Source organism: Bacteroides reticulotermitis JCM 10512 (genome assembly GCF_000517545.1).
GTDB lineage: Bacteria > Bacteroidota > Bacteroidia > Bacteroidales > Bacteroidaceae > Bacteroides > Bacteroides reticulotermitis.
Window position 1 is genome coordinate 115343 of sequence record NZ_BAIV01000006.1, and the last position, 57671, is coordinate 173013.

Annotated in this window: 32 protein-coding genes and 11 pseudogenes (1 of these 43 cut by a window edge); 20 read left to right on the top strand and 23 right to left on the bottom strand. The window is 44.2% G+C overall.

The window, feature by feature from the left end; all coding sequences use genetic code 11:
• The 8 genes and pseudogenes from JCM10512_RS05200 to JCM10512_RS05235 all read right to left on the bottom strand — a co-directional run.
• Nucleotides 1–264 carry the start of a Maf-like protein gene (locus JCM10512_RS05200; RefSeq protein ID WP_044161116.1) on the bottom strand. The gene continues 318 nt to the left of window position 1, outside the view, so 264 of the gene's 582 nt are visible here — the first part of the coding sequence; its start codon is at nucleotides 262–264; its stop codon lies off the left edge, out of view.
• Nucleotides 265–282: 18 nt separating this feature from the next.
• Nucleotides 283–804 carry a KdsC family phosphatase gene (locus JCM10512_RS05205; RefSeq protein ID WP_044161120.1) on the bottom strand — a complete coding sequence of 174 codons (522 nt, stop codon included), beginning with the start codon at nucleotides 802–804 and terminating at the stop codon, nucleotides 283–285.
• Nucleotides 785–1579, bottom strand: a complete 795-nt coding sequence (locus JCM10512_RS05210; RefSeq protein WP_044161123.1) for a Rossmann-like and DUF2520 domain-containing protein — start codon at nucleotides 1577–1579, stop codon at nucleotides 785–787. Before JCM10512_RS05210 ends, JCM10512_RS05205 begins: the two co-directional genes overlap by 20 nt.
• Nucleotides 1576–1910: pseudogene (locus tag JCM10512_RS05215) on the bottom strand (hypothetical protein). The gene JCM10512_RS05210 and the pseudogene JCM10512_RS05215 overlap by 4 nt, the downstream one beginning before the upstream one ends.
• Nucleotides 1910–2449, bottom strand: a complete 540-nt coding sequence (locus tag JCM10512_RS05220) for a nitroreductase family protein (RefSeq protein WP_044161126.1) — start codon at nucleotides 2447–2449, stop codon at nucleotides 1910–1912. Before JCM10512_RS05220 ends, JCM10512_RS05215 begins: the two are co-directional and overlap by 1 nt.
• Before the next feature lie 177 nt (nucleotides 2450–2626).
• On the bottom strand, nucleotides 2627–3169 hold the full coding sequence (locus JCM10512_RS05225; protein ID WP_044161129.1) for a beta-class carbonic anhydrase: 543 nt from the start codon (nucleotides 3167–3169) through the stop codon (nucleotides 2627–2629).
• 202 nt (nucleotides 3170–3371) lie between these two features.
• A complete protein-coding gene (locus JCM10512_RS05230) occupies nucleotides 3372–5327 on the bottom strand; it encodes a RagB/SusD family nutrient uptake outer membrane protein (protein ID WP_044161132.1) in 1956 nt (651 codons plus the stop codon).
• A gap of 11 nt (nucleotides 5328–5338) precedes the next feature.
• Entirely contained in the window at nucleotides 5339–8530 is a 3192-nt protein-coding gene (locus tag JCM10512_RS05235; RefSeq protein WP_044161233.1) for a SusC/RagA family TonB-linked outer membrane protein, read from the bottom strand.
• A 343-nt stretch (nucleotides 8531–8873) separates the two neighbouring features.
• Here JCM10512_RS05235 and JCM10512_RS05240 point away from each other — a divergent pair.
• The 5 genes and pseudogenes from JCM10512_RS05240 (at nucleotide 8874) to JCM10512_RS05260 (ending at nucleotide 13254) form a co-directional block, all read left to right on the top strand.
• Nucleotides 8874–9870, top strand: a pseudogene (locus tag JCM10512_RS05240) (GNAT family N-acetyltransferase).
• A gap of 296 nt (nucleotides 9871–10166) precedes the next feature.
• Nucleotides 10167–10570 (top strand): annotated as a pseudogene (mce, locus tag JCM10512_RS05245) (methylmalonyl-CoA epimerase).
• Between the two features lie 29 nt (nucleotides 10571–10599).
• Nucleotides 10600–12153: an acyl-CoA carboxylase subunit beta gene (locus JCM10512_RS05250; protein WP_044161135.1), complete on the top strand. Its 1554-nt coding sequence runs from the start codon at nucleotides 10600–10602 to the stop codon at nucleotides 12151–12153.
• A 31-nt stretch (nucleotides 12154–12184) separates the two neighbouring features.
• Nucleotides 12185–12799: an OadG family protein gene (locus JCM10512_RS05255; protein ID WP_044161236.1), complete on the top strand. Its 615-nt coding sequence runs from the start codon at nucleotides 12185–12187 to the stop codon at nucleotides 12797–12799.
• A 23-nt stretch (nucleotides 12800–12822) separates the two neighbouring features.
• On the top strand, nucleotides 12823–13254 hold the full coding sequence (locus JCM10512_RS05260; protein WP_044161137.1) for a biotin/lipoyl-containing protein: 432 nt from the start codon (nucleotides 12823–12825) through the stop codon (nucleotides 13252–13254).
• Between the two features lie 1364 nt (nucleotides 13255–14618).
• Here the strand turns inward: JCM10512_RS05260 and JCM10512_RS05265 are convergent.
• Nucleotides 14619–15623 carry a class II fructose-bisphosphate aldolase gene (locus JCM10512_RS05265; RefSeq protein ID WP_044161139.1) on the bottom strand — a complete coding sequence of 335 codons (1005 nt, stop codon included), beginning with the start codon at nucleotides 15621–15623 and terminating at the stop codon, nucleotides 14619–14621.
• A gap of 435 nt (nucleotides 15624–16058) precedes the next feature.
• On the opposite strand from JCM10512_RS05265, the gene JCM10512_RS05270 reads away from it, so the two are divergent.
• The 9 genes and pseudogenes from JCM10512_RS05270 (at nucleotide 16059) to JCM10512_RS05310 (ending at nucleotide 31019) form a co-directional block, all read left to right on the top strand.
• The gene (locus JCM10512_RS05270; protein WP_044161141.1) at nucleotides 16059–16313 is read left to right on the top strand and encodes a type B 50S ribosomal protein L31; all 255 of its coding nucleotides are present in this window, start codon (nucleotides 16059–16061) and stop codon (nucleotides 16311–16313) included.
• A 136-nt stretch (nucleotides 16314–16449) separates the two neighbouring features.
• Nucleotides 16450–18923 (top strand): annotated as a pseudogene (locus JCM10512_RS05275) (transglycosylase domain-containing protein).
• A 76-nt stretch (nucleotides 18924–18999) separates the two neighbouring features.
• A pseudogene (locus tag JCM10512_RS05280) lies at nucleotides 19000–24591 on the top strand (alpha-2-macroglobulin family protein).
• A gap of 6 nt (nucleotides 24592–24597) precedes the next feature.
• Nucleotides 24598–26898, top strand: coding sequence for a penicillin-binding protein 1C (gene pbpC, locus JCM10512_RS05285; RefSeq protein ID WP_044161143.1), 2301 nt, complete (start codon nucleotides 24598–24600; stop codon nucleotides 26896–26898).
• 25 nt (nucleotides 26899–26923) lie between these two features.
• A pseudogene (locus JCM10512_RS05290) lies at nucleotides 26924–28098 on the top strand (MFS transporter).
• Between the two features lie 54 nt (nucleotides 28099–28152).
• Nucleotides 28153–28574: pseudogene (locus JCM10512_RS05295) on the top strand (hypothetical protein).
• A 38-nt stretch (nucleotides 28575–28612) separates the two neighbouring features.
• Nucleotides 28613–29485: a VIT1/CCC1 transporter family protein gene (locus JCM10512_RS05300; RefSeq protein ID WP_044161238.1), complete on the top strand. Its 873-nt coding sequence runs from the start codon at nucleotides 28613–28615 to the stop codon at nucleotides 29483–29485.
• A gap of 189 nt (nucleotides 29486–29674) precedes the next feature.
• Nucleotides 29675–30268, top strand: coding sequence for a DUF4251 domain-containing protein (locus JCM10512_RS05305; RefSeq protein WP_044161145.1), 594 nt, complete (start codon nucleotides 29675–29677; stop codon nucleotides 30266–30268).
• Between the two features lie 88 nt (nucleotides 30269–30356).
• Nucleotides 30357–31019 carry a response regulator transcription factor gene (locus JCM10512_RS05310; RefSeq protein WP_044161147.1) on the top strand — a complete coding sequence of 221 codons (663 nt, stop codon included), beginning with the start codon at nucleotides 30357–30359 and terminating at the stop codon, nucleotides 31017–31019.
• Here the strand turns inward: JCM10512_RS05310 and mnmA are convergent.
• From mnmA to JCM10512_RS05325, 3 genes are all read right to left on the bottom strand, one after another.
• On the bottom strand, nucleotides 31016–32164 hold the full coding sequence (mnmA, locus tag JCM10512_RS05315; protein ID WP_369346461.1) for a tRNA 2-thiouridine(34) synthase MnmA: 1149 nt from the start codon (nucleotides 32162–32164) through the stop codon (nucleotides 31016–31018). The genes JCM10512_RS05310 and mnmA overlap by 4 nt on opposite strands.
• 28 nt (nucleotides 32165–32192) lie before the next feature.
• Nucleotides 32193–32573 carry a GNAT family N-acetyltransferase gene (locus tag JCM10512_RS05320; RefSeq protein WP_052517106.1) on the bottom strand — a complete coding sequence of 127 codons (381 nt, stop codon included), beginning with the start codon at nucleotides 32571–32573 and terminating at the stop codon, nucleotides 32193–32195.
• Between the two features lie 103 nt (nucleotides 32574–32676).
• Complete coding sequence (locus tag JCM10512_RS05325; RefSeq protein WP_044161240.1) at nucleotides 32677–33963, bottom strand: O-acetylhomoserine aminocarboxypropyltransferase/cysteine synthase family protein; 1287 nt, start codon at nucleotides 33961–33963, stop codon at nucleotides 32677–32679.
• Between the two features lie 163 nt (nucleotides 33964–34126).
• On the opposite strand from JCM10512_RS05325, the gene JCM10512_RS05330 reads away from it, so the two are divergent.
• Both JCM10512_RS05330 and JCM10512_RS05335 read left to right on the top strand, forming a co-directional pair.
• A complete protein-coding gene (locus tag JCM10512_RS05330) occupies nucleotides 34127–35542 on the top strand; it encodes a S41 family peptidase (RefSeq protein WP_044161150.1) in 1416 nt (471 codons plus the stop codon).
• 2 nt (nucleotides 35543–35544) lie between these two features.
• Nucleotides 35545–36411, top strand: coding sequence for a DUF4595 domain-containing protein (locus JCM10512_RS05335; RefSeq protein WP_044161152.1), 867 nt, complete (start codon nucleotides 35545–35547; stop codon nucleotides 36409–36411).
• A 1090-nt stretch (nucleotides 36412–37501) separates the two neighbouring features.
• Here JCM10512_RS05335 and JCM10512_RS05345 read toward each other — a convergent pair.
• Nucleotides 37502–38319 (bottom strand): annotated as a pseudogene (locus JCM10512_RS05345) (alpha/beta hydrolase).
• An 11-nt stretch (nucleotides 38320–38330) separates the two neighbouring features.
• Nucleotides 38331–38773, bottom strand: a pseudogene (locus JCM10512_RS05350) (putative signal transducing protein).
• Nucleotides 38774–38871: 98 nt separating this feature from the next.
• On the opposite strand from JCM10512_RS05350, the pseudogene JCM10512_RS05355 reads away from it, so the two are divergent.
• The 4 genes and pseudogenes from JCM10512_RS05355 (at nucleotide 38872) to JCM10512_RS05370 (ending at nucleotide 44077) form a co-directional block, all read left to right on the top strand.
• Nucleotides 38872–41246, top strand: a pseudogene (locus tag JCM10512_RS05355) (TonB-dependent receptor).
• A 37-nt stretch (nucleotides 41247–41283) separates the two neighbouring features.
• Nucleotides 41284–42072, top strand: coding sequence for a M48 family metallopeptidase (locus JCM10512_RS05360; RefSeq protein ID WP_044161242.1), 789 nt, complete (start codon nucleotides 41284–41286; stop codon nucleotides 42070–42072).
• 182 nt (nucleotides 42073–42254) lie between these two features.
• Nucleotides 42255–43547 (top strand): hemolysin family protein, encoded by a 1293-nt coding sequence (locus JCM10512_RS05365; protein ID WP_044161155.1) that lies wholly within the window; start codon nucleotides 42255–42257, stop codon nucleotides 43545–43547.
• Between the two features lie 50 nt (nucleotides 43548–43597).
• Nucleotides 43598–44077: a copper resistance protein NlpE N-terminal domain-containing protein gene (locus tag JCM10512_RS05370; RefSeq protein ID WP_044161244.1), complete on the top strand. Its 480-nt coding sequence runs from the start codon at nucleotides 43598–43600 to the stop codon at nucleotides 44075–44077.
• Nucleotides 44078–44202: 125 nt separating this feature from the next.
• On the opposite strand, the gene JCM10512_RS05375 is transcribed toward JCM10512_RS05370, so the two are convergent.
• From JCM10512_RS05375 to JCM10512_RS05415, 9 genes and pseudogenes are all read right to left on the bottom strand, one after another.
• Nucleotides 44203–44616, bottom strand: coding sequence for a DUF1634 domain-containing protein (locus JCM10512_RS05375; RefSeq protein WP_044161157.1), 414 nt, complete (start codon nucleotides 44614–44616; stop codon nucleotides 44203–44205).
• A gap of 25 nt (nucleotides 44617–44641) precedes the next feature.
• Nucleotides 44642–45481 (bottom strand): sulfite exporter TauE/SafE family protein, encoded by an 840-nt coding sequence (locus JCM10512_RS05380; RefSeq protein ID WP_044161159.1) that lies wholly within the window; start codon nucleotides 45479–45481, stop codon nucleotides 44642–44644.
• Nucleotides 45482–45642: 161 nt separating this feature from the next.
• Nucleotides 45643–46863, bottom strand: coding sequence for a glycoside hydrolase family 88 protein (locus JCM10512_RS05385; RefSeq protein ID WP_044161161.1), 1221 nt, complete (start codon nucleotides 46861–46863; stop codon nucleotides 45643–45645).
• Between the two features lie 48 nt (nucleotides 46864–46911).
• A complete protein-coding gene (locus JCM10512_RS05390; protein ID WP_044161163.1) occupies nucleotides 46912–48561 on the bottom strand; it encodes a glycoside hydrolase family 43 protein in 1650 nt (549 codons plus the stop codon).
• 216 nt (nucleotides 48562–48777) lie between these two features.
• Nucleotides 48778–50181: an alginate lyase family protein gene (locus tag JCM10512_RS05395; RefSeq protein WP_044161180.1), complete on the bottom strand. Its 1404-nt coding sequence runs from the start codon at nucleotides 50179–50181 to the stop codon at nucleotides 48778–48780.
• A gap of 30 nt (nucleotides 50182–50211) precedes the next feature.
• A complete protein-coding gene (locus JCM10512_RS05400) occupies nucleotides 50212–51744 on the bottom strand; it encodes a DUF4979 domain-containing protein (protein ID WP_244436924.1) in 1533 nt (510 codons plus the stop codon).
• Between the two features lie 51 nt (nucleotides 51745–51795).
• Nucleotides 51796–53532, bottom strand: a complete 1737-nt coding sequence (locus JCM10512_RS05405; protein ID WP_044161182.1) for a RagB/SusD family nutrient uptake outer membrane protein — start codon at nucleotides 53530–53532, stop codon at nucleotides 51796–51798.
• 11 nt (nucleotides 53533–53543) lie between these two features.
• Nucleotides 53544–56767 (bottom strand): annotated as a pseudogene (locus JCM10512_RS05410) (SusC/RagA family TonB-linked outer membrane protein).
• 139 nt (nucleotides 56768–56906) lie between these two features.
• Entirely contained in the window at nucleotides 56907–57422 is a 516-nt protein-coding gene (locus JCM10512_RS05415) for a sigma-70 family RNA polymerase sigma factor (protein ID WP_044161184.1), read from the bottom strand.
• Nucleotides 57423–57671: the final 249 nt, after the last annotated feature.

The window sequence follows — 57671 nt, forward strand, 5'->3', positions numbered from 1 at the left end:
ACCTAACACGGTTCCATCCAGCCAAACAATGGTGTCGGCTGTAATAAGCAATTCGCCTGGTTCCATGATTTGTCTATAAGCATCCGCTTTCTCACGGGCTATAAATTCGGGTATTTCAGCTCCGACCAACGTATCAGGATAGGTTTCATCTACATCGGGTAAAGTTCTGATAATATAGTCAATTCCCAGACCGGACATGAGTTCTTTCCGGCGAGGTGAGTTAGAAGCCAGTATGATCTTAAATTTCTTTAGATTATTAAGCATGTTATATCTATTTGTTGATTACCATCCGAAGGCATCTTCCGCCATCCATTTACTTTGTGCCTTCAATACTTGCTCCACAACGTCACGACCGCATCCATATCCTCCTTCAACATGAGAGATATACTTGGAAACAGCTTTAACTTCTGCCGCAGCATCTTTGGGACAACAGGGCAGACCACACTCCTTCATCACTTCGATGTCCGGAATATCATCACCCATATAGAGAATTTCTTCATCAACTAATCCGTATTTATCGCGAAACTCCCGATAGTCGTGTATCTTAACGGCAGAACCCATATAAAGATCTGTAACACCCAGACCGGCAAAACGAAGACGCACAGCTTCTGTCCGTCCACCGGTAATGATAGCAATACGGATTCCTTGCTTAACAGCCAACTGAATGGCATAGCCATCTTTGATGTTGACGGTACGCATCGGCTCTCCCGAAGGATGGAGTGGTATGGTTGTCGAACTCAGTACGCCGTCCACATCGAAAGCTAGCGCTTTGATACGGGATAAATCATAATTGATGGTGCTCATGAATACTTTTACTTATTAGTTTATAAATATCTTGCACGGCCGGATCATCATCCAGCATCGCAAGATGTTTGCGAATCACATTCTCGTCATAGCGCATAGCCGGACCGGTTTGCGCATCACGAGGAGATAATTCGTGCACTTTACGGGCTGTTTCATCAATCAAAGGAAGCATGGCGTCAAACGGTAGGTTGTATTTCTCCAACAAATCAGCCGCCAACGCATACATATGATTGGTAAAGTTGCAGGTAAAGACCGCCGCCAGATGCAAGCTTTTCCGTTGTTCGGAGGTTGCTTCATAGACCTTATCGGAAAGAGTTGCGGCGATTGTCTTCAACATTTCCGTATCTTCTGCCGAAGCTGCTTCAATGAAAAACGGAATCTCTCGAAAACTCACTTCCCGTTGTTTGCTGAAAGTCTGCATTGGATAAAAAACACCGTAACGTTTCGCATATCCTTCCCAAAGATTCATGGGAATACTTCCTGCCGTATGTACAAATAAGGCATCCGCCTTTCGGCTGGTAATCTGTGGAAGTAGCTCGACAAAAGCGGTATCTTTCAGCGAGACGATATACAGTTGGGCATTATCCGCAAGCTGTTGTAAGTCTGTGGTGTAGGTGGCTTCTATGGTTTCGGCCAATGCACGGGCGGATTCTTCCGTACGGCTATAAACCTGCATGATACGAAAACCTTTTCGATACAAAGCCTTCGCCAGATTTGTGGCGAGGTTGCCGGCACCGACAAACACAATGGATGTATCTTCTATACTTCGCTTCATCGTTTCGACGCCCAGAATAAGGCTACTCCTATAATCAGTAATACCAATGGAAGTAAATAGCCGGAAAGAGTACCCAATAAGGAAATGACCATTCCGATATTCATAACCAACCAAAGTCCTAACAAGACAAAACCCACGGATTTGTCATTCTTAAATATAAGGAAACAGATGGAGGCATATAGCAACAGGTTGTCTTTATCCATAACCCAAGGCAATCCGATGGATGCGAAAGGATTAATTTATCGATCAGGAACAGTGCGCCAATGATCATAAAGGCGACAGCGGTAGCCCGATACGTATCTTTTTTATTGTTCGATTTTACAGCCGCCATTACTCTTTACCTCCAAATTTATTGAGATGTATTTTCTCCCACTGCAAATGCTCTTCATCAAAAGGTTTGCGTTCCATAGCTTTATGCCCGATGGCAATGACCGAAAGTACCTGCAACTGCAAAGGGATATCGAGAACGCCACGCACAAATTCGTCAGCCGGCATACCGTTAGCTGTAAAACGTTCGCGTACTTGTACCCAGCAACTGCCCAAACCTAAATCTTCGGCTTGCAACTGTATCATAATGGAGGCTATTGAAGTATCTTCAATCCACACATCGCTCGCCAACGGATCGGCTGTTACGACAATGGCTAAAGCTGCGTCAGCAATGAATGTAGCACTGTGTTCTTTGCAGTGTGAGAGTGTTTTCAAGGTCTCTTTATCGTCTACTACGACAAACTGCCAACTATTTGTACGTTTGGATGTGGGCGACATTAAAGCCGCTTTCATCAATGTGACTACCTGATCTTGTGTTAACTCTTCTTCGGTAAACTTCCGCATGCTGCGGCGATTCTTGATTAGTTCGCTAAAATCTTTCATAATTCACTTACGGTTCGTAATTAGTATTTGCAAAGATAGGGAATTCCCTGATAAAACAGAGCAAAGACATATTTTCCACATACAAAAATGAGCAAAGTATTTATCACTCCGCACAGTAAAACGTAGTTTACATTTGTTCTTTGTTCCTATAACTAAGGAGCGTAACAGGTAGTAACGCTACACGATTCGGGTCAATTCTCCTGTCAAAGAATCAATGATAAAGCCATATACTTTCACGTCATTTGGAATCAGAGGGTGCGTGACAATGGAATTGACTGTTGCCTTTACCGTCTTTTCAGTATCTTCAAAACCATCCAGCCAAGCATGGAAGTCGATTCCACAAAAACGAATCATATCGATGGTTTCGGGTGTGATTCCGCGAGCTATCATCTTCTCAATCATATCTTCACTATGCATGTGACAGGCTCCGCAATCGGAGTGGGCAATGACCATAATCTCTTCGACTCCTAACTGGAATACGGCAACAAGCAGACTGCGAATAACACTTCCGAAGGGATGCGAAATAATACCTCCGGCATTCTTAATCATCTTGGCATCTCCGTTCTTTAATCCCAGGGCAGCGGGTAGTAAAGCGGTCAGACGGGTATCCATGCAAGAGATGATGGCAATCTTTTTATCCGGGAACTTGGTCGTTATATACTCCTTATATCCTTTATTTTCAACGAACTGCTTATTATAAGCTAATATCTTTTCTAACATGACTTATCTCTTAAGGTTGGTAATGCACAAAAGTAAATAAAACATGGTATCTAACACAAGAAAAGCTCTTTTGTTTTTCACATCTACGTTTCGGAAGTTATTTATTATAAAGAAAAGACTAGAACGACTACGCATACAAACAGAAAAAGGGAGCAAAGATCAACTTTACCCCCTTTCCTTTGAAGAGTATAATAATTATTTATTAATATCCTGGGTTCTGTCCGAACTCTGCAGGGTTATTAATCGTTTCCAGATACTTGGTCGGAATAGGACGCAAGTAATATTCTTTCTTGAATGTAGTGGCAGCACGCTTATTGTAATCAGCCAAACGAGTTTCGAAAGCATGATTACGTTTCAGCAAATACCAACGTCCACATTCACCGCAAAGTTCACGTGCATATTCATCAAATACAAAATCCAAATCAACATCCGACTGGCTAACGCTATATGCGCCCGAACGTGTACGAAGTTCGTTCAGGTATTTATAAGCATCACCTTTATTTAAACGCACAGAGGCTTCGGCAGCAATCAAGTAAACTTCCGCCATACGCATCACCATTACATCAAGCGTTTTACGTTGCGCGTCTCTACCTACATACTTATTGCCCGGCATATTGAATTTAGACAGGGCCGGATAGATAGACAACCACAAAGCACTGTTAGCCGCAGGCTTGTCATATACCGCTCTCGCCGTACCATTCTCGTCGTAAAGTTCAGATACGTTGAGTACCAAGCCGGGGTATTGTGCTTTTTCCGCATCGGTCAAGGTCTTCAAAGAACAGTAAATAGCGTACTGATGAGCTTCCGAGGGACTAAGCGGTATAGCTGGATGCAGAATGTTACCTTCGGTTTTGTCCTGCGTAGTTTTAGCGGTTCCGTTGGCATTCCAAATAGCCAACTGACAATAGTTAGCATCGGCCGTGTTGTTGGACTCCAAGTTGAAGTGAGGATAAACTGTCTTTCCGATATTCGAAGCAGGAATACCAAACTTATCACTTAGTTTAGTGGTAATTTCTTTCGCACATGCAGTTCCTCCGTACTCATAGGTTGCTCCCCAAGCAGGAATAGAATATGAAGAGTAAGCAGAGATAAAGGAGTAGCGATAACGGCTGTCATTCATATCATCCGCAAAGCAGTCCATCAGGTATTTAGATGGCAAAAATATGGTACTGTTAGGACGACCGTATACGAAGTTGGACGTTTTATCAACCAAACCTAAGTCAGTGTACGTACCCAATGCAGGCAAGAAGTGACGGAACATTTCACTCTGGGAATAATTACCATTTGTGTAAGCGTCCGAGTTTCTCTCCGCACCGGCAGCGATAAATAAGGCTTCCTTATTGTTACGGTTGTTGTTTTCATTAAAGACATCGGCAAACGCGGAATACATCTCCCATCCATAAGTTGCCTGATTCTGAATCATCGATGTAGCTGTGTCATAAGCTTTTTCCAAATAACTTTTGCCATCGGTATCTACCAATTCATATCCAGCTCCGTTAATATACGCACGAGCCAACAATCCCATAGCCGACTTCTTCGTCACACGGCTATAATAATCGCTGAAGCTTACCGGCAAGTATTGAACGGCAAATTTCAAATCTTCAATAATAGCGGCATAGATCTCAGGTACCGTAGAACGCTCGGCACTGAAAGAGATATTATCGCTATCAGCAGCTTTCAACTGCAAAGATACATTTCCGAACTGCTCAACAAGGTTCATATAGTAATAAGCACGCAAGCATCTGGCTTGTGCCACACATTCTCTGATTTCTTCCTCGCCACCTGTTACATTCGTCGCACCATCTACTACGATGTTACAGCTATTGATGCACAAATAGGAGTACTGCCATACCTTATAATAATAGCTATCATCGGTCTTCATGCTGTTGTAACTATGGTAACGCTGATAACTGGAACCGGACTTAGGCTCTTCCCAAATATCCGTACCGGCTTCGGTACAAACCAGGTAGTCACTACTCTGGTAGAGATTGTTAATCAGCGCTGTATAGCAAGAGTTAACAAATGATTTATACGTTTCCAAGGTATAAGAACCGTCGGAAAGCTGACCTGAATTGTTGGGGTTAAATTCATCAAGATCGCAAGACCCCAATGAAAGAACGCCAGCAAAAAACAAAACTAAAGTATATATTTTTTTCATGTCGTTGTTATTTAGAAAGTTAAATTAAGACCAAATACAAAATCACGTGATAATGGGAAGTCGATACTACCATTCATTTCCGGATCATAGTTCTTCACATACTTATTGGGCGAGTAAGTGAATAGATTGGTCATTGTTGCATAAACTCTCAAATTGCCTATACCCAAACGTTTAACCAGATTGTCGGGTAATGTGTAACCCAATGTCAGATTTTTAAGTTTAAAGAAAGAGCCGTCTACATAGTGCATAGAATCATATCCCTCATAAGCACTTCTATCTTTGGATTGGTCGATGGCATAGAACAATACATTCTGATCAGCCTCAATCGTCTTATCATAATAAGTAAAGTACGTAGGAATGTTATAATCCGGATTTGGTGAGTATTTTCCGATCACCTTCCCATAATTCATCATTTGTCCCCAACGTGCGTAGAAGAATACAGACAGATCAAAGTTTTTGTATTTGAAATCATTCTTGAAGCCCATAGTCCAGTCCGGAGTAGTATGTCCAATCACCTGACGGTCATAGTCTGCACGTACCTTATACGGATTCTCAGCATTGATATCTACGCGTTCCCCATCAGGATTGGTATAGTAATATCCGGCTCCGTCTTGTTTAACACTCGGCAGATCTAACTTGATATCACCTGGTTCACAACCGAACAAAGCAGCGTTTTCTCTTTCACTATATTGCCAAACACCAAGTACTTTGTATTTGTAATAAGAACCTACAGCCTCGCCAACTTTGAATACCATATCTCCCTTTTGTGCGCTAAAAGCCATATCTTGTCCGTCGATCAACGTTTTAATTTTCTCCTTGTTCGCCGTAAATGTCACAGTAGAATTCCAAGTGAAGTCTTTCTTCACAATGTTACGCGAGTTTATGCCAAGCTCAATACCACGGTTCTCTGTTCCGGCAGCATTCTTATTCATTTTATAAGGAGTCGTTCCGCTATAATTTCCCATAATGGAAGACGGAAGAGACTGTGCGATAATTACGCCTTTCGTATTTGTTTTATACAGGTCCAAGGTCATATCGATCCGGCCATTTAGGAAGCTGGCGTCAATACCAAGGTTCCAATCATGTGTTTTCTCCCATGTCAGATTGCGATTGGTTATATATTCCGTAAATTTAGCCGATGGTACAGTCTGCCCACCCAAAGAGGTTGTTACGTTTTCCATAGAAGCCATAGAAGTGTATTCGCTGATACCGGCATTGGTTCCGGCAACTCCATAACCTACACGTATCTTCAGATTATCCAACCAATTTCTAGTTCCTTCCATGAAAGCTTCATCCGAAATTCTCCATCCTCCGGATACAGCAGGGAAAATATTCCATTGCTTACCTTTAGCCAAACGTGAACTTCCGTCATAACGTCCTGATGCCGAGAATAAGTATTTTCCTTTATAAGAATAGTTGATACGTCCAATCAATCCCATTCCCTTCGACATAAGGTATTTACTGCTCAGACTCTTGTTGTTCGCATTTTGCAAAGCATACCACGACATATCATTAGTCGCAGGATTCTCTCCATAAATATAATATTCTTCGCTCTGATTGTAATTATAAGAAGTTACCCCTGTTACAGTCAGGTCGTGAACCTCGTTAAACGTTTCATGGTACGTGATAATGTTTTCCCACTTATAATTATAACCTGTTCCGTTATTAACCGAACCGTATGGAGTCGTACTTCCTTTCAAAACATTATAAGAGCCTTCTCCCATAAATTTACCCGAACGGGAATTTGAATAGCTACCACCCAGTTGTGTTCTAAACGACAAGGTTTTCATCGGTTTCCACTCAATGTATGTATCGACATAAGCTTTCCCAGCCTTTGTGCTGTTTTTAAAGACCCCATCTTGTTCGTCAGCCAACGGACTCGGATCCGCCGATGAACCTGCTATCGGGAAATCATTGATTGTACCGTCATCTCCATAAGCACGCCCCAACGGAGTAGCAAATAGAGCGGTTTCCAACACACCACTACGTGAGTTCTTGTTTGTAAAAGAAGCCTGCACATTAATACCGGCATTGATCCATTTATTAATTTCCTGATCTACGCGAACACGTGTTGAGTATACTTTATAATTATCGTTCTTATACATACTTTTCTCATCGCTGTAGTTCAGAGAGAAGTAGGCTTTTGTTTTCTCAGTACCACCGGTAACAGAAAGGCTATAGTTTTGCTTCAAACCGGAATGTAATACCTCATCCGCCCAATCGACCCATTGGTTATTTTGAATCGCATCATAGCGCTCGCCGAATATTTCCTCCAGATTAGTAGTACCTACTAATTTATAGGAATCGGTCACGTATTGGATATAAGAATCTCCCGAACGCATCTTGGGCTTCTTTGCTCCTAAAGAAGTTCCGGCATAGGTATTAAAGTTTATGACCGGTTTACCGGCTTTTGATCCTTTGGTAGTTACAATAATAACACCATTCGCACCACTCGACCCGTATATTGCTGTCGAAGAGGCATCTTTCAAAACCTCGATAGACTCAATATCGTTGGGGTTCAGTGTTGAAATATCACCCGGCATTCCGTCAATGATGTAAGTCGGATTAAAGGAGCTGGAAGATATATTTCCATCTTTATCAACCTGCAATGAACGAGTACCACGAAGTTGTATAGTTGGCGAAGCACCTGCCTGCCCTGAAGATTTCGTAATATCCAAACCCGCAACTTTACCTTGCAAAGCATCCATCGGATTAGCTCCCGGATTTCTCGTAATATCTTCTGCTTTTACAGAAGCAACGGCACCGGTAAGGTCACGCTTCTTCACAGTACCATACCCAATCACAACTACCTCATCCAGTGTTTTTGTGTCCGGAGTCATCTTGATATTCAAGGGCGCATTTCCACTGACAGTTACAGTTTCGTCTTTGTACCCGATATAAGAGATAACGAGTTCTTTTTTTCCCGCAGGGAGATCAACCGAGAACTTACCGTCAAAGTCAGTAATCGTACCGGTAGTAGTTCCTTTCACTAGAATGGAAACTCCAATCAAAGGAATACCATTTTCATCAATAATTGTTCCTTTTACATTTTTTGTTTGTGTAATGGCTTGTGGAGCAATATTATCCACACCTTTTTCCGCATAAACAGATAGCAGTGGCGCTGATAATAAAGAAAGCCCTAAGATCATGGCCGCACGTCTGGAATACGTTTGCCATGCTTCAATAAAAGCATAATCTTTCATTCGTTTCAATTTAAAGTTAATATTAGTATATATTATACATCTTTTGCGAAGCCTCGCATCACTGTATAAATCACTTATCCAATATTAAGACGAGCCACCCCCAACGTTGTACTCAGAAGCCAATAAAAAAGAGAGCGTCACAATGGCTAAAGTGCGTTCTGGAGGGGGAAGAGGAGATCGTTTCTACGGTCAGAATATAGGCCAATCAACAATCTAATACGCGGAAAAGGAGTAGAAATCAAACACTTAAAAGTAAGCATGAGAATTGTTTTATGACCCAATAAGTTATTAATTTCTTTGTATTTTGCTGAATATTAGAAAATAAATGTAAATTTGCCATTCTATGCCACTTAAACTGACTACATATTATCGCGGAGAAGATATTCCAGAGTTACCTGGGAAAAACACATTCCACTCCAAAGAGTTGTTTCATATCTATGAAGCGACACCGGGATATACACCTGTTCTTATTGTAGCATTCGACAAGGATCGCCCAGTAGCAAGGTTATTGGCTGCTATCCGCAAATCAAAAAGATGGCTACCCGCTTTTCTAGTCCGCCAATGCATAGTGTATGGTTCCGGCGAATTTCTGGACGAGAGCCTTGCCAACGATAAAGAAAAGGAAGAAGAGGTGTTTGGTGAGATTCTGAAAAGCCTGACTCAAGAAGCAGCGCGTAAATGTGTACTGATTGAATTCCGTAACTTAGATAATGCCATGTTCGGGTATCGTTTTTTTCGTGCGAACCAATTCTTTCCGGTAAACTGGCTTCGAGTACGCAACTCACTGCATAGTTCGAAAAGTGCGGAAGCTCGTTTCAGTCCGTCTCTCTCCGACAAATAAAAAAGGGCTAAAGAATGGAGCCAAAGTAGAAGAGACTAACTCCCCTGAGGATATTAAAGCCTTTTCGAAAATGCTGCATAAAGTATATTCTTCTCGCATACGCAGGTATTTCCCGAACAACAACTTTTTCAATCACATGGATAAATGGTTGATAAAAGGTAGCCACGGAAAAATATTCGTTGTGAGATACAAGGAGAAAATCATAGGAGGATCTGTTTGTATATACTCAGACGACAATGCCTTTTTATGGTTTTCCGGAGGAATGCGAAAAACATATGCCCTGCAATACCCTGGGATCCTAGCTGTATGGAAAGCTTTAAATGATGCTCACGAGCGAGGATACCGCCACATGGAGTTCATGGATGTGGGACTACCATTTAGAAAACATGGTTATCGTGACTTCGTTCTCCGCTTTGGCGGCAAACAAAGCAGTACTCGCCGGTGGTTCCGAATCAGCTGGTCATGGCTCAATAAATTAATGATAAAATTCTATGTCTAAAAAGAGTATTTAGACAACTCTATTCGAATACTTTTCATCGCCGTTTATCACCCCATTCTTTCTCATAACCGAGATATAATCAGAAACTTAAAGATTAATCTCCATACTCAAGAAAGAGGATATAACACCGCTTACGCTTCTCTCAAGGGAATCAGACCGAACACACCATTTTCTTTGTCCATCCAGCAGCTTAAATTAATTGCATAAATATTTCTTTATTAAGCAAGAATTGATTTCCTTTGTGCTGTTTTATGCTATGCAGGCACATGTTTAAACTCAAATTAAAAAAGATAATTATGAAGATTTCACACATCGAGCATCTAGGTATCGCTGTAAAAAGCATCGAAGAAGCCCTTCCGTATTATGAGAATGTATTAGGTTTGAAATGCTACAACATCGAGACTGTGGAAGACCAGAAGGTACGAACCGCCTTTTTGAAAGTAGGCGACACTAAAATTGAACTTCTGGAACCAACTTGCCCCGAAAGTACAATCGCTAAATTTATAGAAAACAAAGGAGTAGGTGTTCACCACGTTGCGTTTGCCGTAGAAGATGGCGTAGCCAATGCATTGGCAGAAGCTGAGAGTAAAGAAATTCGTCTGATTGACAAGAGCCCCCGTAAAGGCGCCGAAGGATTACAGATAGCTTTCCTTCACCCAAGTCTACCTTAGGTGTACTGACCGAACTCTGTGAACACTAATCTTTAAAACTACCAAACAATAAGAAGTTATGAGTAATCAACTTGAAAAAATTAAAGAGCTTATTGAGCGTCGCGCCATTGCACGTATTGGCGGCGGCGATAAAGCAATTGCGAAACAACACGAGAAAGGTAAATATACGGCTCGCGAACGGATAGCTATGCTATTGGATGAAGGAAGCTTCGAAGAAATGGATATGTTCGTAGAACATAGATGTACTAACTTCGGCATGGAGAAAAAACACTACCCGGGTGATGGTGTAGTAACCGGCTGTGGAACAATTGAAGGTCGTTTGATATACATCTTCGCACAAGACTTTACTGTTTCAGCAGGTTCTCTCTCAGAAACCATGTCGCTGAAAATCTGTAAAGTCATGGATCAAGCCATGAAAATGGGTGCTCCTTGTATCGGTATCAATGACTCGGGTGGCGCACGTATCCAGGAAGGTATCAATGCACTTGCAGGATATGCCGAAATCTTCCAAAGAAACATTCTGGCTTCAGGAGTTATTCCTCAGATTTCAGGGATCTTTGGCCCATGTGCCGGAGGTGCGGTATACTCTCCTGCCCTAACCGACTTTACCTTAATGATGGAAGGTACTTCTTATATGTTCCTTACCGGACCGAAAGTAGTGAAGACTGTGACAGGTGAAGATGTTAGTCAGGAAAATCTGGGAGGTGCCAGTGTACACTCAACCAAATCGGGCGTGACTCATTTTACAGCTACTACCGAAGAAGAAGGCCTTGCATTGATTCGCAAACTATTAGGCTTTATTCCTCAAAATAACTTAGAAGAACCCCCTTATCTAGATTGTACCGATCCAATCGACCGTCTGGAAGACTCATTAAATGAAATCATCCCCGACAGTCCTAACAAGCCATACAATATGTACGAAGTAATAGGTGCAATTGTAGACAATGGCGAATTCCTTGAAATTCAAAAAGATTATGCAAAGAATATCATTATCGGTTTTGCCCGCTTCAACGGACAATCAGTAGGTATTGTTGCCAATCAACCACAATATTTAGCCGGTGTACTTGATAGCAATGCTTCGCGTAAAGCCGCACGTTTCGTTCGCTTCTGCGACGCATTCAATATTCCACTCGTATCGTTGGTAGACGTTCCGGGTTTCTTACCGGGTACGGGACAGGAATACAACGGAGTAATTCTGCATGGTGCCAAACTGCTTTATGCTTATGGAGAAGCTACGGTACCTAAAGTAACGGTAACTTTACGCAAATCGTACGGTGGTTCACACATTGTGATGAGTTGTAAACAACTTCGTGGTGATATGAACTATGCATGGCCTACAGCCGAAATTGCGGTAATGGGTGGTGCAGGAGCCGTAGAGGTATTGTATGCGAGAGAAGCCAAAGAGCAAGAGAATCCGGTTCAGTTCCTGGCAGAAAAAGAAGCGGAATACACCAAATTATTTGCTAATCCTTATAATGCAGCCAAATACGGTTATATCGACGACGTTATCGAACCGCGTAATACTCGTTTCCGTGTTATCCGCGCTTTGCAACAATTGCAGACTAAAAAACTGATAAACCCAGCAAAGAAGCATGGTAATATTCCATTGTAATCGAACTTAATTTATTAAAACAAGAATGATTATGAACAAAACCAAAATCGGAATATTCTTTTCTTTGTTACTGATGCTTGGTTTGTCTTTCTTCCAAGAAGGAAACTCAAGCAATAAGCTGGCGTTGAACGAAGTGCAAATGGATACCAAGAGCAACCTCCAAGACGACGGGCTTCACAGTACATGGATTGAAACATTCAACATTTCTTCATATAGCAGCTCCGAATCAGCTGTTACTCCAAGTACAAACGATGAAACAGCCGGACGTTGTCTGAAAGTTGAAAATTACGGGCAATATACCGAAGCAGGTATCGGAATGTCCGCTTCGACAATAGCAATCGTATTTGTCGGATTGATTCTTCTATTCATTGTCTTTAAAATTATTGGTAAACCTGCCAACCGCACAAGTAACCCGAATGCGTCGAAAGCCGTAGATACTGACAAACAGTACGAAGCTGTACAACAGCCATCGGAAGAAGCACAAGGTGAGGTTTATGCAGCGATAGCAATGGCTTTGCACGAAATGCAAGAAGAGGAAGTACATGACGTAGAAGAAACAGTACTAACTATCACTCGCGTAAAACGCAGCTATTCGCCATGGAGTTCTAAAATCTACACGTTGCGTGAAACTCCTCACAGAAAGTAATTCACTCCTTAATAGTAAAAACGATGAAAGAATATAAATATAAAATCAACGGTAACTTATACAAAGTAACCATCGGAAATATCGAAGATAATATTGCTCAAGTAGAAGTGAATGGTACCTCCTACAACGTAGAATTGGAAAAGCAACCCGTTAAGAAAGTTGTTAAGCCAGTTGTACGTCCGGTACCTACTACGCCTGCTCCACCGACCACACAAGTCGTAAAGCCAGCCGCCCCGGTAAGCAAATCAGGTGTTAAGTCTCCGCTACCAGGCGTAATTCTCGATATCAAAGTCAACGTAGGCGATAGCGTAAAGAAAGGACAGACTATACTTATCCTAGAGGCCATGAAAATGGAGAATAATATCAATGCCGATAAGGATGGTAAAGTGACTGCTATCAATGTAAGCAGAGGTGACTCTGTGCTTGAAGGAACCGACCTGATAATTATCGAATAAAGTATAGGAGCCAACTTACCAGCTAACGATTAAGCTTGTTCCCCGGATTTATGCCGGATTGATAAACATCGTGCTTCTGAGTATATGGTAATGGCTTTTATCGGTAGATATTACACGCACTTGGTTTTCGTTAACTAACGATACAAGCGTTTATAAGAAACGATGCGGATGTTTATAATAAACGTTCGCATCGTTTCTTATAAATGTTCTCTACACTTTCCCGACTACTCCCACAAGTGTGTCACTGGATTCCCTACCAATTTATTAATATTCCTTTTCTGCTCTCTCCTCGAAGCTGTTTGGCTTCTTCATCAATTTAGATGCAAGTCTGTTTCCCCAGACATCCACTCCCCCTCCCCCTACATACAAGAAAAAATATTTTATCTCTCATAGTCTCATCATTTTTCAATTAACAATCGAACAATCAACACATTAGACAATGAGAGATACTTTCAAAAAGAGGTATCTCTCATCATTTTCTCGCATTTTCACCCCTTTTTGGAGGTATCTCTCATGTTTTTTGAAGGATCTCTCATTCATTTTAGGTGCATTTTAGTGATACAATCTAGGGGAATAGACTCATCTACAAACTAATTAATCGGTAAGACACGCAATTGAAACAAGTGATGGAATGTAAACAGATGTCTAGCCATGGTCACTTTTTGCTATAAACACCTGATTGATAGTTTGATGTATTGCGTCTACTTTTCTCAGACTGATCTATCCAATACATAATACTAATTTCCAGAGGCTATGTACTTGGCAAAAATCTCCCAGCAGATAGTAGTAATCAACTAGTAAAAGGCATTTTTTGCCATTACATTTCCTGTTCCACATCTGTGGAACAGCTGACTCACATAATGTGGAACAGGTGTCGCACATATTGTGAAACGCCCGTCGCACATAATGTGGAACAGGAAATAAAAGGAAATAAACCTGAAAAAAGACTACTTAGATCCACTAATAGTTGCGCACAATACGGTTTAAGAAAAGACTTGTTTGGTAAATTGAATAGTCTGTTTTTTGAGAAGATGAGCAATAGCTATCGCTCATTGGAATAAAGTGATCCTAAAAAAAGAAGACGCAAAATAAGCAGCTGATATACTGAACGATATGCAAAAAAGTGATAAAGTCATGAGGTGTTGTATCATTGTGCAAAGTGCTTCTGTCAAGCCCCGCTGATAAAATTAGGAACACAGAAGAGCTACACGGATATTGTACAGTTTGCCAAAAGAGTCAAAACTTAAATAGTACTCAGGTAAAAAGAGAGATCCCATACTTCTGCAAGTGACCCTAATAAGCGCATAAAAAAAGAGGGCATATCGTTTTCAGATACGCCCTCTTCCTATTAATTATAGGTTGAGTTATTCAGCCAATTTGTTATCAGAGCCAAGTACACTCACAATTTTGTGCTTATACAGTTTCTCCATATTGTCACGAGCTGGGCCTAAATATTTACGTGGGTCGAACTCAGCCGGTTTTTCAGCAAACACTCTGCGTACAGCAGCAGTCATAGCCAAACGTGAGTCAGAGTCGATGTTGATCTTACAAACAGAAGATTTAGCTGCTTTACGCAACTCTTCTTCCGGAATACCGATAGCAGCTTTCAAAGCACCACCAAATTTATTGATTGTTTCCACTTCTTCTTCAGGAACAGAAGATGATCCATGAAGTACGATAGGGAAACCTGGAAGTTCTTTCATTACACCATCCAATACATCGAATGCCAAAGGAGGAGGTACCATGCGGCCAGTAACCGGGTCAACATGACACTGTTCCGGAGTGAATTTGAAAGCACCGTGAGAAGTACCAATAGAAATAGCCAAGCTATCGCAACCTGTTTTAGTTACGAAGTCTACCACTTCTTCCGGTTTAGTATATGTATGGTGTTCAGCAACTACGTCATCTTCTACACCAGCCAATACACCAAGTTCACCTTCAACAGTTACGTCGAATTGATGAGCATATTCAACCACTTTCTTAGTAAGAGCTACGTTTTCATCATAAGGAAGATGAGAACCATCGATCATTACTGAAGAGAAGCCTGAATCGATACAAGACTTGCAAGTCTCGAAAGTATCACCGTGGTCAAGATGAAGAACGATCTCTGGTTTTGCACAGCCCAATTCTTTTGCGTATTCAACAGCACCTTGAGCCATGAAGCGCAACAGAGTAGCGTTAGCGTATTGACGTGCTCCTTTAGAAACCTGAAGAATCACGGGTGATTTAGTTTCTGCAGCAGCCTTGATAATAGCCTGCAGCTGTTCCATATTGTTGAAGTTAAAAGCCGGGATAGCGTATCCACCTTTAATAGCTTTAGCAAACATTTCTCTAGTGTTTACCAGCCCTAAATCTTTGTAATTAATCATTTTGTTTAAAGTTTATTGTTAGTGAATAAAAATTCTACGCAAAAGTAAGCATTATCCTTCTAATAGCGAAGCCGGAAAAGAAAATATAGTAGAAAAAGCTTTAAATCGACGCCAATTATTTGAATAAAGAACCGGCTTAATATCAGATTGTAATGTCGAAATAGCAATAAAGGCTCTCTATTCGCGGAATTCACGCATGCAAAAGATAAGCTAAAAAGCCTAGTTGGCCGATATATAAGTAAAGGAACAGAGACCAAGGTCAGCGATCTTAAAACATATAGTAAAAAAGGTATCCGCAGACAAAAAACTGAATCTTTTTCAGCAAAACGTTTTCTTATTCAGGTAAATGCATTATCTTTGCGCCCTGAAAGTAACCATTACACTATTTCTTACCAAAATAGTACGAATATAATAATTTAAAAATTAGATACTGAAATGAAAAAAGGTATTCATCCAGAAAACTACCGTCCAGTAGTATTCAAAGATATGTCAAATGGTGATATGTTCTTGTCTCGTTCAACTGTAAACGCTAAAGAAGACGTTGAATTTGAAGGTGAAACTTACCCGTTGATAAAGATTGAAATTTCAAATACTTCTCACCCGTTCTATACAGGTAAATCTACATTGGTAGATACAGCCGGACGTGTTGACAAGTTCATGAGCCGTTACGGAGACCGTAAAAAGAAATAATTGCACTACTCAATAAGTGTAAAAAAAGAGAAGATGTCCCTTGGATATTTTCTCTTTTTTTTGTATATTTCGAACCAGAATCATTGAGTTCTCAAAACTAGTTCGTAATTTTGCGCCGTATTAGAACCAATACATTATGGTAAAATTTGATTCCCGCACATGGGTATCACGCGGAATAAGCGTTTTTCATTATTTAAAGAGTAAGTGTAATGCCTTTTGGAAGTGGTATAAACATCTCTTTCATCAAGCAAGTTGGTATAAAAAAGGCCTAGTTTCACTCACTACCTTTATTGCCTTATTTCTCATTTACCTGATCATGGTAGACGTAAACTTCTTATGGCTATTTGGTAAATCACCCAGTCTATCCAGCATCCACAACCCCGAGCAACCCATTGCCTCTGAATTATACAGTTCCGATGGAAAACTAATTGGAAAATTCTTTCGCGAGAATCGAACCCCGGTGAAATATGAGGAAATCTCTCCGGTGCTGATAAAGACCTTAATCAACACCGAAGATGAGCGTTTCTACCAGCATTTCGGCATTGACTTTCAAGGCGTATTTGCTGCTATCAAAGACATGATGCGTGGAGAAGCCCGTGGAGCTAGTACCATCACCCAACAGTTGGTCAAGAACATGTTCAAGGTGCGCTCCCAATACTCTACCGGACTACTTGGCAAGCTCCCCGGACTGAAATTATTGGTCATGAAATCAAAAGAGTGGATTACCGCGGTAAAGATCGAGTGCTTTTATAGCAAAGAAGAGATCCTGACGATGTACTTAAACACCGTCGACTTTGGCAGTAATGCTTATGGAATAAAGACAGCGGCATCCACCTACTTCCACACAACTCCTCAAAATATCACATACGAACAGGCGGCAACTTTGGTCGGACTCCTAAAAGCTACCACAACATACAATCCACGCCTCAACCCAAAGAATAGTTTAAAGCGTCGCAATGTAGTTTTGGAGAACTTACTTCAGCATAAAATTCTGTCGCGCGCAGAGTTTGATTCTTTAAAACAGATACCGATTCAGTTAAACTATAATATTGAAAGCAACTACAACGGTGAAGCTCTCTATTTCCGTGAAGCGGTAGCCAATGACTTACAAAAGTGGTGCAAAGAGAATGACAAAGACATTTATACCGATGGACTGAAAATATACACGACGGTCGACAGCCGCATGCAAAAATACGCAGAAGCTGCTGTAGATAAGCAAATGCGCATCGTACAACGAAACTTCGACAACCACTGGGGAAAACAGAACCCGTGGCGTGATCGTAATCATCAGGAGATACCTAACTTTATAGAGAACCTGGCAAAAAGCACAGTTTCCTACAAACAGTTAGAGCAGAAATTCCCCAATCAACCGGATTCTATTCAGTATTACCTGAATCTCCCCCACCGCCTTAAAGTATTTGATTATAATTTAGGCAGCCGAGATACAACTATTAGCACCATGGACTCCATTCGCTATATGGAGCGCTTCATGCATACCGGATTTGTTGCCATTGAACCACAAACCGGTTATGTAAAAGCCTGGGTGGGTGACGTCAATTTCAACTCATGGAAATATGACAAAGTAATTTCCAAGCGTCAGCCGGGATCGACTTTCAAGCTCTTTGTATATGCTGCCGGAATGGAAGCCGGTATGTCACCTTGCGATGAGCGTATCGATCAAAGTGTAGTATGGGATGTTATCGAAGACGGCAAACCTGCGCAATGGATTCCTCATAATGCCAATGGAGGAGCAACCGGTGACACGATGTCGCTGAAATGCGCGTTCGCCCAATCGGTCAACACCATCGCCGTGCAAGTAGCCAAAGAAGTGGGCATTCCCGCTATTGTGCGAACGGCACATGCAATGGGCGTTAAAACGCCTTTAGAGGAAACTCCGGCTATCAGCTTGGAGCTTCTGACGTCTCATTGCTCGAATTAGTAAATGCTTACACTACGCCGATCAATGACGGGCAATCTCATGATCCGGTTTTAGTTACCCGCATTGAGGACCAAAACGGGAATATACTTTATGAATACAAGGCTCCGCCCCCCACGCAAGCTATCCCCTATGAAACCGCTTTCCTTATGACTGAGATGCTAAAAGGAGGTATGACCGAACCCGGAGGTACATCAAAAGCTCTTTGGGCCTATGATCTTTTCCGATACGATACCGATTTTGGCGGTAAGACCGGTACATCTTCCAACCACTCCGACGCTTGGTTTGTAGGAGTAACACCTAAGCTAGTAGGCGGTGCATGGGTCGGTGGCGAACATCGTAGCATCCATTTCCGCACCGGAGAGCTTGGACAAGGAAGTCGTACGGCACTCCCTATCTTCGCTTACTTCATGGAGCAGGTTCTAAAAGATAAAGATCTTCCGCAATACCGAGGTAAGTTTCCGACCACTCCCAAAGAGAAAATAAGCAAACCATACGGTTGTAATGGAGATTATCGTCCGGTTCCGAGAGATACCGATTCTGTAGCAATCGTCTTGCCGGATAGTCTCATCGCCGACGAGGAAGAGCTGCAGAAGATCAATCTTAAAGATCATATTGAACAGAACCAATTAATCGAACAAAATAGTAAAACGATTCGAATACCTAGTAGATAAAAAAAGCCGATAAAAAGGACTGTCCAAAATAAAAAAAGACTATATTTGCTTCATTGTTACACAAAAATGCATAACCATGAAGCAAGTTAGACAATCCTTATCCTTTCTTTGGGTATCTATTCTCATCCTCGGATTTTATTCATGTGCCGGAACTCCAAAAGATATTGTTCCCTCTGCTGAATATGCTCCATACGTAACTGCTTACACAGGCGGGGTCATCTCGCAAACCTCAAGTGTGCGTATTGAACTGACCCAAGAACAGTCAATGGTTGATCTGAACAACGAATTGAAAGAAAACCCTTTCAGTTTCTCCCCTTCGTTGAAAGGAAAAGCTTATTGGGTAAATAACAATACCATTGAATTTGTCCCTGAAGAAGGCCAGTTGAAACCGGGAAAGCTTTATGAAGCATCTTTTCAACTTGGCGACTTTGTCAAAGTAGATAGCAAGTTGAAAGAATTCAACTTTTCCTTCCGGGTACAAGAACGGAACTTTACGCTCTACACAGAACCCATAAATATTACGGCTTCACAACCTGATGTCGCTAATATCAAAGGTGAAATCCATTTTAGCGATGCAGTAGCCAAAGAGCAGGTCGAGCAGATGTTCACCGTTACTGCTGATAATGGGCAAAAGTACCCCGTCAAGATTACCGCTACAGATAATCCGGCTAAGTACCAGTTCGCCATAAACAGCATTTCGAAAGCTAAGCAAGACTTCACCCTTGAAATAAAGGTGCAAGGGAAAGCGGTAAACATCGAACGGGAACAGGTTGAGAAGATAACAATTCCGGCAAAAGACGCATTCCAATTCCTATCGGCCCGACGCATTGAGCAACCTGAAAATGGAATAGAAGTCGTATTCTCCGAGCCTTTAAGCGAGTCACAAGATTTAAAAGGATTGATCGAAATACCGGAAATCACAAATTACATATTCCAGATCAAAGACAACAAAGTCAATATCTATTTTGAAGCCGGACAGCTTAACAAAGCGACTTTGAATATTAATGAAGGAATTAAAAACCTAAAAGATAAGCGATTGGGAACCTCCCATTCCATTTCTTTCAGTGAAATGAACCTGAAGCCGCAAGTGGAAATGCCGGTAGAAGGCGCTATACTCCCCGACTCTAAGAACTTAATCATTCCTTTCCGTGCAGTCAACCTTTATGCGGTCGACCTGAGTGTCATTCGTATTTACGAGAATAACATTCTTGGGTTTATGCAAAGCAACTCACTCGCTTCGGCAAGCGAACTGCGTCGTTTTGGACGATTGATTTATAAGAAAACTCTGTGGTTAAGCAAAGACGCGTCGAAAGACGTTCATAAATGGGAAGACTATTCCATTGATTTGGCCGGACTAATTCAGCAAGAACCCGGAGCAATTTACCGCATCGTACTCTCTTTCAAACAAGAGTATTCCGCCTATCCTTGCGGAGGCGGTGAGCAAGAGAAGGCTATCAGCTTTGCCGACGATGGGCCTAGTCTGACAAAGGTATCGTCAGGCATAACGGATGAAGAGGAGGAAGCGTGGGATATACCAAACTCCTATTATTACTATACCGGCAACGAACCGATCAACTGGAACGACTACAATTGGCAAGAGCGTGACAACCCTTGTCATCCATCCTATTATATGCAATCTTCCGAGCAGCCTCTTGCAATGTGTTGGCTTCTAATCTGGGAATGATTGTAAAGCGTAACTCACTAAATAAGCTATGGATAGCAGTCAACAACATACTGACTACCGAGCCGGTGGGGAAAGCAAAAGTGACCGTCTACAACTATCAGTTGCAACCCATTGGAACTGCTGAGACAGATGGTGATGGATTCGCTTTGATAAGTTCCAAAGGAGTTCCTTTCATTGTAATGGCGGAATCCGACAAGCAAAAAGTTTATGTGAAAGTTGTCGATGGAGAAGAACAATCCACCAGCCGATTTGATGTAGGCGGTAAAGAAGTCCAAAAAGGATTGAAAGGCTTTATTTATGGTGAAAGAGGTGTATGGCGTCCGGGAGACACCTTACATATCGCATTCATCTTGCAAGATCAGGAAAAACGGATTCCTGATAAACACCCGGTAGCGTTGGAACTCTTTAACCCAAGAGGACAGTTCTATACCAAACTAATATCGACCAACGGCCTTCATGGTTTCTACACATTCAGTGTTCCTACCAAAGCGGAAGATCCAACCGGCTTTTGGAATGCGTATATTAAAATAGGTGGAACAGCCTTCCATAAATCGTTGCGTATTGAAACCATCAAGCCGAACCGTTTGAAGATTAACCTCAAACTTCCGGGAAGTATTATCAAAGCAGCCGATAGTGAAGTACACGCGAACCTCTCGTCAGCCTGGCTGACCGGGGCCACCGCATCCGGATTGAAAGTTAAATCCGAAATGACATTGTCGAGAGTAAACACACAATTCAAGAACTATAACCAATACTTATTCAATAATCCGGCGAGCGAATTCTCGACAGTCAAGACAGATGTATTCAGCGGCACTTTAGATGCAAGCGGTAACGCAAGCTTCCCGCTGAAACTTCCGAATGCCGAAAATGCTCCGGGTATGCTGAATGCCAGTATAACGACTCGCGTGTTCGAACCGGGAGGAGATGCAAGCATACATACGTTGTCTGTACCGTTCTCACCCTTCCAGTCGTATGTCGGTATTAATCTGAATCAGCCCAAAGGCAAATACATTGAAACAGATAAAGACCATGTGTTTGACCTTGTAACTGTAAATGCAGAAGGCAAACCAATAAGTCGCTCCAACCTGGAATACAAGATTTATCGCATCAGTTGGAGCTGGTGGTGGGAGAACAGTAGTGACTCCTTCGGCTCTTATATCAATAGTCCGTCCATAACTCCCGTATCAAGTGGAGTTGTATCGACCAAAGGAGGAAAAGGCTCATTTACATTCCGCGTAACTACCCGGAATGGGGACGTTATCTGGTATATGTGAAAGATCGGGAAAGCGGACATGCCACCGGAGGAGCCGTATTTATTGATTGGCCCGAATCACGTGGCCGCTCAAACAAAGCAGATCCGAGCGGAATCAAAATGCTTTCTTTCTCATTGGATAAAGACAGCTATGAAATTGGCGAAAACATAACAGCGACTATTCCGGCTGCGGCAGGAGGCCGTGCACTCGTTTCACTCGAAAATGGTACGTCTGTGCTCCGTAGGGAGTGGATTGAGGTAAACGATAAGGGAGATACCAAATACCAATTCAAGGCAACTTCTGAAATGGCTCCGAATGTCTACCTACATATCAGTTTATTGCAGCCACATGCCCAGACGGTTAACGATCTTCCGATCCGTATGTACGGGGTAATGCCTGTCTTTGTTACTGATAAGCAGACTGTGCTGCAACCACAAATCAAGATGCCGGATGTTCTCCGTCCTGAAACAGCTTTCAATGTGACGGTCAACGAGAAGAATGGTAAGCCTATGACCTATACGCTGGCCATTGTTGACGATGGTTTGCTGGATCTGACTAACTTCAAGACGCCTGATCCTTGGAATGATTTCTATGCACGCGAAGCACTAGGCATCCGAACTTGGGATATGTATGATAATGTATTGGGTGCATCAGCCGGCAGATACAGTTCGCTATTCAGTACCGGAGGTGATGAAACGTTGAAACCGGCAGATACCAAAGCCAATCGCTTCAAGCCGGTTGTGAAATACCTCGGCCCTTTCTATATAGGTAAAGGCAAGAGTCAAACCCATCAGATCACCCTACCGATGTACGTAGGTTCGGTGCGCGCCATGGTCGTAGCCGGACAAGACGGTGCTTACGGTAAAGCGGAGAAAAACGCCTTCGTACGTACCCCACTGATGTTACTTTCTACACTTCCACGCGTAATCAGTACCCAAGAAGAAATCTTGGTGCCGGTTAATGTTTTCGCGATGGAGAAGAATGTAAAGGCGGTAACAGTTACACTCAGTAGCAATGGCCCCACACAGATAGTCGGTAGCAGCCAACAGTCTCTTACATTTACGGAGACAGGAGATAAGATGGTGTTCTTCAAAATCAAGACAGGAAGCAAAACCGGTAAGGTAACCATTCACCTAGCCGCTTCCGGTGGAGGACAACAGACCAAAGAGACGATCGAAATAGATGTACGCAATCCGAATCCGGCAGTTACGCTTCGAGAAAGCCAATGGATCGAGTCCGGAAAAAGCAAAGAGCTGAGCTATACTATCGAAGGATCCGCACAAGAGAATCATGCGCAACTGGAAGCCTCGCGGATACCATCTGTGGATATAAGTCGCCGGTTCGACTTCTTATATGACTATCAACATAACTGTACGGAGCAGATTACCTCCAAAGGGCTCCCGCTATTATTTATCGGACAATTCAAAGCGGTAGATGATAAAGAATCCAAGCGGATCAAAGAAAACGTGCAAGAAGCTGTTAAGCAATTATATGCCGCCAACTTCCGAATGGAGGATTTGTTTACTGGCCGGGAAATGCTTCTGCGGATGAATGGGTGACCTCCTACGCAGGTATGTTCCTCAGTCTCGCGCAAGAAAAAGGATATGCGGTGAATAGCAATGTGTTGAACAAATGGAAGCGCTTCCAACGGGCTGCTGCTCAGAACTGGCGTGCGCCTCAAGAAGCAAACACTTGGTATTATTGGCAGTCTGACTTGCAACAATCATTCCGTCTCTTCACGCTTGCCTTAGCCGGTGCTCCCGAACAAGGTGCGATGAACCGAATGAAAGAAATGAGCAACCTGTCTCAACAAGCCCGTTGGCGATTGGCAGCCGCCTATGCGCTAACCGGAAAGACGAAACCCGCTAATGAGTTGATATTCCAAGTCCAGACAACCGTCAAACCCTACTCGTCTAACAATTGGGTGTATGGCTCTTACGATCGGGACGAAGCTATGATTCTGGAAACGTTGATCTTGATGAATAGAGAGAAAGACGCACTGACTCAAGCTAAGATCGTATCGGCAAACTTGACGAAAGAGAGTTGGTTCAGCACGCAATCGACGGCATTCTCGTTAATGGCAATGGGACGGTTGGCTGAAAAGCTATCCGGTACACTGGACTTTACTTGGAAACTCAACAACAAACAACAAGCGGCAGTTAAATCAGCGAAAGCGATTTTCACTACCGAGTTGCCTAACAAGCCGGGTCACGGAACAGTGAGCGTAAGCAATAAAGGTAAAGGTGTATTGCATGTCGATTTGGTAACCCGGACACGTTTGTTGAACGATACGTTGCCCGCCATCGCCAATAATCTACACCTGACCGTAAGGTATACCGATATGAACGGTTCGCTGATTCATGTGGAAGAGATCAGACAAGGTACCGACTTCCAAGCAGTAGTTACGGTTTCCAATATCAGTGGAACGACTGATTACAACAACCTGGCTCTGACTCATATCATTCCGTCGGGTTGGGAAATCTACAACGAGCGAATGGTTAGTACAGCACAAACTGCCACTTCCTCAGATAAGTATGATTATCGGGATATCCGGGATGACCGCATACTGACCTATTTCAATCTACGTCAGGGAGAATCGAAAACATTCATCGCAAGGTTACAAGCTAGCTATGCGGGTAACTTTGTATTGCCCGCCATCCAATGCGAGGCCATGTACGATTCCAATGCACAAGCACGTACTAAAGCCGGTAAGTGTCAGGTTATCCGATAAGAACGAATGAAAATACGTAGAAGCATATCACGCAAGCAGAAAGTTATACTGGGGTGTAGTATCATTTTGCTTACGTGGTATGCTTTCTGCTTACCCCGCCAGTTATTCCATTTCCCCTATTCGACCGTCGTGACCGACCGGAACGAGGAACTTTTGGGAGCACGCATTGCTTCTGATGGGCAATGGCGTTTTCCTCCCAGACAAACGACACCCGATAAAATAAAACAATGCCTCATCGAGTTCGAAGACCGCCACTTCTACCGCCATTGGGGAGTCAATCCGCTGGCAATAGGAAGGGCCTTTTATCAGAATCTGAAAGAAAAGCGTATTGTCAGTGGTGGAAGTACGCTTACCATGCAAACCATCCGACTTGCACGAAACGAGCCACGTACTTTCGGGGAGAAGATAATCGAAATGATCTGGGCTACCCGGTTGGAATTTCGCTATTCGAAAGAGAAGATACTCTCTCTATACATCTCACACGCCCCCTTCGGAGGAAATGTGGTAGGGTTGGATGCGGCGGCCTGGCGTTATTTCGGTCATTCGGCCGAGGATTTGTCGTGGGCTGAGTCGGCAACTCTTGCCGTATTGCCGAATGCTCCCGCCATGATCCATTTATCCAAAGGCAGAAAAGCCTTACTCGCCAAACGGAATCGCCTGTTGAAACAACTTCTTGCAAAGGGAAAGTTGCCTCTTTCCGATTATGAGTTGGCGATCAGCGAACCTCTTCCCGACGAACCACACCCACTTCCACAAGTGGCACCCTACTTGGTCAGTCGCTTTTATCAGGAAAAGAACGGTGAATACAATGTGTCGACCATTGACAAAAGTACTCAGAAGCAGATCGAAGAATTAGCCGAACGTTGGAGCAACGAGTTTAACCGGAGTGACATTCGGAATATGGCTATTTTGGTTATTGACATACGCACCAATCAGGTTGTCGCCTATTGTGGAAATGTACACTTCACACGCCAAAAGCAGGGGAATCAAGTAGATGTGATTCAGGCACCAAGAAGTACGGGTAGCATCCTGAAACCTTTTCTCTACTATACGATGCTTCAGGAAGGATCGTTGTTGCCGCATACCCTGCTGCCCGACATTCCGATAAACATCAACGGGTTTGCCCCGCAAAATTTCAATTTGCACTTTGAAGGAGCAGTTCCTGCTTCGGAAGCATTGGCACGTTCACTGAATATTCCCTCAGTCACCATGTTGCAACAATACGGAGTTCCGAAGTTCCACCACTTCCTGCAACAGATAGGTTTGAAAACCATCACCCGTTCGCCATCGCATTACGGTTTGTCACTCATCCTCGGTGGAGCGGAAGCCACACTCTGGGATGTTACAAACGCTTATGCCAATATGGGACGCAGTTTATTAAAGCAACCGCAAACGTCCGCCAGGTTACTTCTCAACACGCCCGAGACAATTCTGCCGGGAACTTTTGAGCCGGGTGCCGTATGGCAGGTATTCGATGCGATCAAAGAGGTAAACCGTCCCGAAGAAATTGATTGGAAAGCGATCCCCTCCATGCAACCCATAGCGTGGAAGACCGGAACAAGTTATGGCTTCCGCGATGCCTGGGCGGTTGGCGTCACTCCCCGCTATGCGGTCGGAGTATGGGTGGGCAACGCAACGGGCGAAGGCAAACCCGAGTTAATCGGTGCTCGTACAGCCGGTCCGGTTCTGTTCGATGTGTTTAATATCCTTCCATCTGCACATTGGTTCGAACGTCCCACAGGGATATTCGTTGAAGCTGAAGTCTGCCGGGAGTCGGGACATTTGAAAAGCCGCTTCTGTGCTGATACCGATACACTCCTTATTCTACCGGCCGGACTGAAAACGGAAGCCTGTCCGTATCATCACCTCGTAACGTTATCAGCCGACGAGACACATCGGGTTTATGAGAATTGCGCCAATGCAGAACCTACAATCCGTAAATCCTGGTTTAGTCTGCCTCCCGTATGGGAATGGTACTACAAGCAACACCATCCCGAGTACAAACCGCTTCCTCCTTTCAAGGCCGGATGTGGAGAAGCCTCGCTCCTCCCGATGCAGTTTATTTACCCGTCGCCCAATGCTCGTATCAAGTTGCCCAAACAGCTTGATGGCAGTAGAGGATTCCTGACTGTGGAGCTTGCGCATAGCAATCCAAACACAATTATCTTCTGGCATTTGGACAACACCTATCTTACACAGACACAAGACTTTCACAAGCTTTCGCTACAACCTGCGCCGGGCAAACATTCGCTGACTGCCGTTGACAGTGAAGGCAATACGGTTTCCACCACATTCTTTATCGAGTAAGCGATGATTTCGTTATCTTTGTAGCATGAAAAAGTCGCTTAAAGAAAACGGAGGACTACCCGCATCTATACTTTGGACATTGGCTATCGTAGCCGGTGTATCGGTAGCCAACCTCTACTATAATCAGCCACTACTGAATATGATACGCCACGAACTCGGTGTATCTGAGTTTAAAACGAACCTGATTGCGATGGTAACGCAAATCGGTTATGCGCTCGGGCTGTTATTCATCATCCACTGGGCGACTTATACCAGCGCAAGAAGATTATTCTGGTAAACTTCACCATCCTGATTCTCTCGTTGCTGACCATCGGATTATCGCATGACATTCATCTGATCCTAGGGGCTTCGCTCCTCACCGGTATCTGTTCCGTAATTCCACAGATTTTTATTCCGATAGCCTCTCAGTTCTCTAAGCCTGAGAACAAAGGGCGCAATGTAGGCATTGTCGTTTCCGGTTTGCTGACAGGTATTCTCGCTTCGCGAGTAGTCAGTGGTTTTGTCGGCGAGTGGTTCGGCTGGCGTGAGATGTACTTCATCGCCGCAGGACTCATGTTCATCTGCGCCATCGTAGTACTCAGCATCCTACCCAACATACAACCTAACTTTAAAGGGAAGTACAGTGATCTGATGAAATCACTCTTCTCACTGCTCAAAGAATATCCGCAACTACGTATTTACTCCATTCGTTCCGGATTGGCCTTCGGCTCCTTTCTGGCGATGTGGTCTTGTTTGGCATTCAAAATGGGAGAAGCTCCCTTCTTCGCCAGCAGTGATGTCATCGGTTTACTCGGACTTTGCGGTGTGGCCGGTGCCTTATCGGCTTCGCTCGTAGGAAAATATGTAAAACAAGTCGGCGTGCGTCCCTTCAATTTTATAGGATGCGCATTGCTCCTCTTCGCCTGGTTGCTACTCTATATGGGAGAAAACCTGTATGCGGGCATTATAGCAGGTATCATAATCATCGATGTTGGCATGCAATGTATTCAGCTAAGCAACCAAACCAGTATATTCGAACTTTGTCCGAAGGCGTCGAACCGTATCAATACGATCTTCATGACTACTTATTTCATCGGAGGATCGTTGGGTACTTTTCTGGCGGGAACCTTTTGGCAATTGCATGGGTGGCACGGTGTTGTGGGAGTCGGTGCTATCCTAACCAGTTTATCGTTGTTGATTACCATTCTCAGCAAAAAGTAAAGCAGATTAAAACAAACTGTCGGCAAAACCGTTTAATATAAAACCCGAAAGCAAATGAAATATGGAGTCAGCAAGCAATTCTTACTCATCACAGCAGGACTTGTCTGGATAATAGCCGGAGTCAATGTGTTACGAATAGGAATTATTACTTGGATGAATTGTACCGAAAACTGGTTATTGGAAGTTGGAGAAGCGACTGTTGTATTCCTTTTATTCTATCTATTGATCTTCCGTAAGCTCTATATCAAGCATACCCGCCGAATCGAAGAAAAGGAATCGGAGAAACACGCCCCTCTTTCCTTTTTCGATACCAAAGGCTGGTTGATCATGCATTCATGATTGCCTTAGGGGTTACCATCCGGCGTTTCCAACTACTTCCCGAAAGTTTTATTTCGGTGTTTTATACGGGATTGTCCACTGCTCTCATACTGACAGGCATACTGTTTCTTCGTTATTGGTGGCTGAGACGTAATTGATCGGATGGAGCAAGCCGACTTTTTAAATGATTAAATATATGGAACTAACAGAACAAGATAGAAAAGATTTCCTCCGCTTCCAACGCAATGAGATAACCGAGAGCCTGGTATACGAGCGTTTGGCCTCTATTGAAAAAGATGAATCGAACCGGAAAACCCTCCGACTGATTGCTGCAGAGGAACGTTCACACTACCATATACTCAAGAAATATACCGGCCAAGACGTAGCTCCCAGCCGGAAACGTTTAGTGCGTTTTTATCTGCTTGCCCGTATATTAGGCATCACATTTGCCATTAAGCTGATGGAGTCCGGCGAAGAAAATGCGCACAATAATTATGATAAGTATACTTACCTGCCCGATCTGCAAGAATTAGCTCAGGAGGAAAAAGTACATGAAGGCAAACTGATCGCACTCATCAATGAAGAGCGGCTGGATTATATGGGTTCTGTCGTCTTGGGTTTAAATGACGCACTTGTAGAATTCACCGGTGCATTGGCAGGATTCACCTTGGCCTTAAGCGATAGCAAACTGATTGCGCTCACCGGTAGCATTACCGGTATTGCAGCCGCCTTATCCATGGCTTCTTCCGAATATCTGTCGACTAAATCGGAAGGTGGAGAAGGCAAGAAGCCGGCAAAAGCAGCCATTTACACCGGCATCGCTTACCTGATTACGGTCGTTGCACTTGTAACTCCCTTCATTTTAATCAGCAATGTAATAGCCGCACTGGGTGTTATGTTGTTCATGGCGTTGACTATCATTGCTTTATTCAACTACTATTATGCTGTTGCCCGGGGAGAAAGCTTCCGCAAGCGGTTCACCGAGATGGCAGTACTCAGCTTTAGTGTCGCAGCGATCAGCTTCCTGATAGGATATGCGCTCAAAACGTTTACAGGAATCGACGCTTAACTAAAAAACATCTCCCGTACTCAAAGAGCGAGGCCCTGCGAGTACTTCCAAGTTCCCCCCCCGAACAGATTCGCTTCGGGGGAATTCGAGCTGCGACCGTTAATAAGGCTTCAAAGCTAAACAAAGTGGTACATCTTTTGTTACTTCGATAAAAGAGAAACAGAATATAAACCTAAACAATAAAAAGAGATGAAAACACTTATTCTATTCGTAACAATGGCATTAGTGGGTGCGGGCCATACAGCATCCTATGCCCAAAAAGGGAATACGGTTTCTAACACCGTAGATAAAAAAGTACAAAAAGAAGCTAAAAAAGCCAAGATGCGTGCCGAAGAGGAAGCGATTAACCAAGCTTCCTACGAGCTGGCCTTGGATGCCCTGAAAAACAAACAATTCGTTTTGGAAGCCGACAAAGTGACCTTCCGCAACGGTATGAGCACATTTGTGACATCGAACACCAATTTTGTTTTGATGGATAAGAACAGGAGTACGGTTCAGGTGGCTTTCGACACAGCCTATCCCGGTCCGAACGGTATCGGTGGCGTTACGGTGGACGGGAACGCATCCAACCTGAAAATGACGGTCGACAAGAAAGGGAATGTCAACTATTCGTTCAATGCACAAGGAATAGGCATCTCCGCACAAATCTTTATAACGATGACCAGTGGTAGTAATAAAGCCAGCGTTACGGTCAATCCGAACTTCAGCAACCGCAATCTGACACTCAACGGAGAGATCGTTCCCTTGGAGCAATCGAACCTTTTCAAAGGCCGCTCCTGGTAAGAAGAAATGAAGAAACTCGGGTAACTCCGCTACAAATTACATAAAAAGCGTACATTTGTAGCGGAGTTTTTCTATTTTTGCAAACATTATGAGAGAATACATCATCGCAGACAACCAAGATATTAGCAGAGCCGGACTTATGTTTCTGCTCAGCAGAATAAAGGAAATAGATGTTCTTCGGGAAGCAGATAACAAAACAGAACTGATTCGCGAGATACGCCTACACCCCCAGGCTGTGGTGATTCTGGACTATACACTCTTCGACTTTGCCGGTGCCGACGAACTGATCGTGCTCCAGCAACGGTTCAAAGAAGTGAACTGGATTCTATTTTCCGACGAACTGAGTATGAGCTTCTTACGACAGATTCTATTCAGCAGCATGGCCTTTAGTGTCGTCATGAAGGACAACTCCAAAGAAGAAATCCTGAGTGCCATTCAATGTGCTTCGCGCAAAGAACGATTCATCTGCAATCATGTCAGTAACCTCTTGCTTTCAGGGGCAGGTTCTCCCGGAAGCGTCAGCAATACCGTCAACGATCATCTGCTGACACAAACAGAAAAAAACATTCTCAAAGAAATCGCTTTAGGCAAAACTACCAAAGAGATCGCTTCGGAAAAGAACCTGAGTTTCCACACCATCAACAGCCACCGCAAGAACATATTCCGGAAACTGGGTGTAAACAACGTACACGAAGCGACCAAATATGCCATGCGGGCAGGAATTGTCGATTTGGCAGAATACTATATCTAAATCGTAATTTCTCCGCTACCGATACACAGTTCGGACGCTTCATCATAGATCACCCCGAACTGTCCGGGAGCAATGCCTTGCAGTTTCTCCGAAGACAAGATACGGTATCCGTTATCTTCCCTGATCAGTTTCCCTTTGGCAAACTCCGGCGTATGCCGAATCTTAAAGGTTATGTCTACTTCGCTGGTACGATCTCCCCACGGATTCTCCGTAATGAAATGGAAATCTTCGAAACGGAACTCGTTGCCGTATTGGGTTTCCACGCCATAGCCATGCGAAACATAGATAATATTGGCTTCCACATCTTTCTTGATCACAAACCAAGGCCCGCCACTCAGTCCCAAGCCTTTCCGTTGTCCAATGGTGTGAAACCAATATCCGTGATGCGTTCCTACTTTCTTTCCCGTCTCCAGTTCGATGATCGGGCCTTCTTTCTCACCCAAAAAGCGACGAACGAAGTCGTTGTAGTTAATCTTTCCCAGGAAACAGATTCCCTGACTATCTTTCCGCCGTGCACTGGGCAGTGCGGCCGAAACAGCAAGCTGGCGAACCTCCTGTTTCATCAGATGTCCGATGGGGAACATCAGCTTAGACACCTGCAAAGCATCTATCTGCGCGAGAAAATCGGTTTGGTCTTTCAACGGGTCTTTAGCCGTAGCCAGCCACGTCTTCCCGTCTCGGATTTGTGTGGTGGCATAATGCCCGGTTGCGGTAAAGTCGAAATCCTTTCCGACCTTCTGTTCAAAGCAGCCGAATTTAATCAGCTTGTTACACATCACATCGGGATTCGGAGTCAGCCCCTTGCGGATCTTATCAATCGCATAAGCCGCCACGTTGTCCCAATACTCGCGATGCAAGTCAATGATTTCCAACGGCAGGCCATACTTGCGAGCCGTAGCCGTTGCCAGTTCGATATCTTCTTCCGCCGAGCAATCCATATAGTCGGCGCCGTCCATACCAATCTTGATGTAGAAAAGAGAGGGCTTATACCCTTGCTCACAAAGGAGGTGTACGACCACTGAACTGTCGACACCTCCCGATAACAATGCAGCTATCTTCTTATTATCTTCCATTAAATTCCTTTTTACAAGTTCGCCTTCCCCTGCCAAAGCCTGCCTGCACGTTGCTCTGCCGACAGCCATCATCCGATGGAAGGACGAAACCTGAATCTATCTATACAATATTTAATTCCATTTTAATGTTACAACGTTCATAAGCAGCATTCAGGTTCGGCACTTCCTGAAAACCCAATTTACGGTAGAGTGCAATAGACGAAGCCAGACGCGTATTCCCTTCCAAAACAATTTTCCGGACTTCATGTTCACGCGCATACGCTAATAATGCTTCGCCCAGAAGAGTTCCGATTCCTCTTCCCTGATATTGGGGAGACACTGCCATTTTAGCCAGTTCATAATAACCTTCGGGAGCATGCTTGATAAGCGCGCAGCACCCCACCGGTTTCCCCTGTCCGTTTACAGCAAAGAAGATTTGTCCGCCTTGCTTCAGAATGTATCGCTCGGGGTCGTTAAGTACGACACGATCAGAACTCTCCAAATGGAAGAAAGTCTGTATCCATTCTAAATTAAGACGAACAAAAATCTCTTAGGTAAACGGGTTGATACAGTTCTATTCTCAACTCGTTCATAGCGTCATGCTATTAAATTTTAGCCAAGGCCTGATCCAAATCTGCAATAATATCATCAATATGCTCCGTACCAACCGACAAGCGGATTGTACTTTGCTTAATACCTTGTTCCAACAGTTCCTTTTCGCTCAACTGCGAGTGGGTGGTGGTAGCCGGGTGAATCACCAGCGATTTCACATCCGCCACGTTAGCCAACAACGAGAAGATCTCCAAGCTGTCAATCAGTTTATGCGCTTCTGCCTGTCCCCCTTTAATTTCAAATGTAAAGATAGAGCCTCCCCCGTTAGGGAAATACTTCTGATACAGTGCATGATCGGGATGCGAAGGTAAAGCCGGATGATTGACCAGATCTACTTTAGGATGTTTTTTCAAGTAGTCGACCACTTTCAACGCATTCTCTACGTGACGTTCAACACGCAAAGAGAGTGTTTCCAATCCTTGCAAAAGGATGAAAGCATTGAACGGGCTGATAGCCGCACCCGTATCGCGCAACAATACCGCACGGATACGTACCGCATAAGCTGCCGGGCCTGCCGCATCGACAAAACGAACGCCGTGATAACTTGGGTCCGGTTCGGTGAGTTGCGGGAATTTGCCGGAGGCCACCCAGTCGAACTTACCGGAGTCTACTATAACGCCACCGAGTGAGGAACCATGTCCACCGATAAACTTAGTAGCCGAATGAATCACTATATCAGCACCATGCTCGATGGGGCGAATGAGGTATGGAGTACCGAATGTATTGTCGATAAGCAAAGGGATTTTGTGCCGGTGAGCTATTTCAGCCACAGCATCAATATCAATCAGGTTGCAGTTCGGGTTGCCGAACGTTTCAATGAACAAGGCTTTGGTGTTATCCTGAATGGCTCGTTCAAAGTTCTGCAAATCAGTCGGATCGACAAAAGTTGTAGTTACTCCATAGGTAGGCAACGTATGTGCCAACAAATTGTATGTTCCCCCGTAGATTGTTTTGGCAGACACAATGTGGTCGCCGGCACGGGTAATGTTTTCGAAAGCATAGGTAACCGCGGCAGCACCGGAAGCGACAGCCAGTCCGGCAACTCCTCCTTCGAGGGCAGCAACGCGCTTTTCGAACACATCTTGTGTCGAGTTGGTCAACCGTCCGTAAATGTTACCCGGATCCTGAAGCCCGAAGCGAGCAGCAGCATGCGCCGAGTTGCGGAACACATACGAAGTGGTTTGATAAATAGGAACGGCGCGCGCATCAGTTGCGGGGTCGGGAGTCTCTTGACCTACATGTAGTTGTAGTGTTTCAAAGTGTAATTTCTTTGGTTCCATTTGCATTCTATATTTAGTTAATACCGATTGAAAACTTCGATGATGCAAAGATAAGGGAAGATCAGCGTATTACCAATCACATATTGAAGTCATTTTTGTACCATAATCGTGGTAAATCACGAAGAATTTCCTACATTTGCGAACTGAAAAGCTTATAAAGACGATGAATTTAAGAAAGATAATCCTTTTACCGGTTGCTACGGTTATAGTAATATGCAGCTTCGTATCCTGCGGTCAAGACCGTTGGCCGGAGTATGCACCGCGTATCGCTTTAGATAGTTGGATATACGATGTCATGCAGGAAAATTACTTATGGTACAACCAAATGGCTTCGCAAGAAGATTTAAATCTTTTTTTGAGACCAGCCGAATTCTTAGCCAAAGCGAAGATCAGCACCGACAATTACTCTTCTGTAGACTCCATTCGGCCAATTCCATTGCCGGTCTATGGTTTCGACTATTCGCTGGTGCGCAATCCGGATAACGATACAGCCTATAACGCACTTATTACGTACGTCATCCCCAACTCTCCCGCAGATGTCGCCGGACTGAAACGAGGTAACTGGATCATGAAAGTAGATACTTCCTTTATTAGTAAGAAGTATGAAGCAAAATGGTTGCAAGGAGTTGACATGCGCCGATTGGTGATGGGTAAATGGACGCAAATCGAAATCGAACCCGACCCCGGAGAAGAGGAACCGACAGAACCGGTATACGAATACAAAGTGTTGCCCACTAAAGATACATTGGATCTGGGCGTAGCCGCTATTGTAGAAGATACACCTATCCATACGTATAAAACGCTGTCGCTCAAAGACGGAAGCGAAGTGGGTTATCTAATGTACAACAGCTTCACCGCCGGGACAAACCACGAACCGGAAAAGTATAACGATATGCTACGTGCGATCTCCGTCGAACTCAGCCAGAAGAATATTAACCGGCTCATTCTGGACTTGCGCTACAACGCCGGCGGAAGCATGGACTGTGCGCAACTACTGGGCACACTTATGGTACCTCCTTCTTTTCTCGACCAACCGATGGTGAACCTGAAATACAACGATAAGAACACGGCTAAAGACAAGGCTATAACTTTCGACCAATCGTTGCTGGGTTCCGGCAAGAATCTGGATTTGACAACGCTCGTCGTTTTATTTAGCAGCCAGACAGCCGGTGCACCGGAGATGATGATATTCGGAGTCAATGGCAAAATAGGGAAAGTGGTTGGTATAGGTAATTCCACCAAGGGGCAAAATGTGGCTACGGAACGATTCGTTCATGAAGATTTCGGATGGGCAGTCAACCCAGTGGTATGTACCATAGTCGATGCAGAGAACAAAACATACGGCTCTTTCCAACCAACCTTCGCGGTAAGCAATGCTTCGACCGATTACGCGAACTTCCTTCCGTTTGGCGATCCCAAGGAAACGTTGTTAAGCAAAGCGATTGAGTATATGGAAACGGGAACAGTTGTTACCTCAAAAACGTCCAAAACAAACGGTGTAACTGCCCCACTAAAAATAGAGAAAAGCGTGAAAAGTCCGGCTAGCCTGCGCTTCGCCAAAGGCCTGCAAATCAAATAAGCATGAGGAAAATCGCTGCAATTCTACTATTTTCTGTATGCCTAGCGGGCTGTTCCGACTCTGACGATAACGAGACACCCCGTTCGTTCAACCGGATTCTGTTGACGGAAGTATGCAACGGAGCATCTAGCTATAATATTAAAAGGAGCGAAGAGTATCGGTATGTCGGCGGACGGATGATGAGTCGTACCGTCAGCCAACAATTTATAGCACCGGGTACCGAACCTGTAGAAAGCACTCGTGTCTCTTTCGCATACGCTGACGATCACAACTCGGTGACGCTGACCGACGAGGTCGATACCAAGCGCAACTACTCACTTGATGCCGATGGTTATGCTACCGAATGCCTCTACGAAGCTTATAAAGATCGCCGACTCTATACTTTTTCCTACACAAACGGGTATCTGACGCAACTTACTGAGAAGTTACTTCCGGCATACGGTTCGGGAGAAGGCGCTCTTTTTCATACGCTCGACTTGGCTTACAGTAATGGCAGCCTTGCTTCTATCGCATCTTCTTCTTTCAGGGACTCCCCAACCACCCCAACTAATCAATTCCGGACTATCTGCGAAGCAGGCACGGACAAGAATGTATACGCTTTTCCTTGTCTGGAACTTCTGGACACATATCCGCTCACTTTCCATCACGAAGCGCTCTTTGCCGGTATGCTCGGTAAAGTTTCACAGCACTTAATAGCCCGGTCATACCCGGAGCAAACAATTGGCAAGTATTCCGAATCGACTGCCTATACATACGAATTCAATGCTCAGAAGAAACCAACCACCATCCGCAAACGTATGACGTATACGGGAGGTAAGGAGCAAGATATATATCCCAACCAACGGGATATCGCCATTACCATCGAGTAATTCGGTTTGATTCCCTATCAAACACGCAAAAAGAAGTACTGTACTTGCCTGTTTCATGCCAGTGAAACTTTTGTTTCCTCGGCCGAAACTTTTGTTTCTCCAGCAGGAAACTTTTTTCTCATCACTAAGAGAATAAATTCTCACCTAGATGAAACTTTTTTCTCATCGGCATGAAACAACTGAGACAACCGGTTGTTTTTCCTAAAACAAAGGGAGAAACCTTGCCAATCAACGGACTTCCGCAATTAACTGGAACTAGCATTCGCACCTCGGCAACCGAGCGAGCGTCACGGCAACCGCCACCACTTCTCGAAAAACAAAGCCATACTTCAGACGGAATACGGTTCAAAGTGAATGAGAGATCCCTCAAAATTGATGAGAGATAGGCTCAAAAAAGGGCAAAAACAGGAGGAAATGATGAGAGATAGCACTTTTGGGAAGTATCTCTCATTGCGTATCACACTGATTTACTGCCTATTAATCAACAAACAATGAGACCATGAGAGATGAAATATTTTTTCTTTCTTGTAGAGGGGAATGATATAAGTAGGAAACGGAAACGTTGGCCGACAATAGCCTGACCGGTAAGTATTAAGAGTCTAGCCTTCAGCTATTAATACCCCAGTACTCAACTAACTAGTGCCAGTACTCGGGCTGTTACATTCAGGTACCTGAATTACCATAAGCAAGCACTAAGGTTTCTATAAGCAAGTATTTAAGTTATCTCCAACAAGCAAACAAATTAGCCTAAACGAGCATTCAGCTTACTCCGACCGAGCGGCCGATTGCATCCGAACTCCCGGAATATTCAGAGCGAACGCCCAAGGAAGTCCGTACATCCGTTTCGCTTGATCCCCAAAGATGCTTGTTTGCCTATAAAACGACTACGGTTTGGGAGGACGGCCCGGCATTGTGACGGCAAATTTGCCGTCACAATGCTGTCACCGCCTGCTGTCACAAACTTAACTACTTAGAATCAATCCGTTAAGCATCACTTTGTGACAAGTGACAGCGCTTTATTTAAAACAACTCGTAGGAGCGAGCAATCGGTTCGCTTAAGTAGTAAGTCAAAGCGAATTTAGCCACGCTTTTATTTCCGAAAGAATTTATCGAAGAACAGGATCTGGTAGTCAATCGAATTATTCCAATAATCGCTGGTATGTCCACCCGGACGCGTGATGAAGTCGTGTCCGATCTTCCTTGCCAGCAGACTGTTGTGCAAGTCCTTATTTACATTGAGGAAGAAGTCGCTCTCACCGCAATCAACAATGATGGCCAAGTCGCCATTCTCTATTTTATCAAGCTGATTAATCACCGTGTACTCATCCCACTGCTTCTTGTTAGAGGCGAACTCCCCTAGTTGCTTAGCCATTTCCCAGTTCAGCGGGAACGGGCGAATATCCACTCCACGCTTGTGCTGCCTGCTCCTCCAAAGGTGTCTTTATGGCGAAGCGCATTCCACATCGCTCCATGGCCACCCATACTCAAACCTGTGATGGCACGCCCTTTGCGGTCGGCTACGGTTTTATAATGTCCGTCGATATAGTTCACAAGTTCCGAGGAGATAAAGGTTTCGTATCGGTACGCCGGATCTTTCGGACTATCCCAGTACCAGCTATTCTTTCCATCCGGACAAACAAAGATAATCCCCTTTTCATCGGCTATCTGGGGCAAGTTGCGTTTCAACTGAATCCATGTTTTAGCATTACCGCCATACCCGTGCAACAGGTAAATAACCGGACAAGCGGTTGCTTTCTTGCCCAATCCCGCATCGGGCACAACGACAACGACTTCTACATTTTTATTCATTGCAGGGCTTTTCACGAGCAATGTATCGACCTTAGCTGCATAACCGGAAATTGTCCAAAGCAGCAAGGCCAGAACAAGTAAATTCTTTTTCTTCTTCATTGTATTATTAGTTAATCACATAATTCTTCATCTTTCTCAGGCACAGGAAATTCGGACACAGGCATTTCAAAGTCCCGGTCGCACTCCCGGCAGATGTATTCCCAGTGATTCTTTCCCGGAGGAATGGAGCTAAAGCAGCAAAGACAGCAGCCCCGATAGCACGTATACGATTCTTTTTCTTCAGAACAAACTTAATATTGGAGGAGCCGCAATACGGGCACAACTTGAATTCGTCGGGCCAAGCCTGATTACGTTTCAACACCCGGATAGCCTCCGCATAATCCTCTTCATCAACTAAAATGTCCACGCCCGAAATGTAATCGACAAAGCCGACCAATAGTGAAGAAAAGTTTTCATTATGCAAAACGGAATCGATCCCCTCATTCGCCAATGCCCCTTGAAGGATGTGTGCCTGGGCCGCATTACTACAAGTAATCAGTCGAATTGTCTTCATTTAACAAGATATTAGTTAGATTAGTAAAGCAAAAATAAAGGAAAAAAATGTAAACACAAAGTTTTTTTGCTTAACTTTGTCCCACTAAACTATTGGGTATGCGTAGACTGTTCTCTTTTTTGATCATGCTAAGTTGTGTTATGACAGTTCTTATAGCTCAACCACAGCATTCGTTGAAGGGTATTGTTATTGACAAACACAGTCGGCAACCTTTGGAATTCATCAATGTACAAGTGATGGGACTGAGTAAAGGAGCCGTAACCGACGCCAACGGACAGTTTGCCATTACAAGCGTACCACCAGGCATTTATCGCCTGCAAGCCTCAGCCATCGGGTATCAAACGAACCTTACACCGGAGTACATCCTTTCGGGGAAAGATCTCTACGTTTCAATCGAAATAGAAGAGAACTTAACCGAGTTGGAAGGAGTCACCGTTACCTCTTCCCCTATCCGGCGAAATATAGAAAGTCCGGTTGGACTGCGCATCATCGGTCTACAGGAAATAGAGAAGAGTCCCGGGGCCAATCGCGATATTTCCCGCATCGTACAATCTTATCCGGGAGTCGGCTTCTCACCCATCGGTTATCGCAACGACCTGATTGTTCGCGGTGGTGGCCCGTCGGAGAATCGTTTTTATCTGGATGGCGTAGAGATTCCCAATATCAATCATTTCAGTACGCAGGGTGCGTCGGGGGGACCGGTAGGCATCATCAATGCTGACCTGATCCGCGAAGTAAACTTCTATTCGGGAGCTTTCCCCGGTTACAGTAATAATGCGTTGAGTTCGGTGATCGACTTCAAACTTCGGGACGGCAACATGGACCGCAACTCACTGAAAGCTACTTTGGGTGCTTCGGAGGTTTCGCTCTCTTCCAACGGACATCTAAGCGAGAAGACATCCTATCTGGTGTCGGTACGCCAATCGTACCTGCAATTCCTGTTTGACCAGCTGGGGCTGCCTTTCTTGCCGACCTTTACGGACGCGCAATTCAAAATCAAAACCCGCCTGAACGCGTATAACGAGCTAACAGTTTTGGGACTGGGCGGAATTGATCAGATGAAGCTCAACACCAAAGCCGACGACGAAGACAATCAATACATCCTGAGTTATCTTCCTAAGATACAGCAGGAGACGTTCACATTGGGAGCGGTTTACCGACACTATGCCGGCGCGCACGTACAGACGGTCGTAGTAAGCATAATTATCTGAATAACCGGAACACCAAGTTTCTGAACAACGACGAGAGTTTACCGGAGAATCTCATTCTTCGCCTGCGTTCGGTGGAGCAGGACACGAAGTTACGGTTGGAGAACACCTCTTCTTTCCGGAACTGGAAAATAAACATAGGCGCCAACCTGAACTATACGCAGTACACCAATACGACTTTCCAACGGGTTTTCATTCGGAGCGGGCAAACTTACGACTATCATACCTACCTGGGCATACTCCACTGGGGATTGTTCGGCACAATCAACTATACATCGCAGGACGAACGTTTCACCGCATCGTTGGGATTGAGGGCGGATGCCAACAACCACGCTGCTGCCATGAAGCAATTGTCCGACCAGCTTTCGCCCAGACTCTCGCTTTCGTATCGACTCACCGAGCAGCTTTCTGCCAGCGGAAGTGCCGGCTTGTATTATCAACTCCCGCCGTACACCGGCATGGGTTTTAAGGATTCGCACGACCGCCTGATCAATAAGCAGTTGTCGTATATGAGCGTCAGCCAGTTCAGTGCCGGTTTGAGTTGGCAGAAAAACAATATGTTCGAATTGACTGTGGAAGGATTCTATAAAGATTATAATAAGGTACCGGTTTCAATAGCCGACGGTATCCCGCTAACGTGTAAAGGGAATGAATACGGAGTCGTGGGCAACGAAGCGCTGGCATCTACCGCACAGGGACGTTCGTACGGCGTTGAGCTTTTGTTTAAATGGCTGATTGCCCAAAAGCTGAATTTAGCTTCTTCCATAACGCTCTTCAAGAGCGAGTATCGTACGAATAAGGAGAGTGAATATATCAATTCGGCCTGGGATAACCGCTTTATTTTTAACGTTCGGGGAACGTATAACCTCCCCCGTAACTGGAGCGTGGGCATGAAGATCAGTTGCATAGGTGGCGCGCCTTATACGCCTTATGACGTGGATAAGTCGTCCTTGGTTACCGCATGGGATGCGCAGGCAAAGCCTTATTATGATTATAGCAGATACAACGAGGAACGGCTTTCGACATTTGCCCAAGCTGATATCCGGATCGATAAGACTTTCTATCTGAAACATTGCATGCTGGGATTCTATATCGATCTGCAAAATATCACAGCCAGCAAACTTAAACAGGCGGATGTACTCATGAGCACAGGCGTGATAGCCAACCCGGAAGCTCCGCAGGCAGAAAGACGGTACAACATGAAAACAATCAAACAAGATAGCGGAACGCTACTTCCCACACTGGGAATCACTTTTGAATATTAATTATTTTTTATATTACAAACCAACAAAAACAACAATGATGAAAAAGCAATTTGCAGTAATGGCTCTTCTTTTATTAGCTATGAACAGTTTTAATGCGTCGGCACAATTTGGTAAAAAGATCAATTTGGGCAAAGCTTTGCAAGCCGGCAAAGATGCTGTACAGGCTATAACACTATCCGATGCTGATATTGCCGCGATGAGTAGAGAGTACATGGTCTGGATGGATGAACATAATCCGCTGACCAAACCGGAGACTGAGTATGGAAAACGTCTAGAAAAGCTGACCGGCAACATTAAAGAAGTAGACGGGATGAAACTGAATTTCGGTGTATATGAAGTGGTGGACGTGAACGCCTTTGCCTGTGGCGATGGTAGCGTACGCATTTGTGCCGGACTAATGGACATCATGACCGACGACGAAGTAATGGCCGTAATCGGACACGAGATCGGACACGTAGTGAATACGGACTCCAAAGACGCGATGAAGAATGCGTATCTTCGTTCGGCAGTTAAGAATGCCGCCGGAGCGACTAACGAGAAAGTAGCCAAGCTTACGGAATCTGAACTGGGAGCTATGGCGGAAGCGCTGGCGGGCGCACAGTACTCTCAGAAGCAGGAAAACGCTGCTGATGATTATGGCGTTGAGTTCTGTGTAAAGAACAATATCGACCCGCACGCTATGGCTAAATCGTTGACTAAATTGTCTGAACTATCGAGTGGAGCAGCTGAATCATCGTATGTGCAAAGAATGTTTTCTTCACATCCGGACACAGCGAAACGCATTCAACGTGCAACCGCCAAGGCTGACAGTTACACGAAGAAATAAAGTATTTTTATGCTAAATTACTAACCGGGGGTTATTGCGTTTGTATAAGCGTCGTAATTCCCGGTTTTCGTTGGATAGGAAAACAGACAAATATTATTAAATATTCACGCTTATGCAGCCGGATATTTGCATCCGGCCGCCATTTCATCTAAATTCGTAGCATTAACCATTTAACTCCATTTATGGAATTTTTAATAATCATTCTTCTCCTTTTAGTCAACGGCGTTTTCGCCATGTACGAAATCGCCTTAGTCTCTTCCAGTAAAGCACGTCTCGAGACTGCTGCCGGCAAAGGCAACAAATCGGCTCGCAACGTACTCAGACAATTGGAAGAACCGGAAAAGTTCTTATCTACAATCCAAATCGGCATTACATTAATCGGTATTATTTCGGGTGCTTTCGGTGGTGTTGCTATCGCCGATGAGGTGACTCCCCTATTTGCCATGATACCGGGTGCGGAAATGTATGCCCGCAACCTGGCCATGATAACGACCGTAGCGCTAATCACCTACCTATCGCTTATTATCGGTGAGCTGGTTCCTAAATCCATAGCACTTAGCAACCCCGAAAGGTATGCGACTCTTTTCTGTCCGTTCATCATGATGTTGACCAAAATCTCCTATCCTTTTGTATGGTTGCTCAGTGTCTCCACCCGTCTGCTCAACAGACTGATCGGGTTGAAAAGCGAAGAGCGCTCTATGACTCAGGAGGAGATCAAAATGATTCTGCACCAAAGTTCCGAACAGGGAGTTATTAATAAGGGAGAAACTGAAATGCTTCGCGATGTATTCCGTTTCTCCGACAAACGTGCCAACGAACTGATGACTTATCGCCGGGATCTGATCATCTTACATCCGGAGAACACGAAAGAGGAGGTATTACAAACCATCGAGAACGAGCATTTCAGCAAATACTTGCTCGTAGATGAGCATAAAGATGAGGTTGTCGGAGTGGTTTCCGTAAAAGATATCATCTTAATGGTGGGCAGCGACAAGGAATTCAATCTGCGGGAAATAGCGCGTCCACCTCTGTTTATTCCGGAAAGTTTATACGCAAATAAAGTTTTAGAGCTATTCAAAAAGAACAAAAATAAGTTTGGAATTGTTGTTAACGAGTATGGTGGCATAGAAGGCATCCTCACGTTACATGATCTGACCGAAAGTATCTTTGGTGATATTCTTGAGGAGGACGAAATGGAAGAGGAAGAAATTGTCCGTAGAAAAGACGGTTCAATGTTAGTGGAAGCTTCGATGAACATCGGTGACTTCATGGAAGAGATGGGAATCTTTTCGTATGATGATCTTGATTCGGAAGACTTCACAACCCTAAGCGGACTGACTATGTTTCTCATCGGACGAGTTCCGAAAGCAGGCGATATCTTTACGTACAAGAACCTGCAATTCGAGGTAGTCGATATGGATAGAGGCCGGGTAGATAAATTACTTGTCACCAAACAAGATGATGACGAAGAGTAAGTGAGTGAATAAACTCACTTTTTATGAGTATAAACGTAACAAACTTAACAATGAAAAAAGTATTTATGATGGTAGCTGTTGTAGCTGCTCTGGCATCTTGTCAATCAAAAGCAAACAAAGGATCGGAAGCCGGTTCGGATAGTCTTGCCGTAGAAGTAGCCAGCCCTCTTTCAGAAACTTCCGAAGTATATCAAGGCACACTTCCCGCTGCCGATGGCCCGGGTATCGATTATGTATTGGCACTCAATACGGCTGTCAATGGCACCGATACCATTTATAGCCTGGAGATGACCTATTTAGATGCCGAAGGTCCGGGTAAGAATAAGTCTTTCACATTCAAAGGCAAACAAGAAAGCATTAGCAAAGTGGTGAATCAAAAAACGAAACGCGGCTACAAGCTAAGTGCCGATCATGATGATACACCGGTCTATTTTGTAGTTGTGAATGACAGTACTCTTCGTTTAGTAAACGAAAACCTAGAAGAAGCTCAAACCAATTTGAACTACAACTTGGTTAAGGTGAAGAAATAATTGGATACAATTATACCCAAACAAAGATGCTCTGTGAAATCTAATTTCGCAGAGCATCTTTGTTTGGGCCCGGTGGGTCATTATATCACGTGGAACGTCAACCGAGTTGCATCCCACCCGAAAGATTAATGCAGCCCCAGTATCATATTGGCTAATATGATAGCCAACACAATCAAGGTAATGCACACGTAGAGATAGTCTTTCTCGATAAGAAACGAGAAAGCTGAGAAGGCAACGCGTATAATGGGAGTAGCAATCAATACAAGCACTCCCAGCTGAATAATAGCCGCTCCGTCGAAACTCAGAACACCCGATAGAATCGTGTTCAACTCTCTCAGATACTGATCGACTCCCGGAAAGGGTTGTCCCGAAGGCGTAGGTGTATAGTCGGCCGTTTTGGAGTGATGCTGCAAAAGATATATAACCCCGCCAAACACTGTGATTAGACTTGATAAAATAACTCCGTAACGAAGGAGTTTACCTATATATTGTTCAACATCCCGTTGCTCCCAATATGTTCGTGAAAATAGATGTTTCATCTTGAATTCTGACTTTTAGTTAAGATTAGAGTTTCCCGGTAATGCCGTTGTACATCATAGACAGGGCAAGAATAAATATAACCACACTAAATAGTTGGCGCAACCGCTTTACATTTGCTTTCGGCAAAATCTTAGATCCGATAAATGCGCCTAATAATACGCCTACTACAATAGGCATGCACAATCCCGGATCGATATATCCTCTCTGTAGGTAAATAACAGCACTGGCCGCAGCCGTAACTCCAACCATAAAGTTACTGGTTGTGGTCGACACCTTAAATGGTATCTTCATCGCTGTATCCATGGCTAACACTTTCAGTGCACCCGAGCCGATACCCAGTAATCCGGATAAGATTCCGGCTAGCGTCATCAAGGAGTAGCCTGTTGCTACGTTTTGGACTTTATATGCTACAACCCCATCTTTCGTGGGATATGAACTATTGAGTTTTAGCTTAGCGGCAAGTTTGTCTTCAGGAGCGTTGGGGTCGGAATGATCTTCCTTCTTCGTTATGGTTCGTATGGCAGAGAAGATGAGTACACACCCGAATAGAATAGCAATGTACTGTTTATCAAGCCAAATCGCTATAACTGCCCCCATAACAGCACCTGTTGTAGTGGCGATCTCGAGAAACATACCAATGCGAACATTCGTTATCCCTTCTTTGATGTAGGCCGCTGCCGCACCCGAAGAACTGGCTATCGATGTTACCAGAGCCGCTCCAATGGCATACCTCATATCAACACCAAAACCTAAAGTCAACAAGGGAATAACAACTACTCCCCCGCCCAATCCGGTCAGAGCTCCTAAAAAACCCGCTAATATCGCTCCTAGAAACAATATTAGGATAAATACACTTATTGACATATAATTGCGTTTTGTTATTAGTCGACAAAGGTACGGTTTTCTGTTATTTACAGTAATTATTAGGAGCTTTTATTGCATTATATATCTCTTCTAGTAAGTTTTTTATCTTCTTTCGGCGGTTTATGATCGGTGACAGCAGCGAAAATAAAGTACGGGGTCACTTACCCGAGTACATTCTTACCCTCTTGCAGACGCTTCAATCGGAGCAGAGCTTCTATATAATAATAGTCGGCATAGATAATGGAAGCGTCTATTTCCGAATGGTTCGGCCAATGCCCGGTGCTATGCAACAGGAAAGACGGTTTACTCTTTCCACTCTGGTACGCATTAGAACTCATACTGGTCAGCATCTCAATAGCGGCATCTTTATATTGTTTCCCCTTTCCGTTGGGTAGATAGGTAGACAGTTCGAGAAGGGCGGATGCGACAACAGCAGCAGCCGAAGCATCACGGGGTGCATTGGGAATGGAAGGATCATCAAAATCCCAGTAAGGAACTTTATCTTCGGGAAGACGATTCAGATAGACATCGGTCACCTTCTGTGCAAAATCCAGGTATTTAGTATCTTTCGTTTCGCGATAAACAACCGTATATCCATAAATTGCCCATGCCTGTCCGCGTGCCCACATGGTACTATCCGCATAGCCCTGATGAGTCACTCCTTTAATCAGATTACCGGTAATGGTATCGTATACGGCTACATGATAGGAAGTATAGTCAGGGCGGAACTGACATTTCATTGTCTTATCGGCATGCGAGACCGCAATATCATACAAATACGGATTCCCTCCATTCTTGGACGCCCAGAAGAGCATTTCCAAGTTAATCATATTGTCCATAATGGTATTATGTGGCCAATTGCGAGGTCCTACTTCCCGAGGCCAGGATAGCATTGTGCCGACTATCGGATTAAATAAGGTAGCCAAGGAATCGGCAGTATCGAGAATCACTTGTTTGTAAGCCGGTGTTTGGGTTAGCCGATAGCCGTTTCCGTAACTACAGAATATAAGAAAGCCTAAGTCATGATCGTAAGCCGGTGTCTTGGCAAGAAACTCCAACGAGTGGGTAAACTTCTCAGCCTCTTCCAGAATGTGCTTATCCTGCGTATATTCATAGTCGTACCACAACACTCCAGGCCAGAAGCCGGCACACCATTCTTCCTTAGTAGCTTTCCGACAATTCCAGTGATTTTCATCCGCCATTATATTACGGGGCATCATTGTATAATCAATCCCGGAATCGGTTTTAAGCTCCGTAAGCGTGCGCAATGTTTGCTCCGCACAATAGTCTAATGCTTTATTCACATCCAGCATACCGGAGGGGCGTTGAGTACATGCACATAAACCCAGCATCACAGCCATACCTACCACAATCTTCTTCATTTTTATTCGTATATCTTCCCGTTAGTTCTTATTCTTTTCAACTCTCTTTTATTTGCTCATCCGGAACCAGTCTACGTCAGTCCAGCCGCGGTTACCTGGGTTAGGAGTGACACAAAACACCCCCACTTTGGCACCGATCCATTTACCCTGCCGGGCTTTAAACGAATCACCTGCTGCGATATATTTCTTTCCGTCTAAGCTGTAAGCGAACGTACAAACAGCTCCCTTACGTACTTTAACCTGTAAATAGATCGTCTTCCATTCATTATCGGCTACGCCCGGCATTATCAAGTGCTCGGCGGGGAAACTGGTTAGCTCGACCAGTTGTTCGGGGTTTTGCAACTCGGCGTCTTTACAAACGACTTGTTGCAACACAAAGGAGTCACCCGATTTACGCAAGGACAGGTAACTATAATCCCAGCCCATAATGATAAGTCCGGCTTGTTCCCCATCTTGTTTAGCGGTGAAGGTCATCTTGGTTGTAGCCGTAAACTCTTCTGCCGGGAACTTCTGCATCAACAGATTGGGTACTTCCCAGAAGTTGACAAACTTGTCCGACAGGCTTCCTGCGTACAATCGAAGGTATCCCAGTTCAGTTGTAAACCCGTAAGTCTCCAGTTTATTGGCATGCCATTGCCACTGAAGTCCCAACCGGCGTGAATTGAATTCATCACTTTCCGGTGGAGTAGCTATGGGATATGTCTGACCGACATTTGGTTTCTTATAGGTAGTGACGGGCTCTCCACATCCGTCTTTATCTTTATCCACTCCGATAATCGGCCAGTCAGCTTTCCATTCCATCGGATTCAGATGTATCACCCGTCCGTAAGCACCCTGATCCTGAAAGTGCACAAACCAGGATTCATTGGTATGGGTATCGACCCAAGCTCCTTGATGAGGACCATTAATCGTTGAGTTTCCTTGTGCCATGACAATCTTCGACTCGTAAGGCCCGTAGATTTTTTTGGAACGGAGTACCAATTGCCAACCGGTAGCAACACCGCCTGCCGGAGCGAAAATATAGTAATAGCCGTTGCGCTTATAGAGTTTGGGACCTTCGATCGTGTGGTTCTTGCCATCGTTGCCATCGAATACCATCACCGGATCAGTGATAACTTGGGTTCCTTCGGCATTCATTTCGCAGATTACCAAGATGCTGTTTACTCCACTCCGACTACCGGCATAGGCATATATCAAATAGGCTTTTCCGTCTTCATCCCACAAAGGCGTGGCATCGATCAATCCCTTACCGGCTTTCACTAATACGGGCTTTTCCCACGCACCTATCGGGTCTTTGGTCTTTATCCTATAAATTCCATAATCCGGATCGCCCCAATAAATATAGAATTCTCCGTTATGAAAACGAATGGATGGAGCCCATACCCCTTTGCCGTGCTGTGCTTTATTGAAAAAGTCTTCGGGTTCTTGCACCGGCAACGCATAATTCACCAACGACCAATTGACCAAGTCGCGAGAGTGCAAAATGGGAAGCCCCGGGATGCAATTGAAGCTGGAAGCCGTCATATAGAAATCGCCATTGGCTGCGCAAACATCGGGATCGGAGTAATCGGCATAAAGAACCGGGTTCTGATAAGTTCCGTTTCCCTTATCAGCTACCCAGGTCTTCGAAATCTCTTGCGAACCAACTGAAGTACAACAAGCTATTATCCCTGCTAAAAACAGAATCTTTTTACACATATATATACCTAATAAATCGTTCAATACTAAATCGTCATTCCTAAAAACAAAATCCTTTTACCTCTTTAAAACTCATTACCTTACTTCGTAACTCTTGATTATCTGTTTACCTTAAAGCTCTTTGAATGACCTTTATGCTTATATATACGAAGGGGATTAGGTAAATACCTAATCCCCTTGCAACTTTTTCTCTAAAAACTCAATGAGCTTATGCTCCTATTTCCGATACATCATCAAAGTACCCCATCCCAATTGATCAAATGCACCGCTATTTGACCCGTAACGGGTGTCCCCTGTTCCTCCTTCGGGACGTAACTTCTCCGCAAATTTCTCAGCATACGTATATCCGCTACTGATACCTTTCACCTTCGCATAATGATTGTACAGAATCTCCCATCCGGGACGAGGCGTACCGCGTCCGGCATCATCAGCTACTGATGTGTGAATAGCACCGTGGTTCTTGTCTTTGCACGCACAATCAATGCAATATTTATATTCGTCAAATGGCATCTTGTCGGCGGTAATCAACCAAGCACCTGTCGAATTTACATTGTCGGCTCCTCCCCGCAGATTAAAGAGGGCGGTATATTCTCCCATCTTCATCACAGCGTTGTCGTTAGCCGCAAAGAAGTCTAATTCGGGAACGGCAGGATTGTATTTATAAAACGAATAGGCCATTTGACATAGGTTAGCTGTAACAGCTACCGACATCATAGCATGTCCTTGGTCACGGCCGCTTTCCTGATTCTGGCAAATCGTTTCTCCTGTTTTCAAAGGATCGGTAAATGTTCCCTGAATCAGATTTACAATGCTTCCATTACCGCCTCCAGTATGGAAGTAGTTGACAGCATAGTTCACCATTTCATCGTTCTCGGTCAAAATGCCGATAGCCATATAAGAGCATAAGTTAACCAGATCCCAGTTAGACCAATAATGGAAAATACAAGATGTACTTTCCTTACTCCAATGATAGGTCAGGAACTGTTTGTTTTTGGAAGCGAATACCGTTACGATCCAGTCCTTGAAATGAGCTAAGTCGGTAGGAGCCCATCCGGAATAAGTCTGCATAATCTCAGCTGCATTGGCAAATGTATAGCCCTGACAACCGGCAGCCAACATCTGGTTGGCATCGTTCGACTTGATCTCCTTACAGGTAGTCGCCCAATCATTCAACACCTTAACAGAAGCGTCGGCGTACTTTTCATCACCGGTTAGCTTCCATAACATAGCCATCTGGTAGGCAGCTGCCGCATCGTACATAGCGGGAGCATAGTTTTCTTTACCGTCAGCCGTAATCCCGGTAGCATCTCCACGCACGATCAAAGTCTGCGGATTAGACGCATAAGGCAGTTGTGTGAATCGGTTATTCTTTAATGCGGTGAACTCATCTTTAACTGCCTGAGGAGCGGTTCCATCATCCAACATTGTCTTTACCCGGGCAAAGTCTTCGCCGTTGTACATTCCACACGGATGGGTGTATGTGTATTTAGCCTCAACAGGTACCTTACCTCCCTCTTCCGGCATCGTTAGATCTACCACACCAAATTCATTTTCCCGGCAGCTGGTTTGCACTGCCAATAGCAGTGCCAAACCTAGTAGCTTTATACTTTTCTTATTCATATATTTCCTTTTGAATAATTCATTAAATCATTATTTTATCACATCGTAGGTCAATCCTTCCGACTCAATGTACGCTTTCACATCATCCAATGTTTTGAATGTCTGTACCCAGTAAACATTATAGGTCGGTTTGGTAGCCCCAACGATATCAGCATACTTAAACTGGAGAGTCGGGAACTCCGCAACAGCAGTTGTCGGAAGAGCACCACCTGTTGCCCACTTCTGAGTTGCCAAATTGTAGATGAATACATGGCTATTGTCACTACACTTATAATCATGTAGCCATTTATTGTTATTTCCATCCAGACCACCCGAGTATTTCACGTCGGCAGCTGTTCCGGAAGCATCGAGCGTTATGTTTCTTGCACCTCCGGTAGCATCTTGCACATCGTCCATACGAACCGCGAAAATAGGATAAGTACCGGCATGCAACCAAGTTTTGGCACTGTAGCATTTCAGGTCACCACGCCACTTCGAACCACTCGCTTTAGTTGTTACCTTGATGTAAGAACCTTCTTTGTTCCATTCGTGTGATTCTGCATTCGTCGCATTATACCAGGTATAGTTCTCCGTACGGAACAGTTCGCGAACCAATCCTTCTTCCAGATGTAATTTAACAGAGGAACTCTTTTTGGTATCCGGACAAGTTGCCGTAATCGTAACGTCACCAAACACACCATTCTGATTGAAAGTTACTACGCCCGCACTGACGGTAGCAATTGTTTCGTTGCTGGTAGTCCATTCGATTAATGACTTCGTACAATCTTCGGGAACCGTGGTATAGCTCAGCGTTATTCCCTTGTCGGCAATGGCAAACACGTAACCATTGTCTACGGAATAGGTCTGATCGATGGTAACATCTTCAGGCGGTACACGTCTATCAACTGTTATCTCTTTGCTTGCTACAATAGCTGAACCGTCCAGCGAGGTTGCCGTAATGGTAACTTTGGAGTGAATCTCATCATTCTCCAGGCCGGTAACAAGTCCGTGCATATCTACCGTAGCCACCGTTTCATCGGAACTGCTCCACTTAACGGTTCTGTACGTTGCGGTTTTCGGTAGAATAGTGGCAGTAAGCTGCAGCGTTTCACCACCATATACATTGTCGGCTGCCGAACTGATTGTTATTTCCTCCGCTGCAACCAATTCATCTACTACCATCACTTTGAGATTGCAATAGACTCCACTGCCCGAATACATAGCCACAGGCGCTACCTGAACAATGGAATATCCGGTACCGGCTCCGCTAACGGCTGTCACTTTGCCATTATCGACTGTGGCCACAGCAGGGTTTGAAGTAGTCCAAACAACATCCTGATACGTTATATTATCCGGAGCCATTGTATATTTTAAATCGACACTTTCTCCTTTTATCATAGGTAATACACTAGCACCTGTTTCATCTGCATAGATAAGCTGCTGCGTAGCCGGAGACAAATCAAACACGATGGAGGAAGGACAAATAGATCCGGGTAGATCGGACATAGCATCGTCATCACTACAAGAAGAGACCATGAGTGTCGAGACAGCACCCAGCATAAGGAGCGCCAGTCTGGTTTTCATTCTATATTTCATATTATCTATCATACTCTTTTTATTATATAATTTGACTTATTATTTCCATCCCGGATTTTGCTCCAGCTTCGGATTCAACTGCAATTGATCGGAAGGTAATGGATATAAATATAGCTTATCGGCCCAAACCCGACCATCATAAAGGATAATACAGCCATCGCTATTCAAGGCACGCGACTGATTGGTCCAGTGAGACTCGAACCAAGTACCTGTATACTTCACGCCAAGCTGATTCTCAACCATTTCTTTCGGAGCAGTAGCCCAACGTTTCAAGTCGTCAATACGGAAACCTTCAAGTACCAGTTCCAAGGTACGTTCCCGACGGATCTCTTCACGCATAGAGAGTTGATTGTTTGAAACGAACGTATTGCTTAACTTCGGCATATCCGGATTGATACGTGTGCGAACAAGGTTGAGAGATAAATCCAAATCGGTATCCTCAATGCTACCATCCAATTCGTAACAAGCTTCGGCGTAGTTCAACAGAACCTCGGCATAACGAATAACCGGATAGTCCATAGACTCTTGTGTATCGGCCACCAAGCGTTCTACCGCCCATTTATGATTCTGGTATCCGCTATTTGAAGTTACGGAAAGAGTCAACGCTCTTGTCAAATCTTGGCTATCCCAAGTAGAACGTGAATTATTGGTCGTATTATTCCAATACTTATCACCATGCTGCATCAAGGTAGTTGTCATTCGATTATCACGATTCTGGAATTCGTCAGTTACACCTACGTACTTCTTAAAGAGCGGAGATTTATCAATAGGCAGTCCATCCGAGCACAGATACAAGTTGGCCCATTTGCGGGTTACGAAAGTAGCGTTCGCCAGATAGCCCTTCGTGATATTGGTGCCAATACCATCTTCCAACCGATGGCGACGCGATAAGATGTATTCGGTATTATCCGTTTTAGTCAGACGAGCCGGGTTACAGGCGGCATCTTCCAGAATAAACATATAGCGGTAGCTTTCTACCCCAAGCTTTTCATTGTAAAACAGACTAAAGCGCTTGCCGGAAATGACCTTAGAAGCGGCATCTTTAGCAATCGTCAACAGAGCCTTGCTACGTTCCGTATTCGTTGTCGCAGTACTTCCGTTTGTATGGAACTTCTGCCAAGTTCCTTCGTACAAGGCTACTCGAGAAAGCATGGCCCAAGCGGCGTCCTTGGTTACTCTGCCAGCTTCCGCTTTTTCGGGCAATCCATTGATCGACTCCTGCAAGTCCTGTACAATCTGATCAATGACAACAGATCGATCGTCACGCGCTACATGAAGTTCGGGAGAATTTAAGTCCAACGGTTTGGTAACCTTAATAACGTTTCCAAAGAGCTGTACCAGTTCGAAATAGCAATACGCACGGAAGAACTTGGCTTCAGCTACCGGAACGGCAATAGACGCTTTATCGGCAAAAGACTCCGCTTTGCTTAATAGCAGATTCGTATAGTAAATACGTGTGTACAGTGTTGTATAGTTACCATCACTTTCAGGGATCGAATTCGTACCTTTACTGTATGTGTTTACAGAAGCACCCGCAATAAGGTCGGAACGCCAATCACTATGAGGGCCATCACTGGTACCGCACATATAGGTAGTCGAGCTATGAAAGTCGCGGGTCCAGGTATAGAACTGATTCGTGAATAACTGGAAACTAGATGCTTTATTCCAAACGATAGCATCATTCAATTCTGCCTTCGGCTCAAGATCCAGACAAGAAGTTGTCAGCATACTCAATAAAGAAAGGCAAGCTATTTTTATGTATTGTTTCTTTTTCATCAGATATTAATTTAGAAAGTTAAGTTCACGCCAAAAGTAAAGTTACGGGTAAAGGGATAACGTTTCAAACCGGAAACATCGCGAGTAGCTTCCGGATCCCATCCGTCTTTAATTTTAGTAGTTTCCCAAAGATCCGCTCCCGTCACATACAGACGAGCGCCCTGAATGACTTTCGTCTTACTCAGCATATCAGCAGGGAAAGTATATCCGATAGTCACATTCTTCAAACGAAGGTACCGTCCATCCTGAGCGGTGATAGAAGATGCCTGGTAGTTATAATTGTTGATCTCGCTATTGTTGGTATAAGGAGCATAATAGGCGTTCGGAGTAGAAGTGTTCCACGTATTGCCGATAGAAGATGTTATCGTATTGGTATAGTTGGAACGGAAAGGAACAGTCCAGTTGTCGATACCCCGATAAATAAACCGGTTGGCCGAACCTTGGAAGATCACATTAATATCAAATCCTTTATACGCCGCTCCTAAATTGAATGAGTACGAGATTTCGGGAGTATCACTTCCTAAGTAGATATAATCCTTATAATCGAGTACGCCGTCACCGTTTTCGTCGCAGAACATATTGTCACCTACACGCAATTCAGCCGGCATACCGATACCGTTATTGTTATAATACTTAGCTTGATAAGCCGCCAACTGCTCTTCATTCTGGATCTTACCACCGTAACGCAGTCCGAATATCGAATTCAGCGGATATCCTTGTTGTGTCCCCTTGTACCCGGAACTAATAACCGTTGTACCACCAAAGTCCACCAATTCGTTTCGAGTAAACGTGAAGTTTCCACCCGCATGATAGTCTACTTCTCCGATCTTACCGCGATAAGCTAACTGACCTTCAAATCCCCAGCCCTTAAACTTACCGGCATTGGAAGTCGGTGCTTTATCACCCAAAATACCCGGATAGGTAACCTCGACCAACATATTGTTGTTCCGCTTCATAAAAGCTTCTACCGTACCGGTGAGGCGACCGTTGAGGAATCCAAAATCTACTGCGATGTTGTAGTTTTTAATACGTTCCCAATTACGGGTTGTAGAAGCGAATTTCCCATTAGTAGCAATGTAAGAAAGTTTATCCGAACCTACAAAAGCGCCGGTTCCGGACACTAGCTTATAAAACAGATAACCATCATAATTATCAATACCACTCTGGCTACCCATTTCGGCATAAGAAGCACGCAGCTTCAGATCACTCAGGAAATCGACATCTTTCAGGAACGCTTCCTGCTTTAAACGCCATCCCAGAGAGAAACCGTAGAAAAGATCCCAACGGTTCTCCGGTTGGAACTTCGACGAACCATCATACCGGGCATTAACCTCAACGAGGTAGCGGCTGTCATAATCATAATTAAGACGACCAAAATAGGACATATTAGCATTCTGATAATTATTTTTCTTCATGGCTTCGTCCTTATCAGCCAAAGTCAACGAGCCGGTACCGTTGATAATATCAACGCCAGCGAGGATGTCGGTATAGTTGGCCCCATAGTAACTCATGTCCTTGAACTCGTATTGAGTACCCAACGTCAGACTCAGGTTATGCTTCTGAGCAAAAGTCTTGTGCGCATTGATATAACCGGAGAACGAGTAGAAATCGGTGCGCGAAGTTGTTTGCTGATAATATGATTTCTCTTGCGAAGGATCGACAAGCGTCTGCGAGTTACCGACAAAGTTATAATACGTAATTGCATTCTGCACGGTGCTGCGACTGGCAGTAGAAGTATTATAACCCACGTTAACACTGGCATCCAACCAATCGGTTACTTTGGCATTCAGCGTTTCACTGATATTGATCGCCGAGACAGACAGTTTGTTGTCTCCTCCCTGTTCTACTTTAGAAACGGGTGATCCCCATGTTCCCCAAGCATAAGGTTTTCCATCGGATGTTTTCAACGGAAGTCCGGGCATCGGCATCGATACTGTCAGCACAGAACCGATCAAGGTAGGTGACACCTGCTCCTGACGATTGTATGAGATAGCGGATTCCAATGAGATATTACGATTGAACTTATACGTGTTGTTGACACGGAAGTTATAGCGGTTGTTATTGTTATTACCGTATTGCAACGTAGAACCATCGTACAAATAGTTCAATGAAACACGATACGAAGATTTGTCCGATCCGCCGGATATGCTCAGGCTTTGTTCGGTAGACCAAGTCGTATCAAAGAGTGAACCCAACCAGTTTACGCTATCATCAAACACGAAGTCTTTCACATCCGTAAAAGCTGCTGATCCAAAAGGATTGGCACTTGTTTCCAAGTCGATATAAGAATTCTTATATTTTTTAGCCAACTGGGCATACGTATACCACACGTTAGATGTATTATTGTCGTTGGACAAAGCAGACATTACGCCGTCCGCCCATTGGTCGATGTTCATCAATTCGGGCATCAAGCAACGGTTTTCATAGTGGCAGTAGCCCCATACTCAACCTTTACCTTACCTTCAACTCCTTTTTTGGTGGTGATCAAAACAACTCCACCGGCTGCTCGCGAACCATAAATGGCTGCCGAACCATCTTTAAGGAAGTTGATTGTTTCAATGTCATTGGGGTTGAGCAGACGCATGTCGTTGACACTATTACACGCTACCCCATCGATGATAATCAATGGTTCGGTCGAGTTTTTAGAAGAAGAACCACGAAGATTCAAACTCCAGCTCTCGTCGCCCGGTGCGGAAGACCCGCGGGTTATCATAACTCCGGCAACCTGTCCCTGTAAAGCTTCTAAGGGGCTCGAAAGGCCTCCCTTTTCTTGAAAGGATTTGGCTCCGACTACGGTTACAGCACCTGTCAACGATTCTTTCTTTTGAGTTCCGTAACCCACTACTACGACTTCATCCAGCAGTTCGCTATCTTCCATCAATTTAACATTGATAGTCGATTGAGCGGTTACTGTTATTATCTGATCCTTGTAACCAATGTAGCTGAATTTCAAGTTTGTCCCAGCCGAAGCATTGATAGAGTAGTTACCATCGATATCGGTAATCGTTCCGCCGACTCCACCTACTACACTGACATTGACTCCAATCAGCGGTTCGCCATTCGGGTCGACTACCTTGCCTTGAATCTTCTTTTGTGCTTGTGCCACTACCTGATTTTCATTTTGATCAGCATTAGCCCAGGCCCTTGAAGCAGGACATAGCCCTAACATCAATCCTAATGCAAGCACGATTGTCTTGTTAGGCCGCGAATTAAAAATTAATCCTCTTTGTTTCATAAAATTAAATTTGAGGTTTAAAAATAGTATTTATTTCTTCTTTTCTAAAATTAGACGGAGTATAAGAATGGCTCCGAATTAATTCTGACTCTTGTTCCATATATGCAAAATGTTGTTATTAAGTAATTTAAGCAATGAATTAAATGCATTTTTTAAAGCATTCGCGCATCTCACGCCGTCCCAGAAAAAGGTGATTTTCTACGGTACGCCGACTGAGTTGAAGCGTACCGGCTATTTCGGTCGAAGTCTTTCCTTGGTAACGGTTCAGGGTATAGACCAGGCGACGCTGCTCCGGAAAAGCACCGAGTATGCGTAGTTCTGTCTGCGCCAGATCATTGGCGATGACTTTTTCTTCTGTCTCGTTGGTGGAAGTAACCGAATAGTCGTATAGATAACTATTTATCTCCTGCTTCTTATAATAGCGACGGATATAGTCGGTCACAATGTTGCGCGCGATTGTAAACAGGAAGTACTTCACGGTATCCGGACGAAGCATTTGCTTATAATCCAGCAGACGTACAAATACATCCTGGGTCAGATCTTCTGCTTCGTAGCGATGGGTGATGCGATACGTTATATAGGAAAGAATTACCTGATAATATTCTTCGTAAGAACGGGTAATGATGTTGTTGGAAGTGTTAGTTGCTGTCTTCATAATACGATCTTTTTCGGTTTCTATCACATTGCAAATATAGAATGGATTATGAAGATACCTACCGGGAAAAGGTACGGATCGATCTCAACGTATCGAGCTAGACTAATTAGCAACCAACCAACTGTATACCAGCCAAATAAAACAAAGAAACCCGCAGTCTCATATTATTAAATGAGACTTATTTCCTATTGTCCGGCACCTTTCTGCCCGAAAGAGGGTTGCTTTTCGGAAACTCATGGCTTGTTTCGG

Excerpts from the sequence above, each read along its gene's own strand:
- JCM10512_RS05205 (WP_044161120.1), bottom strand. The coding sequence starts at position 804 with ATGAGCACCATCAATTATGATTTATCCCGTATCAAAGCGCTAGCTTTC.
- JCM10512_RS05210 (WP_044161123.1), bottom strand. The coding sequence starts at position 1,579 with ATGAAGCGAAGTATAGAAGATACATCCATTGTGTTTGTCGGTGCCGGC.
- JCM10512_RS05220 (WP_044161126.1), bottom strand. The coding sequence starts at position 2,449 with ATGAAAGATTTTAGCGAACTAATCAAGAATCGCCGCAGCATGCGGAAG.
- JCM10512_RS05225 (WP_044161129.1), bottom strand. The coding sequence starts at position 3,169 with ATGTTAGAAAAGATATTAGCTTATAATAAGCAGTTCGTTGAAAATAAA.
- JCM10512_RS05230 (WP_044161132.1), bottom strand. The coding sequence starts at position 5,327 with ATGAAAAAAATATATACTTTAGTTTTGTTTTTTGCTGGCGTTCTTTCA.
- JCM10512_RS05235 (WP_044161233.1), bottom strand. The coding sequence starts at position 8,530 with ATGAAAGATTATGCTTTTATTGAAGCATGGCAAACGTATTCCAGACGT.
- JCM10512_RS05250 (WP_044161135.1), top strand. The coding sequence starts at position 10,600 with ATGAGTAATCAACTTGAAAAAATTAAAGAGCTTATTGAGCGTCGCGCC.
- JCM10512_RS05255 (WP_044161236.1), top strand. The coding sequence starts at position 12,185 with ATGAACAAAACCAAAATCGGAATATTCTTTTCTTTGTTACTGATGCTT.
- JCM10512_RS05260 (WP_044161137.1), top strand. The coding sequence starts at position 12,823 with ATGAAAGAATATAAATATAAAATCAACGGTAACTTATACAAAGTAACC.
- JCM10512_RS05265 (WP_044161139.1), bottom strand. The coding sequence starts at position 15,623 with ATGATTAATTACAAAGATTTAGGGCTGGTAAACACTAGAGAAATGTTT.
- JCM10512_RS05270 (WP_044161141.1), top strand. The coding sequence starts at position 16,059 with ATGAAAAAAGGTATTCATCCAGAAAACTACCGTCCAGTAGTATTCAAA.
- pbpC (WP_044161143.1), top strand. The coding sequence starts at position 24,598 with ATGAAAATACGTAGAAGCATATCACGCAAGCAGAAAGTTATACTGGGG.
- JCM10512_RS05300 (WP_044161238.1), top strand. The coding sequence starts at position 28,613 with ATGGAACTAACAGAACAAGATAGAAAAGATTTCCTCCGCTTCCAACGC.
- JCM10512_RS05305 (WP_044161145.1), top strand. The coding sequence starts at position 29,675 with ATGAAAACACTTATTCTATTCGTAACAATGGCATTAGTGGGTGCGGGC.
- JCM10512_RS05310 (WP_044161147.1), top strand. The coding sequence starts at position 30,357 with ATGAGAGAATACATCATCGCAGACAACCAAGATATTAGCAGAGCCGGA.
- mnmA (WP_369346461.1), bottom strand. The coding sequence starts at position 32,164 with ATGATGGCTGTCGGCAGAGCAACGTGCAGGCAGGCTTTGGCAGGGGAA.
- JCM10512_RS05325 (WP_044161240.1), bottom strand. The coding sequence starts at position 33,963 with ATGGAACCAAAGAAATTACACTTTGAAACACTACAACTACATGTAGGT.
- JCM10512_RS05330 (WP_044161150.1), top strand. The coding sequence starts at position 34,127 with ATGAATTTAAGAAAGATAATCCTTTTACCGGTTGCTACGGTTATAGTA.
- JCM10512_RS05335 (WP_044161152.1), top strand. The coding sequence starts at position 35,545 with ATGAGGAAAATCGCTGCAATTCTACTATTTTCTGTATGCCTAGCGGGC.
- JCM10512_RS05360 (WP_044161242.1), top strand. The coding sequence starts at position 41,284 with ATGAAAAAGCAATTTGCAGTAATGGCTCTTCTTTTATTAGCTATGAAC.
- JCM10512_RS05365 (WP_044161155.1), top strand. The coding sequence starts at position 42,255 with ATGGAATTTTTAATAATCATTCTTCTCCTTTTAGTCAACGGCGTTTTC.
- JCM10512_RS05370 (WP_044161244.1), top strand. The coding sequence starts at position 43,598 with ATGAAAAAAGTATTTATGATGGTAGCTGTTGTAGCTGCTCTGGCATCT.
- JCM10512_RS05375 (WP_044161157.1), bottom strand. The coding sequence starts at position 44,616 with ATGAAACATCTATTTTCACGAACATATTGGGAGCAACGGGATGTTGAA.
- JCM10512_RS05380 (WP_044161159.1), bottom strand. The coding sequence starts at position 45,481 with ATGTCAATAAGTGTATTTATCCTAATATTGTTTCTAGGAGCGATATTA.
- JCM10512_RS05385 (WP_044161161.1), bottom strand. The coding sequence starts at position 46,863 with ATGAAGAAGATTGTGGTAGGTATGGCTGTGATGCTGGGTTTATGTGCA.
- JCM10512_RS05390 (WP_044161163.1), bottom strand. The coding sequence starts at position 48,561 with ATGTGTAAAAAGATTCTGTTTTTAGCAGGGATAATAGCTTGTTGTACT.
- JCM10512_RS05395 (WP_044161180.1), bottom strand. The coding sequence starts at position 50,181 with ATGAATAAGAAAAGTATAAAGCTACTAGGTTTGGCACTGCTATTGGCA.
- JCM10512_RS05400 (WP_244436924.1), bottom strand. The coding sequence starts at position 51,744 with ATGAAAACCAGACTGGCGCTCCTTATGCTGGGTGCTGTCTCGACACTC.
- JCM10512_RS05405 (WP_044161182.1), bottom strand. The coding sequence starts at position 53,532 with ATGAAAAAGAAACAATACATAAAAATAGCTTGCCTTTCTTTATTGAGT.
- JCM10512_RS05415 (WP_044161184.1), bottom strand. The coding sequence starts at position 57,422 with ATGAAGACAGCAACTAACACTTCCAACAACATCATTACCCGTTCTTAC.